This window comes from Paenibacillus sp. CFBP13512 (genome assembly GCF_005233705.1).
GTDB classification, from domain to species: Bacteria; Bacillota; Bacilli; order Paenibacillales; family Paenibacillaceae; genus Saccharibacillus; species Saccharibacillus nuruki.
In genome coordinates, this window is record NZ_QGAD01000008.1 from 173,015 (window position 1) to 230,685 (window position 57,671).

Consider the following 57,671-nt stretch of genomic DNA (forward strand, 5'->3'; position numbering starts at 1 on the left):
ATTCGTATGTAAGTATTGTAGAACTTAGCAGCTATATGGCTAGTCATGTGGAAGGCGATCCGATGGAGAATCCACATATTCTGGCTCGCTTGAAGCCAGCTCTACCTGATTCTCGTTATATCTGTTTCTATCCGATGAACAAAACGCGTAATCTAGGAGACAACTGGTATATGCTTCCGATGGATGAGCGTCGTGAAATGATCCGTAGTCATGGATTGATCGGACGTAGTTATGCAGGTAAAGTGAAGCAAATCATTACGGGTTCCGTTGGATTGGATGATTGGGAATGGGGCGTAACGTTATTCGCTGACGATGCACTTCAATTCAAAAAACTAGTATACGAAATGCGCTTTGATGAAGCAAGTGCTCGTTTTGGAGAATTTGGTTCTTTCTATGTCGGTAGTATGCTAGACACCGCTAAATTCGAAGAAATGCTCAAACTTTAAAATAATTCAGTCTACATCACAAAATAAATACGTGTAGAATTAAAAAACCTTTTTGCTATCTTTATGGATAGTAAAGAGGTTTTTTATTTGAGCATTTTTAGAATATATACCTATTTTTTAGTGCTCAAGGCTTAAAAAACAAATGAAAAATCCTTAATCACAGATTTTCGTGTCGAAAAATATACATAAATGCAGATCAACTGACGATATAAGGAACAATTACAAATCAAATTTATCCAAGAAAGTCATTTTATATACGTATAGAAAAGAGGGATACTTATGACGTTAAAAGTAAAATTGATCTTGTTAGTAATGGCTACTGCGATTCTAATCGCTGTTCCGATTGGATGGTCAGCGCTGTATATTATCAAAAATGAATCCACCAAATCGATCAATGCTACGCTTCAAAATACAGTATCCCAAGCAGTTACTCAGGTGAATGGTTGGATCAATACCAATAGCAAAGTGATCGAAACTTTGGGTTCTGTAATCAACAAAACGGTTCCTATCAATCAGATCACTTTAAAGCATCTGCAAGTATATCAAGACCCTTCTAATGCAGGGAGTATATCTGATGTTTATTTTGGACTGGAAGATGGCACTTTCCTAGATGGAAGTGAATGGATTCCTGACGCTGGTTATGATGCAAGACAACGTCCATGGTATCAAAAAGCCAAAGAAACCAATACTTTGTCTATCAGTGACCCTTACCTTGATGCCACTACCGATGATTATGCCATTTCGATTGCTGTTCCTTTAACCAACAATCAAGGTACATTTGCTGGCGTATTATCTGAAGATATTTTACTTTCAACAATTACCGATTATATTAACAATATTAAAGTCAGTGGTGGATTTGCGTTTTTACTCGATCAACATGGGAATGTAATGTCTCATCCTGATGCTACTTTTATCAATAAACCTCTTAAAGAACAAGCCGACTATAGTGCTATTGCCGATACATTAATCAGTCAACCGTCAGGCAGTACCGAATACAATTATAAAGGCGAGCCTCAATTATTGTATTACAGTAAAATTCCGGGTACCAACTGGATCGTTGCTTCTTCTACCTCCAAACAATTAGCTTTTGCTGAATATACACAATTACGAAATCAATATACGATTGCTATTATTGCATTGACCTTATTATTTGTAGCCTTTGCATTCTGGGTAGCAGTTCGAATCGTCAAACCGATTATTGGACTGAAAAAAAGTGCTCAACAATTAGCAGAAGGCGATCTTACTGTACATGTTCCAGTCAAAGGAAAAGATGAAGTTGCAGAACTCGCTATTGCGTTTAATACAATGTCTACAGCGCTTCGTCATTTGATTCAAACGGTGTCGCAATCGGCTCATGGAGTTAATACTGCTTCTCATGAAATGTATAATAATGCTTCAAATTCAGGCGATATTGCCGGACAAATTTCTACCGTTATTGAAGAAATTGCTCGAGGTGCTGTTGAGCAAGCTGAATCGATTCAATCCGGTGCTGAAATGGTGATGACGATGACCGATTCACTGGAAACGGTAGCGGCAAGTGCTAATCAAGCGGCTCATATGATTAAAGAAGTCAACGAAGCGATGGATCGAGGCACCCAAGCGATAGCGCAACAGACGATGCTTTCACAAGCAGGACAAGCTTCAACCGAGCGTGTCGAACATTCCAATAGTATCTTAATTCAGAAATTAGATGAAATTGCTCAGATCACAAATGTCATTCGAGCGATCAGTAGCCAAACGAATCTACTTTCTCTGAATGCAGCGATTGAAGCAGCTCGTGCAGGGGAACATGGCAAAGGGTTTGCTGTTGTGGCAAGCGAAGTACGCAAGCTAGCAGAACAAGCTTCTCACTCGGCTTCGGATATCGATAACCTATTGATTCAGTTAAATGAAGCAGGCAAACAAAGTTCATTAGAATTGTCTTCATTCCGTACTACAACGACTCAACAGCAACAGTCTGTCGATGAAACTAAATATTCATTTGAACATATTCGCCAATCGGTCGATGGGATTATTGCTCGTATAGGTCATGTGTCTGAAGGGGTTACGACGCTTAAATATAGTGCTAATCAAGTATCTGATGTCATTACAGGGCTTGCAGCTGTATCGGAGCAAAGTGCAGCTTCTACAGAACAAGCAGCTTCTTCTACTTTGGATCAGACTCAGTCGATTGCAAGTATCTCTACTTCATCCAAACACTTATCTGAAAGTGCTAATCATCTATTACAAGAAATTGGACAATTCAAAATCGAAACCGATGACTCATCCTCTACTTCTTCTCCAATCCATAACAAGTAAATATAGTGTTCAATCAAGAGCCAAGTTCTATTAATGAACTTGGCTCTTTTATTATATGTAAATTCATGCACTCTTTACTTTACCACCATTTTTATCCATTTTAAAATTGAATCATTAATTATTAGGTATAAAGAATCATTTATGTGACAAAAATAGCAAATATGGGCAGAAATTTGTCGGAAAAGATAACTAAATGCAGTTGGAATGACGATATAAATAACAAGCAACTAGACGGTATTCATATTCGTTCATTATTTTTATATACGTAGAGAAAAGAGGAGTATGTATGACTTTAAAGGTAAAATTGATTTTGCTTGTTATAGCCACTGCGATTCTTATTGCTGTTCCTGTGGGCTGGTCTGCACTGTATATCATCAAAAAACAAGCAACTCAATCTGTAGATGCAGATGTAAAGAAAACAGTAACTCAAGGGGTAACCCAGATCAATGGTTGGATTAATACCAATAGTAAAGTAGTCGAAACATTAGCTTCTGTGATTAATACTACTGTTCCTTTAGATCAAATTACATTAAAACATCTACAAGTCTTTAAAGATGAAAGCAATGCCAAAACAATCTCTGATATTTATTTCTCGTTAGAAGATGGTACTTTTCTAGATGGTAGCGATTGGGTAGCTCCTGAAGGTTACGATGCTAGAACAAGACCATGGTATCAAGAAACCAAAAAAGCTAACAAACTATTTATCAGTGCTCCTTATGAAGATGCCGGTACCAAAACGTACAAAGCTATATTTATTGGCGCTCCTCTAAAAGATCCTCAAGGTAACTTTGCTGGTGTTATTGCGGAAGATATCTTGTTATCTACAATCACCAGTTATATCAATACACTCAAAACAAATAACGGCTTCACATTTTTGATCGATCCTAATGGTAATGTAATGTCTCATCCCGATGAATCATTTGTAAACAAGCAATTGAAAGATCAACCGGATTATAGCGGTATCGCCAATACATTGCTTAGTCAAAATTCAGGTAGTGTTGAATATACTTATCAAGGTGATCCTCAATTACTATATTATGAAAAAATTCCAGGAATCAATTGGGTTGTTGCTTCATCCACTTCCAAAAAATTAGCTTTTGCTGAATATACTCAATTACGCAATCAATACACAATCGTGATTATCGCCCTTACTTTATTATTTGCTTTACTTGCTTTCTGGGTAGCGGTTCGGATGGTTAAACCTATTATCTTGCTTAAGAAAAGTGCACAGCAGTTGGCTGAAGGTGATTTGACAGTTGTTGTAGCAATTAAAGGCAAAGACGAAATTGCACAGTTAGGAACTGCTTTTAATACCATGTCTGCCGCTCTTCGTAACTTAATTCAGACCGTTGCGCAATCTGCGGTAAGCGTGAATAAAGCTTCTGATGAAATGTACAATAATGCTTCTAACTCGGGCGATATCGCCGGACAAATTTCTACTGTTATTGAAGAAATTGCTCGTGGAGCAGGAGATCAAGCAGAATCGATCCAATCAGGTGCTGAGATGGTTATGGATATGACCGGATCACTTGAAAAAGTAGCTGCAAGTGCTGATCAAGCGGCTCATATGATCACACAAGTGAACGAAGCGATGCAACGGGGAACACAAGCGATTTCACAACAGACTGCACTTGCTCAAGCAGGACAAGAATCGACACAACGGGTAGAAGCATCGAACACCATTCTATTGAAAAAATTAGACGAAATCGCACAAATCACGAATGTTATCCGTGAAATCAGTAACCAGACTAATCTATTATCCCTCAATGCAGCGATTGAAGCGGCACGTGCAGGTGAACATGGAGCAGGATTTGCAGTTGTTGCAAGTGAAGTGCGTAAGCTAGCAGAACAAGCTTCTCACTCGGCTTCGGATATTGATGCGCTATTGATTCAGTTAAATGAAGCAGGTAAACAAAGCTCGTTGGAACTTTCTTCATTCCGTGATACTACCGTTCAACAACAACAATCGGTAAATGAAACGAAAGATTCATTTGAACACATTCGTTATTCTGTAGACGATATTATTTCTCAAATCGGTCATGTATCTGATGGCGTGACTTCTCTCAAATCAAGCGCAAATCAAGTATCCGATGTTATTACAGGGCTTGCTGCGGTATCCGAAGAAAGTGCAGCTGCTACCGAAGAAGCTGCTTCATCCACTATCGAACAGACTCAATCGATTGCAAGTATCTCTACTGCATCCAAAAATCTGTCTGAAAGTGCGAATCACTTATTAAAAGAAGTGGGACAATTCAAAATTGAAAGCGATTCTACTCCATCTTCTTCAGCACCAACTTCAAATCAATAAGTTAGATAAAAAAACAAAAAAAGCGAGGTTCCTCAACAGGAACCTCGCTTTTTAGTTAGCATTTCAAATCAGACTTCTTCAGACAAATCCTGATCACGTTCTAATGATGCCATATATTCCTGATCATCACGATCTCGTGCACGGCTTTTGTCTTTCAAACGTTCGATCGCTGGTAAGATTAGAATATCGATTTCTTTTTGAACAGGATAAGCAAGATCATAACGACCCTGCTCTTCCAAAAATCCACCTACTTCTATTAATCCGTTATAACGATCCAGCTCTTCACGCGTAAGAAGCCCACGTACCTGAACGCTACAATGACGCATCTTATAAGAATTTCCCTTTTTTCATAACAAGCGATACGCCGCCAATGATAAACAAGTAACGGATATCGATTACTTTTTTCAATTGAGCTGCTACAAAACCTTTAAGTTTGCGATCTCCAACAACACCTACTGCTTCGCCTTTACCAAGCGATGCTACAGTACCTTTGTTGCTGAATACAAATTTCTTAGGTTGTTGTCCACGAATAGCTGCTACGATGTTTTGTGCACAAAGTACACCTTGTTGCATCGAAATTTGAGCTGTTGGTGGGTAAGGACGACCTTCTTCATTGAACATCAATGAGCTATCGCCAATGATGTATACATTTTCGTGTCCTGGTGCACGCAAGTATTCGTCAATTTTAACGCGTCCGCGCATTGCTTCGAATCCAGCTTGTTCTACTAGACGGTTACCACGGATACCACCTGTCCATACGACAGTGTTTGCATGGATTTTTTCAGAATTTTCACCAACGATAACACCGTCAGTTAGACATTCTTTGATCGCAACACCAATTTTGAATGTTACGCCTTTATTTTGTAGAACTTTCATAGCATATTCAACCAATTCAGGATCGAAACCTGGCAATGCTGTTGGAGCTGCTTCTACATTGTACAATTTAACTTCAGAACGGCTAATGCCATGAGTTCTGCACAATTCTTGTAGACGATCAGCCAATTCACCGATAAATTCGATACCTGTGAAACCTGCGCCACCGACTACGAAAGTCAAACGCTCTGGTTTTTTATCTACTTTGTAAGCTGTAAATTGAGCTTCAATGTGATCACGGATTTTACGTACAGAGTTGATACTGCGAATAGTCATCGCATTTTCAAGCATACCTGGGATACCGAAAGTTTCTGGTTCGCCACCTAGGCAAATGATCAAGTGATCATAAGACAAAGTTCCGTCTTCCAAAATAACTTTTTTCTCTTGTGGGATGATTTCTTGTACGTTTGATTTTACAACATCAATTTTGAACTCATCCACCAATTTGGAAATTTGCTCACGCGCGTTATCCAATTTGTCTGTACCTGCTGCTGGCATGTGCAAGTGTGTTGTAAAGTAATGATAGTCATGGCGGTTAACCAAAGTTACGTCAGCCTCATTATAATTTAGATCTTTTTGCAAACGTTGTGCAGCAAGAATACCTGCATAACCTGCACCCAAAATAACAATTTTAGGAATGCTACTCATATTCATTTTCCCCTTCCAATGATTCACTTAGAATGTATTTCATTGAAGTACATCGCCTACATTAATACTTGGTAAAGATCATTAATAATAGACTTTGCACTGAAACGATAAAATCAGTTAAAATAGTTAATACCCATATATAACCATGATTGCTCCGTATACTTTCATAAAATTGTGAAAATATACACAACAGTAGACAAATGATTATATTCACCTATAAAAGTGCAATAGGATATGTCACATTATATTGTACTCTTTCTAGCGGATATGTTCAAAAAAATTTATGTTTTCTGAAAAAAATGTTTTATTTTCGTCACAAAACATCATTAGCCCAACTGAAATGATATCTATTTTTCTTTGAAATATCAAGAGTAAATTTAATTTTTTATCTATCTTTTTATATATTTTTGTGCATACGAAAGATATTTTTTGTTTACTTTGCGCGTTCCAATAAAAAGGATATGAGCTGTTTTGAGAATTGTCGTTTTAAAAATATTCTCTTTATGATATATAATTGGGTGAGATCGAACTAATTTACGGAGGTGCTTGTGAAGTGTCATCTACAACAAACAACGAACTAAGCGATATTATTATTATTGGTGGAGGGCCTGCCGGGATGTTTGCTGCTTTTTATGGCGGTATGCGTCAAGCGTCAGTGAAACTAATCGAAAGTATGCCTCAACTAGGCGGACAATTAGCTGCCCTTTATCCTGAAAAATATATTTATGATGTAGCTGGATTCCCGAAAATTACAGCGCAAGAGCTGGTAAACAACTTACAACAACAAATGAATCATTTTGATTCTGATATTCGTTTGGAAGAAAAAGTACTTAATGTAGAAAAGAAAGCAGATCGTCATTTTGTAGTGACTACTGATAAAGGTACACACGAAAGTAAAGCAGTGATTATTACAGCAGGCGTAGGCGCATTTGAACCTCGCCGTCTTGATTTACTGAACGCAAGTCATTTTGAGAAAACAAATCTACACTACTTTGTCAGCGACTTGAGCCGTTTTGCAGGTAAAAAAGTATTGATCAGTGGTGGAGGCGACTCCGCAGTCGACTGGGCATTGATGATCGAACCGATCGCTGCTGAAGTATACTTGATCCATCGCCGTGACAAATTCCGTGCCCACGAACACAGTGTAGAGAACTTGAATGCTTCTGGCGTCAAAATCATTACACCTACAGAAATTACTGAACTACACGGTGAAGATACGATTGAACGTGTTACTCTTTCTCATGTAAAAACCAAAGAAACGCAAGAAATCGAAGTCGATGATGTTATCGTCAACTTTGGCTTTATCTCTTCATTGGGTCCGATCGCTGAATGGGGCATTGAGATCAATAGTAACTCTATCGTGGTCGATTCTCGTATGGAGACCAATGTAGAAGGCATCTTCGCTGCTGGCGATATCACGACTTACCCTGGTAAGCTCAAATTGATCGCTGTCGGTTTTGGTGAAGCGCCTACCGCTATTAACAATGCTAAAGTCTATGTAGATCCTGATGCAAAATTGTCTCCAGGACACAGTAGTAATATGAAAATGTAGTTCCGTTTTATCCCTGCTCTTTTCTTCACTGGATCAAGAATCCATGGGGAAAAGAGCATTTTTTTGTGGTTTTGCGAAATGTTCACCTTTTACTTGGATTACACCCCTCAATATGTCGTATAGTAAACATAAGATTATTTAAAATTTGCAGGAGGTGCCCTTCGTGAGTGTTGGTGTGTTTATTTTTCTTCGTATTATTATCGTGCTCGTATTATTAGCCATTGCTGGACTTGTATTTGCATTGAGTCGCAAATTTTTCAAAGAAAGTCGTAAAGGAGCAGGAATCGGCTTTTCTATTTTTGGACTACTGATTATTTCATTGATTGTACAAACGATATTTAACTTTAGTCTGATGAAGTAAATTAAAGGAGGTATGCCTGTGCAGTGGTTAGCGATGATCACGATGCTAACCGATCATTTGGGGTATGCTTTCTTTCCCGATGAACGGTATTTGCGTGTTATTGGTAGAATAGCTTTTCCGATCTATTGTTATTTTCTAGTACTCGGTTATCAACGTACACGAAATGTACGCAAATATACGATTCGGTTACTTCTAATTGCAGCTTTATCACAACTTCCTTTTATGTACGCTTTTGATATTACTAATTTAAATGTGGTCTGTACATTATTTATTTCCTTGCTTTTAATGATTGTAATTGATAAACTATCCCTGAAATATTTTCCGGTTTCGCTTCTTCTAATTCTTATTGTAGGTTGGTTGGCAGATCAGCTACATATGGATTATGGGATGTACGGCGTTCTGCTTGTATTGGTATTTCGTTACACGACCGGGTATTGGGTGATTGTCGCTCATTTGGCACTCACTGTTGTTTTTGTCCTGTTTGGAGGGTTTTCAGATATTCAGGTATTTAGTGTGCTGGCTACGGCTTTAATTGCTATTCATCTAAATTTGTATCCAAAAACAAAGCTTTATTCACCTCCACGCTGGATATGGCGTTCGTTTTATCCCGCACATTTAGCTATTATTGCGATCATACGTTTGGTATTTTAACAAATACAAATCGGGAATATATCACTTCCCGATTTTTTTCTGTCTTTTCGTAAAAAACCATCGCCTTATGAGTGCATCTTAGAGTATAATCGTTAGCGGAAGTCATCTGTCGGCTATAGGCAGTTTTAAATATAGGAAGGGGAACCCCCATGAAATCGAACAAGAAACACACACTTACTGAAGATATGGACTTTTTCACCGCTGGACTGTCTGGCAGTCTTATTACAGTATGGCAGGAAGATCCTGCTGGCGTATATTGTGAAATTGGACGTGGTTATGTAGAAGCTTATACGAACGAAGCTGTTCGCGTGCGTAACTTACAATCTGGAACCAAAAGCTTGTATTCTCGTGAATCAACAATGTTTCAAACCGATTGATTCATACTTAATATGATATCCAAAAGCCAGTTGTCTGCTTTTTCTTTATGAAGAGGAAGCGAGAAACTGGCTTTTTTGTGTTCTTAAAGTGAATGTTCATTTGCAGTTCATATTCTCCTTTTATACTACGTGAAGAGGCATAAGATATCGTCTGAATCGTTTATCTAATGCTCATTCACTTTAGGAGGAATCTATTGTATGAAAACATTAAAAGTACTTTCGAGCGTCGCTTTGTCCGCAGCTTTATTGGTGGGATCGATATCTATAGGAGCAACAACTCATGCCGCTACAACAACCCCATCGAACACGACTGCTCCCAAAGATGCCAAAGCCATGAACAATGTATTGATCGGTAAAATAAAATCAATCAGCGGTAGCAAAATTACATTGTACAAATCCTCCACTCAACCGGATATTCCCACAGGAACAGCAGGATCAAAAGCTCCAGTAGCAGGAGAAGCTCCTCCAAGTGGAACAGTGCCAGCCGCGCCGCCTACAGGTTCCGCTCCAACAGTAGGAACAGGCACTACTCCACCTGCTCAGACGTTTAGCACAACAACGACAAGTGTGACTGTAAATAGTGCTACAAGTATCGTAAGTGTGACACGTTCTGCGGGTAGCACCAAAGCCACTCCAACGAAAAAAGCATTATCGAGTCTTAAAGCAGGTGATATTATTTTCGTTACACTCGCTTCTGGTACTACCAAAGCCACCAAAATTGAAGTTATGCCTGCTACCACTAGCAAATAATCGATATATTGATTCATTTAAAATATTTTTCATCTCTATTTTCCCACAAAATGTAAAGAGTCTCTTGTTGAAACAAGCAGGCAGTGAACCGTTGAAGTCAGCGGTTTTCTGCCTTTTTTCTTTGATTTACTCTTGTTTAGACAATAATGTGGAATATCTTACTTTTTAAGGTTTCATTCATTTTTAGTTCACATTGAGTTCACAATCGCTCTCTATACTTCCGTTTATAGGACGTGCCTTTTGAAATGTCCTTCCAATCCAAAGGAGGTTTCTTTATGAAGACACTTAAAGTATTATCTAACGTCGCTTTTTCAGCAGCTCTCATTGCAGGTGCTGTAGCAGCCCCATCGGCATTTGCAGCATCTTCTTCTGAACAATCTACATCAACACAATCTCAACAACGTCAGGTACTTGCAGATGCGCCTACACTACCAGATGGAACCACTCCAGTCCTTCCCGCTCCACCTGCACCAGGTAAACTAGATGGCCCAGGACTTAAAGGAGAAAGAGCCGATGTTATCGGTGAAATTAAATCAATCAATGGCAATCAAATTACGATCACTGCACCTGAAAAACCACCACTACCTGCAACTGATCGCAAAGCGAACTATAAATCGGGTTCTAAAAATACGAAATCTTCTAGTCGCTCATCCGTTAGTAAAGATACGTATAGCAAACCACAAGGACCTTTGCCAGAAGGAACAAGCGTTACAATCAATGTATACAGTGGTACCGATATTGTGAAAACTTCGCACAGTCCAGAAAAAGGACATGTGGAAACAACCATCTCCTTATCGGCTCTTAATGTTGGAGATCATATCGCTGTGACACTTGCATCCGACACAAGTAAACAAGCGACTAAAATTGAAATTCATGAAGCTCCGCAACCACCAGCAAATGGCGGAACTCCACCGACACCTCCTGCACCTAAAGACGGAAGCACTCCGCCAGCTCCACCTGTACCAGCAGATGGAAGTACGCCTCCTACACCACCAGCTCCACCTGTAGATGGAAGTACACCACCGACTCCACCGGCAAATGCTTCTGCTCCATTAGCTACCCAAGAATCGTCTTCATAACATAAAAATAATGATCTAGATTTAGTTGTATAGCAAAAAGAGTGAACCATCGTGTTCACTCTTTTTTGCTGTATTATGAATGATCTGTAGATGTTGTATCTGAGGAAGTATCTTGACTCGAAATATCACCTTTCATCTGACCACCACGCATACCGCCGCCCATACCATTAAATAGTTGAATCTGATCGGCTACTGAAGAATCTTCTGTATTTAACCAAACGTTGATGACATCATCTGCTTTGAGATCGGAAAGGGCATTGGTTGTTGTGGTCATTTCATTATTCTCCATCGTCATTGTAGAGAACGTTGTACTGTCGGATACTGTAATCGTAACGGTCTCGTCCGAGAACATATCTTTTCCACCCGTGCTCGCTTGTTCAGAAGAGGCTGGAGCTTGTGAACCTTCATTGACGGGTGCTTGAGCAGACTCTCCATCAGGCGTAGCTGGAGGGGATTGTCCGCCATCTGCTGGGGAAGCACCCCCATCACCGGGTTGTCCTTTTGGTGGAGCACTCATACCTTTGCCTCCACCTTGCCCCATCTGAGAAGGATCTATTGTAGACTTGTAAATGGTAATCGTATTACCGTCGATAGATTTGATTTTGCCCATTAGATCAGCATTCGCTTGTGCCGTGCTATCTCCCGAAGAAGATGACGTGTTGGTAGATGTCGCTGTTGCAGAAGCATCTGCTGTATTGGTTGTTGGCTCTGCTGTTGATACCGCCTCACTATTTGTACTGCATCCCGCTAACAGAGTGATCGCCATCGTGGTTCCTAAAAGGAATGTCCATTTCTTCATCTGAATTGCCTCCTCGTGTGTAGCCTGCCATCTGATCATGATGTGTGGGCTGTAAAACTATTGTAAAAGAGGCATGTGAACTTCTTATGAATAGTTGCTAAACAGATATTAACGTTTCTTTTCATGTATAATTTATATACGATCTATCAATTCTATACATAACGATGCAGAATGGAGTGTTAACGATGTTAAACGTATTGAGCCCTACCAATATTGCAGAAGAGTTAGACAAAATTACAGAGCACTGGTCGCCACGAGTAATCGGGCAAGTAAACGATCAATATGTCAAAGTGGCAAAAGTTAAAGGAGAACTGGTCTGGCATCAACATGATCATGAAGATGAATTATTTCTAGTTGTTTATGGAAAGGTTATTATTCGTCTACAAGATGCTGAAGATATCACTTTAGAAAAAGGGGAATTTTATATTGTTCCCAAAGGAACGATGCATAACCCGTTCGCTGAAGAAGAATGTGGATTAGTCTTGATCGAGTCGGTAAGTACCAAGCATACCGGCGATGTAGAATCTCCGTTAACCAAGTCGATCGAAGATCAATTATAAGATCAATGAAGATATCTATACACACATCAAGGAGCTGTTGCATATGTGGAGTAAAGACGGAAGTATTGCACTGATTGGAACGTTTTTATCGATCATTGGCAATATCATGATCATTGCTGAACATCCTTATGGCAGAACCGTATTGCTTGTAAGTATTTATGTAATGATAGCAGGATTAAGCTTCTTAATGATTCAGAAATACCGTAAACGAAAAGTGAAGATGTAAATACAAAAAGCGAAGCCTATGAAGATTAGGTTTCGCTTTTTTTGTATCTATTGCTAGCTATACATCTTGTATACAAAAAAAGACCCTGAAATACGTAAATGTACGCTTTCAAGGTCTTCTCATTTAATGATTATTTACGAAATGATCTTAATCTTCGCAAGGTTGAGCCAATACTTCGTCTTCTTCGCGTGTACGGAAACTTGATCCGCAACCACAAGTTGCTACAGCATTTGGATTATGAATGGTAAATCCACCACTCATACCGGATTCTTCAAAATCCACTTCCAAACCGTTCAAGTATTTCAGGTCTTCTTTATCCACAACGACTTTCATCTCTTGAATAGTCATATATATATCTTTATCCGTTTCTTCGCTATCAAAGCCCATGGCATAAGAGAATCCACTGCAACCACCAGGGTTTACGCCAATACGTACGAATAGACCGGGTATGTCTTGATCTTCCATAATGCCTTTCATACGTGAAGCTGCTGAATCACTAATTGTAATCAATGATATCCCCTCCTTTTCTTTTTCATTATACTCTTCTGTTCCACTGCACTCAAGGCTTATTCATTATGCACAATCTCTCATTTTTTAAGTAATTGTATTGCCCGCGTTACATGAGAGGTTTATAATGGGTAAGTGAAGGATGACAGGAAATGTCGAAATTCTGTCAAAAACCAAACATCGTTACACCTTATGTGCCGTTGTAACTTTTTTCACATTAATTCTTCAAATCAGGTGACTATGTTATGTAATTTGTTGTATATTATATAGTATGCGTTCAAAGATGAAGTTATTTTGGCATTTTTATTGTTAGGATTGACAGCATATATGGTGTGCTTTTTTTAATTGCTATTATTCATTGACTCCTTATTGGTGTAAGACAATGACAAGCACGTCTTACAAGATTCGGACATCACAGAAGATAGACAGAAGTTTTAAGGAGAACAGGAGGAACCTAGCATGTCTACTATTATTACACCACAAACCGATACCCGTATGGCAGAAATTTTCCATAAAGTACGTACAGGTGAGCGTTTATCTATTGAAGATGGGGTATATCTATATGAGAGTGATGATATCCTCACCATCGGACAAATGGCAAATGAAGTGAACTTACGCAAAAATGGTAAAAAGGTTTATTTTATAGAAAATATGAGTCTGTATTTTACCAATGTATGTGAAGCTCATTGCGCATTTTGTAACTTCCGTAAAGACGAAGGCGAAGAAGGTTCATACACATTAAGTGGTCAGGAAATGGTTGATTATGTACAACAACATTACCATCCTGGCGTTCGTGAATTCCATATTGTAGGTGGACATAACAACAATGTACCTTTCCAATATTATGTTGATTCTCTTCAAGCGCTCAAAGAAGCTTTTCCAGAAGTGGTACTCAAAGCATATACAGCAGCTGAGATTGACTTCTTTACTCGGATCAGCGGATTGAATATTGAACAAGTACTCACAAAGCTACGTGAAGCAGGTTTGCAATCGTTGACCGGTGGTGGCGCAGAGATCTTATCTGATGAGTATCGTAAAAAAATGCGTGTCGACAAAGCAAACGTTGACCGTTATCTAGAAGTGCATCGTACTGCTCATAATATGGGTATGCGTACACACACCACCATGTTATACGGTTCGATTGAAAGTTACGAAGACCGTGTACGTCATATGGTACAAATTCGTGAGTTGCAAGACGAAACAAATGGATTCCTTGTATTTATTCCATTGTCTATGCAACCGAAAAGTAAAAATGCAAGTATTATGCGTCGTAACTCGGCTTATGAAGATTTGAAAACAATCGCAATCAGTCGTCTGATGCTTGACAATATCGATCATATTAAAGCGTACTTTATCAATATTGGTACTCAGTTGACTCAAATGGCTCTAACTTTTGGTGCTTCTGATGCTCACGGTACAATTATCAAAGAACGTATCAGTCATGCAGCAGGTGCTTTGACTCCAGAAGGTTTGACTCGTAAAGAGTTGATCTGGTTGATTAAAGGCGCAGGTCGTATTCCTGTAGAACGCGATACATTCTACAACGAAATTAAAGTATACGAATAGTCTTTAGATCTATTCAACATCTCATCATACCCCGGGCTTTACTTAATCATACAGTGGATTCGTTTTAGATATCCTATCGCTGTATCTTAGAAGTAAAGCCCGTTTATACGCCTGTAAGCTGGCAATATGTGGCTTTTTGGGCAAAAAAGGCATCACCCGGCTCACCGCTTTGCCTTCTCTGCGCCGGATGACTTGCCTCTATGTTTATGATTTTTGAAATCATTATGACTACGGGGATCATGTACGATTCTCATCTATTTATTATCTACCAGAAGGAGAAGATATCATGAAAAATTTAGTTATACTCGGTGCAGGTTACGGTGGCGTTACATTAGCCCACGAATTATTGGATCATAAGATTCCAGCAGACACACAGATTATTTTAGTAGATCGTATGCCTTTCCAGGGACTTAAAACAGAATATTATGCTTTAGCAGCAGGAACAGCTTCTGATCTTGAGTTGCGCGTTAAATTTCCTACACATGCCAAAATGACCACTAGATATGGTGATGTAACAGGCATTAATTTAGAAGATAAAGTGATTTCATTTGAAGATGGCGAACCGTTGAATTACGATCAAATGGTAATCGCTTTAGGTTGTACCGATAATTTCCATGGTGTACCCGGTGCTGCTGAATACACAAGTACTATTCAATCATTCACAGCTACTCGTGATACGTACTTAAAAATAAATAATTTACCTCCTCAAGCTACAGTGAATATTGTGGGCGGAGGATTAAGCGGAATAGAGATCGCGGCTGAAATTCGTGAAAGTCGTGAAGATTTGAATGTGCGCATTCTGGATCGTGGTGAGCGTCTATTGTCTTCATCTCCTCCACGCCTATCTAAATATGTAGAAGAATGGTTCCGTGAGCATAATGTAGAAGTACGTAACCATATCAATATTAGCCGTGTAGAAGGACATTGTGTCTATAACGGTGAGTCTGAGCGCATTTCAGCAGATGTAACGGTCTGGACAGCAGGTATTCGCCCTGTACCATTAATCGATGAGTTAAATGTCAATCAGGATAACTCTGGACGTGTCATTTTGGACGAGCTGTATCGTATTCCAGGTCGCCCGGAAGTATTTGTATGTGGAGATTGTGCTTCCCTCCCTTTCGCAGCTAGTGCACAAGCAGCAGAAGCTCAAGCAGAACAGATTGCTAATGTGATTGTAGCCGGTTGGAAAGGGGAACAACCGAAAGTACAACCACTGAAACTTAAAGGAACTTTAGGAGCATTAGGTAAAAAATCCGGTTTTGGTACAGGATTTGGATTCGGTGGTAAAAGCTCTGTTACCGGTAAAGTACCTCGTCTACTGAAAAGTGGCGTGCTCTGGATGTCCAAACATCATTTCGGTTAGAATCCTATCTTCATGATTTCCTTTGTGATGATGAACTATTCATTGGTGCTTGAGCATAAAAAAAAGCTGATCTCAGTCTAAATCGAGATCAGCCCAAGCATCAGCTTCATTAACCTTTTCTAAAATTAACGTATATAGTGTATCCGCATCTTCCGATGCAACGATTTCTCCGTTGACTAAAGCATAAGGCATTGCATAACATTGACCACAATTGCCCAGACAACCGTATTCTATAATATCATAATCAGGATCTGCTTCTAACTTCTTCATCACCTGATCTGTACCGGTATGCATATTACTCTGGCAAAACTCTATAATCGGTCTCATATGTGTATTCCTCCAATCGTTGTACCTTGAACATCATACACTAAAATGTGTCTGAATATGCACCTATATTGTCATTTTTAGAAAGAAATTTGAAATGAGTATAAAAATCATTGCGTAAATGCTGAAATTTTGGTGTATTTATACTATAATATAGTTACGAAAGGAGTTGAACAATATGAGTGAAAGTGTACAGGTTGAAATGTACGATGAAGTATTGGAAGTTCTGGACAAATTGCGTCCATTCTTGCAACGCGATGGCGGCGACGTTGAGTTGGTAGACGTTGAGGATGGTATCGTTAAGCTTAAGTTGATGGGAGCTTGCGGTAGTTGCCCAAGTTCGACAATCACGCTAAAAGCGGGTATCGAGCGCGCCCTTTTCGAAGAAGTTGAAGGTGTGCAAGAGGTTGTCCAAGTATTCTAATTCAGACTTTTTTATACAGAGGCAACGATTGATTGCCTTCGCTTCATAACAAAAAGCGTCTTGTCTTCCTTCGGGAAGCAGGACGCTTTTTTTGTGCTTATACATGTATTCACTTTTTACTGTAAGCCCTATCTATTCGGTTCATCCTTTGATATATGGACGAATCGGATCAAGTCCACCCGAGATATCCATGATATTACCTGTAATAAAGTCAGAATCGGAATGACATAGATAAGAAATAACACGCGAAATGTCTTCTCCACTACCCGGTCTACCTCGCGGCGTTTCTTCATCAACAAGATGAAGGACATCGGCAATCCGTTTTTCTTTGTTATCCCCGCGAATATCACCCGGACAGATCATATTAACGGTAATCGCATTTTCCGCTTCTTCTACAGCCAATGTTTTGGTAAACGAAACCAATCCTACTTTGGCTGCGGCATACACAGCACGATGAGGCCATGATCTCGATTCAGCCGCATGTCCAAAACCAAAATGAATAATGCGTCCCCATTTCTGCTGACGCATATGAGGTAATACACGGTGATCTAGCAACATCGCACCGATCAGATTTCCTTGCATTAACGACATGATCTCTGCACGCTCATAATCAGCAAATAGACGGCGTTCCCGGATAAAAGGGCCTGCGTTATTGACTAAAATATCAATACCGCCCAGCTGTTGTTCCACCTCATCTACAAGGCGATCTATATCGGCTTCAAGCGAAATATCAGCTTGTACAACAATACAGCGTACTCCCATTTTTTCAATACGAGACTGTAAATGTATAGCTTCTTCATGACTATTCATATAATTTAGAGCGATATCACAGCCTTGACCCGCTAGCGTAAGCGCCGTCATTTTACCTAATCCTTTGGCACTGCCTGTAATCAGGGCAATTTTACGATCCAAAAAAGTTCCTCCTCTAGAACATCTATTACATCTTTTCGATTGTTATGATCTTTTATAATGGTATACGTTGGAATCATAGCTTTTGGATGATACCCATTCTTATATAGTGTACAGACCCTAACCTATAGATGTCAAAAGGTTCAGTACATCAAGCTTTGCCCCACTCTACGAAATCTCAAAAGATCGTTTATAATAGTAGTATTCAGCTTATGAAGTAGGAGGTATTTGAATGAATACAAGTAAGACCAATGCGATGCGCATTTTAGACAAAGCCCATATTCCATACACCATTATTGAATATGATAATAAAGACGGCAAAATTCACGGTAATGCGGTTGCCGTCAAAATCAATAAGCCACCTGAAATGGTGTTTAAAACCTTAGTGACTCAAAGTAAAGATAACTTATTTATTTTTGTTATTCCGGTTGGCGCTGAATTAGATCTTAAAAAGGCAGCCAAAGCAGCTGGAGAAAAGAAATTAGAGTTATTGCCTGTGAATGAGTTGCAGAAATGGACAGGTTATATTCGAGGAGGCTGTTCTCCAGTAGGTATGAAGAAATTGTATCCTACCTTTATCGATCAAGATGCGATGTCACTTGAAACAATGATCGTTAGCGCAGGCAAAATAGGCATGCAAGTAGAGCTTTCTCCATCACAACTTGTGGAAGTGACTCGTGCGATATCTACATCTTTAGTTCATGATACGGAGAGCGTAGACGATCATGGAGATACGATATAAGTTATTTTCTTACAATAAATATACATTTCTAAAAATACAAAAAAGAGCCTAACTTCTGGAGTGAAGTTAAGCTCTTTCTGTATACTTTCAGTGAGGATATGGACTTAAAATGCTGGAATAACAGCACCGTTGTACGTATCTTCAATGAATTTTTTTGTATCATCAGATGTTAAAGCTTTTTTCAATTTTTCGATAGCTGCATCGTTTTGGTTATCTTCACGAGTTACCAAGTAGTTAGCATAAGGTGCGCTACTTGTTTCTGTCAACAATGCTGTTTTAGGATCGATTTTAGCTTCTAATACATAGTTCATGTTGATCATACCCAAGTCCACTTGACCCAATTGTCGAGTGATGAAAGCTGCATCCATCGGTGTGAATTTAAAGTTTTTTGGATTCGATGTGATATCTTTGACAGAAGAAGTGATGTTTGTTTTGTCTTTCAATTCAATCAATCCGTTGTTCGCAAGCAAAATCAAAGCACGTGCTCCATTGGATACTTCGTTAGGAATAGCGATATTAGCACCATCTGGCAATTCATCGATAGATTTATACTTTGTAGAATAGGCACCAAAAGGTTCGATGTGTACAGGTTGTACTGCTTTAAGTGTCATACCACGTGATTTATTTTGTTCTTCAAGGTAAGGCAATGTTTGAAAATAGTTAGCATCTAGTTGTTTACCATTCAATTGAACGTTAGGTTGGATATAATCTGTAAATTCAACAACTTGTAAATTAACGCCTTCTTTAGCAAGTGCAGGTTGAATATGCTTCAAGATTTCAGCATGTGGTACTGCTGTAGCACCGACTTTCAATGTCACTGCCTCTGCTCCACCTTCAGTGGTTCCTGTAGCTGCTGTGTTATCAGCGGCTTTATTACCACAAGCCGATATAATAGCTACCAACATAATACTTAGTACAATTAGAGTCCATTTTTTCATCTTCTCTACCCCTTTATTGGTTTGGTATTTTAATTCATGCTATTGATATGCTGAACATCTTATTGTTGTCGATCTGACTACCTGAATATTCAGCAGAATTACCACATATAGACGATTCTTTATCTATATTTATCTTCTAGAGAAATGAACCACTAGACGATCGCCAAGCATTTGTAGAATCTGAACAATAATGACCATGATGACTACAGCCACTAACATTATCGCTGTATCATAGCGATAATAACCATAGTTGATCGCAAGTGTTCCGAGTCCTCCAGCACCAATCATTCCTGCCATCGCTGTATTTGATACTAGAGCAACGACAGTCACTGTCAATCCGGCAAGTAGTCCTGGCATAGCTTCGCGTACAAGTACACGTGTGACGATCTGCCAGAGAGAAGCTCCCATGGCATTGGCTGCTTCAATCACGCCACGATCTACTTCACGCAGTGCTGTCTCCACCAATCTGGCAAAAAACGGTGCAGCTGCAATGACTAACGGTGGAATCGTTCCCAGTACTCCGATTGTTGTACCTACTAGAATTTGCGTTAATGGCAATATGGCTACGATCAAAATGATAAACGGAACCGAGCGCAAAATATTAACGATAAATGCAATCACCGCATAGAAATAACGTACCCAAGCTACCGTAGAACGTCCTGTAATAAATAGTAATATACCTAGAGGCAATCCTAAAATTAAAGTAAATAACCCGGAAGCACCTACCATTTTGAGTGTATCTAGCGTTGCTGTACCGAATTCATTCCAATCGATTTGTGAAAAATCCAATTCACCCATCAGTTGATCACCTCCACATCCAGACCTTCAGCAGTTAATCCATCGAGTGTACGCTTAATGTCTCCTTCTGTTCCTTCAAAGCGAACAATCAGTTGTCCATAAGGTACATTTTTTAATGTTGAAATCGTTCCTTGCAAAATAGCAAAATCGACACCTGTATGACGTACCGTTTGCGAAAGAATCGATTGATACGTTTTGTCACCTAAAAATGAAACTTTAACAGTTAAAGAATTGGGAACATTTGGTGCTGTCCAAGACGTGTTCAATAGTTCAGCATTGTTGGATTCATTTAAAATAAAATCACGTGTCACTTCATGCTGTGGCTTCAAAAAAACGTCAGTGACAGGACCCTGTTCTACAATCCCACCACGATGAATAACAGCTACTTTATCGCAGATGCTCTGAATCACATGCATTTCATGTGTAATCAAAATGATTGTTAAATTAAACCGCTCATTGATATCAACTAACAATTTGAGAATCGAATTGGTGGTCTGAGGATCAAGTGCCGAAGTAGCTTCATCACAAAGTAATACATCAGGGTCACTTGCTAGTGAACGGGCAATTCCTACACGTTGTTTCTGTCCGCCAGATAATTGCGCAGGATATTTACTTGCATGATTCTCAAGTCCAACCAGAGCTAATAATTCTTTCACTTTTTCTTTAATTTTACGTTCTGGTGTTTTGACCAAGCGTAAAGGAAAAGCGATATTCTCATATACCGTTGCTGAAGATAATAGATTGAAATGCTGAAAAATCATTCCTATTTTACGTCGTCTCACTTGCAACCGTGCTTTGTTAAGCTTGGTCATATCAACGCCATCGATCCATACTTCACCGGAAGTTGGACGTTCAAGTAAGTTGATACATCGGATTAACGTACTTTTACCTGCACCCGAATGCCCAATTACACCGAAAATCTCACCTTTTTCGATCTTCAAATCGATACCGCTTAACGCAGGACTTAGATTTTTACCTTTGCCATACGTTTTAGTTATATTTTTTAACTCAATCACAGATGGGTGCTCCTTCCTTCTATCTCTTCATTCCTCAAGCGATATTACATTAATCATATATAAACCATCGAATAAGTCGGATATATTTTCATTATAATATATGTCGGTATTCGCTTCTCTCTTCTTTATACAAAAAAAGAACCCTTTCGCAGAAAAGGGTTCTCTATTATTAGAGATACTTCCTTCTCATCTGCCAAAATCACATTGCATTGACTGCACATGCCATTTTGAAGGAATTAGCACCATGACATTTTGGAAAATAGATTGCTACATTCACTGCAATCTATTTTCTAAAATCGGTTGCCGGGTTTCATCGGGCCAGTCCCTCCACCACTCTCGATAAGAAAATATGAAAAATTCGAATGAAAATGAAAATCTTTTCTCAGTATATTGAACTTCACACGCTTTGTCAAAGCAAAAATAAACATTTCCTAAGGAAATTAGAAATATTTTATTATTTAATAAAGTCGTTATACACAATCAGTATTGATTTTAAAGTATCCAGAAGCATATTAATAGTGTTGCTTTTATAGATTCTGTCCTATTTTGCCACGTGTACCACGGCTTAATTGCCATACTCGTACACTCATATAACATAACACACCGAACAAAATCTGAATCAATAGCGTATGCAACATACTGGAGAAGAAATACCATTCAGGTACTTTCATCGTTACAATATTCAACATTCCGCTTAGAATCTGCATAATGATAAAGACGATAGCTGTTACACCTAACTTACGAATACCCGGATTATACGGATGACGACGGTAAGCATAGTGTGCTAGAACCGCAATTACGATTAACAGACTATATGCTGCTACACGATGGAAAAAGGCTACAGCTACCCCACCGGATAATTCCGGTAAGATTGAACCGTTACACAGTAGTACTCCTGAACAACCACCTCTAGAATCGGTATGAGTTACAAAAGCACCTGTATACACTACCATATACGTATAGATCGTAGCAAACCACGTCAGATTACGCATCCCTTTACTCACCGGTGGTTCATCAGGAATCGGTAAATCTCCTTTTTGCTGATCCATCCGTCTTGCTCCAAGTGCCATCATCGACGAACTTGCAAAAGCAATCATCGCAAATCCAAAGTGAAGCGCCATAATAGGAGCAGATTGTGAGAATACAACAGCCAATGCGCCCATTACTGCTTGAACTAACACAAATAGTAATGTTAATGATGCATATACTTTAAGCTCACGATGCTTATTAAAAAAGATAAATCCGATAAAAGAAAATAATGCTGTTAAGCCCGCTAAAGCACTAATTGCCCGATGCGAATACTCGATAAGTGAAGAAATCGTATACGCTGGTACAAATTTGCCATGACATAGCGGCCATTCTGTTCCGCAACCGAGCCCTGAACCTGATTTCGTTACTACAAGTCCCCCCATTGTTGCTAAAAACATAACAACACAGGTGATAAAGCTCAACCATTTTAGATGTGTAGTTGTTATTCTGAACTTTCTTGCCATTTAGAGAATCACCCGCTATTTTATATGATAGTTACACAATGTTTATGTCCTACTTTAGTATACCTGATTGCAAAATAGACGGAACCACTGGATTGTGACAAAAAATGATCAATCCTTGTATTATGGCAGATCGGTGTCTATAAACAAATGATATTTCACATAGTAAAAAACCACCTTTCATCAACAAAGGTGGTTAGTACGTAATCATTTATACATACAGACTTTTATTCTGCTGTTGTAGCCAATGTCTCATACACAGCGACAGCACGATCTAGAAATTGTTCAATTTCCTCACGAGATTTGCGTGCTTTGTTAACGAAACGGACTAATTCTTTGCCATTCGCATACGCGACAAAGCTAGGGATACCAAGGATATTCTGTTCTTGGCTCACATCACCTGTTGCTTCTACATCCACTTCAACAAGCGTTAGACGATCCGCATATTTACTTTCTACTTCAGGCATAAATGGATCAATATATCGGCAATCTCCACACCAGTCTGCTTTAAATACAGCGACAGTTAATTGAGAAGAATGAGTGACAGTTATAAAATCTTCTTTGCTATTAATCATTTGCATAATTGATATTCCTCCTAATTCTTTTGTAGACGCATTAATGGACGGAAAACTTTTCGTAATACTTTAGGGTATGAATCCAATTCATTGGCTTTAACCACTCTTAGTAAAACAAGCATGACTGGATATACCAATAGTATCGCTATTCCTACCATACAACAACCGATAAAAAATGCAACTCGATCATTCATATAACCTGTTAATAAAATACCTACTTGGTTAAGTAATAGACCGATTCCGCCAAGCACTACTACGGTAATCAAGAAGCCGATCCAACGATTGCCCAAAATAGAGAATGTAACGATCTTTTGAAGCGAACGCATATTCATCCATGTGATCGTAATAAAACATAACGAAGTACCTAAAATAATGCCGTAAATACCAATAAATGGTGCTAATGCAAAACTAACAATCAATTTCACGACAATTCCGATTAACACATGTACCATCGATTGATTCGCTTTATTAATACCTATTAACATTGAATTGGTTGTCATCATCGTAATCTGGAAAATTGTTCCCAGCGTCAAAGCAGCAATAATGCCTGCTCCATCTTTACTACTAAATAACAATCCATTTAACGAATATGCAGAAGTACTAAAAATCAATACAATCGGTATACCCGTTAATATTGAAATCCTTAATGCTAAAGTGATCTGATTTTTCAAATGTTCCATTTTGTTACTGGCAAAAGCAGCCGAGATAATCGGAATCAGTGATTGACTCAGTGCAATCGCTAGAATCGGTGGGATTCCGGCAACACTTTGTGCTCTTGAACCGAGAATAGCCAGTACTCTTGTCGCCATCTTATCTCCAATTTCGCCCATCAATAACGGCTTAACAAGCGTACTATCAATATAATACACAGCTGGAATCGTCAGAGACGATATAACAATCGGAATTGATAATTTGAAAATATCACTATAAATTTGTCGCAAAGGAATCACAGCATGCGTTGTGTCTGACTTCGCATCCAATCCCTCTAACTTATCTTGCTTACGCATTTTGAACGCATAGTATAACATCACGGCAAATGCACCGATACTACCGAGTACACTACCAAATGAAGCTCCTGCTGAAGCTTCGACACCGCTATAACCCAGATGCAAAATAACATAAGCTAACAAAATGGCTGTAAATACGCGTGCAATTTGCTCAATAATCTGAGAAATACCGCCTGCAATCATCAAGTTACGTCCTTGAAAATAACCGCGCATCATCGCAATCATCGGGAATAATAATAATGATGGTGCAATCGCTCGAATAGAGATAACCGCTTCAGGTACTTTCGAGTTATAAATTGCAAAAAATGGTGCTAACGCATACAACCCAATCGTCATAATAACACCGATCACACCTGCAAATAACAAAGCGGCAAAGTAAATACGTTGCGCTTCTGCCGGTCTACCTAACGCATAACGCTCAGATACCATTTTACTCAGTGTACTAGGAATCCCTGCTGTGGCTACAGCAAGTAACATCAAATATAGATTGTTAGCAACTGTAAATGAAGCATTTCCTGTAAAGCCTAACATATGCTCTAATGGTACACGTTGTACCAGACCGATCACCCTTGCAATCAAAGCAGCAACGGCCAAAATCACGGTTCCTCTGACAAATGACTCTGTTTTAGACAAAACGGCTCCCCTTTTCTCACGCCCGATCTCAACCATACCAAAAAACCGGAAGGCTGAAAGGCCTTCCGGTCTTGGGCTTTTTCAACAACCTCTATTATAGACAACCTATAGTCATCTAAGCAATGCGGGTTATTTTTTTAAAATACAAAAATCCAGAGAAAGAAGATAACGATCATCGCTACTTGTAAAATAATCTTCACAACCATGCTGGTGAATAATCCAAGCATCGTGCCCCATGCAGCTTTGAGCGATTGCTGAAAATCTTTACCTGAAATCAACTCACCGAGAATTGCACCGATCAATGGACCCAAAATCAGACCAAAAGCAGGAATAACAAACGGTCCAACAATCAATCCAATCGTTGATAAAATGACGGTGAGCTTGGTTCCTCCAAACTTTTTGGTTCCATAAGCACCTACGACGTAATCGGCTACAAACAGCACAATCACAATTAACGTCTGAATAATCCAGAACCAGACATTATATTCAGCGAATGAGAAAAACCATCCGTACACGAAAAATCCGAAATAAATAGCTAATGCGCCAGGTAATACAGGATAAACCGCTCCTGCGATCCCGACTAAAAATAAAATAATGACTAAACTCCAACCGAGAATTTCCATCGGTGTGGTTCACTCCTTCCAGTAATCTTTCTATACCTATATACTCGAAGAGAGCCTGATCCGTTGCAACTTTTTTTAGATCAGAATATAATCGCGAATGACTTCAACAATTCCATCATCATTATTAGAGCCTACAACCAAATCTGCCGATTCTTTCACAGGTTCTTGAGCATTACCCATCGCTACACCTAATCCAACAGCTTGAATGACAGCGAGATCGTTTAAGCTATCGCCTACAGCAACCACTTCAGACATGTCGATATTAAGCAACTGGCATACTTCGTTGATCCCTGCTGCTTTGTTAATTCCAAGTGGATTGATCTCTAGATTATGTGGAGACGAATTGGAAATCTCAAGTCCACCCATATCTTGTAATGCCATAAGAATCTGGTAACGCAATTCATCGTTTTCGGTATTATAGCCAAATTTGAGCCATTCAATACTTGTAAGGTCTGTACCTTCTTCTAGCCAGTTATCACGATTGTGTAAACCGTTCACTGTATATGCCCAGAACCAGACATCTTTTTCGATTGCCAATTCGTACATTTGACGAATGAGATCAGGATCAACCAGTGTACGTCGATGTAGCTCATGAGGGGCTTTCCAGACCTCACTACCATTTACAGTGACCATAGGAGTATCTAAGCCTAATTGCTCGGCATAAGGCATTGCACTATGAGCTGCACGTCCTGTAGACAGACATACATGAATACCCTCATCCATCGCTTTATTAATCCATTTAATTGTTTCGAGTGTAATCTCATGATTATCGTTTAATAATGTTCCATCCATATCTAAAGCTAATAACTTATATTTACGTGTTGTCATCTTGTCGTATCGTTCCTTTCCTGTTCCTATTTCTATAGTGGTGTTTATTGAATCTACTGTAGCCAGTCAGTGAGCTTATTGCGATAACAGGCTCATTTTATCATAGATGTTACATCGGTCACAAAAGCTTTTGTAAATTACATGTGAAAAATAATCAAAACACCCTGCAAGATTACAGGATGTTTTGCAAATGGTTTACATTCATGTGTAGACCTATCATGTTGTTTCACTTTCAACAAAGACAAGATGTTTAGAAAGTATATATTTATACTTTTCTGGTAGGATTCTTATTCAGCGATTGCTGTTCCTTGAGAACGGCGTTGACGCAGACGACGAATCAATACACCATGCTTTGGAGAAAATACAAAAGCAATTCCAAACAATATACCTGCTACTGTAACAATACTGCCTGCAATCGAAGCATTAAGCACATATGCTGTATAATAACCAATAATAGAACTAACGACTCCTGTTAGTACACTATACATTAGCATTCTGCCTAGACGATCTGTTAACAAGTAAGCAGTAGATGCTGGAATAATCAACATACCGACCACTAGAATAGCTCCTACACTTTCAAAAGAAGCCACCGAAGTCATCGACACCATTCCCATTAATAAATAATGGAATAACATCACTGGAATCCCACAAGCTACTGCCATCGCTGGATCAAATGCTGAAATTTTGAATTGTTTATAAAATAATGCAAGTAACAGTAAAATAATCAATAATGCCGATCCTAACATCCAGACCGAACGTGGTCCCATATCTATTCCGTTCGCTGTCCATGTATCCCACTGTACATAAGCAATCTCACCGAACAATACACAGTCGAGATCCAGATCAATATTACGAGCATTGAGACTGATAATAATAACGCCAATCGCAAATAATGCTGTAAAAATAATGCCGATTGATGCATCCGATTGGATACCTGAATTTTGTAACCATTGAATTAGAAATACAGCAAGCAATCCAAGAGCAGTTGCTCCAATCATCATCGCTAACGAATCTCGTGTGCCACTCAGTAGAAAAGCAATCGCAATGCCGGGTAATACGGCATGACTAATCGCGTCCCCAATCAGTGCCATTTTGCGCAAAATAAGAAAACAACCCAGTAATCCACAAGCGGCTGACATCAGACAAGCTGTTAAAATAATCCAAAAATCACTACTCATGGCTTATTCCTCCTTGACGCTGCCACTGCTCTTTGGTCTGCTTACGCGACCATAATTTGGCTAACCATCCACGACGCGGAGCACATAGTGCCGAGATTGCAAAGAATACAGTAGCCGCAAGTACTGTCACCGGACCTGTTGGCAATTGAGACACCATTCCACTCCACAATGTTCCGATCAGACCACTTAACGCTCCAAATATACCGGATACCATCACCATAATATGCAGACGATCTGTCCAGAAACGTGCTGCAATAGCAGGTGTAATCAGTAATGCAGACATCAATACTACGCCTACTGCTTGAATTCCTGCAACCACAATAATAACCGTCAATAGTAGAAGAAGTTGCTCCAAAAAGGCGACAGGCAAGCCCATACCTTTGGCAAATCCAGGATCAAAACTGATTAGTTTAAATAATCGGAATAAAGCCACACAGATAACGATCATCAATAGGCTAATACCGGCAAGAACATAGACATCACTTTGCATCATAGAAGCCGCTTGTCCAAATAGGTACTTGTCTAACCCACTTTGTCCACCGTCTCCGCTATGTTGAATATGAGTCAGTAACAATACGCCTACTCCGAAAAAGAAAGATAAAATAATGCCCATTGCTGCATCTTGTTTGATTCGTGAATATTGTGTAATCCATCGAATTCCAAAGGTCGCGAGTACCCCTGCAACTAAAGCTCCAATAAAAAATCCACCTGTTGATTTGACACCACTCAACATAAAAGCAATACAAATCCCCGGTAATGCCGCATGAGCCAGTGCATCTCCTATCAAACTTTGCTTCCGCAAAACCATAAATGAACCAATCACTCCACTACTTAATCCGAGTAACATACAACCGATAATAATCCAGCGTACATTCGGATCAAGTATCAAAGCCCCTATCGTATTCCACATATACTCTCCTCACCCCCAGCACTTGGCACTATAAGTGCGATTTCTTCTATTTCAATCCAGCATGATTTTTGCTTAGCAAAATATCTTACGTTCAGCACTTGGCACTATAAGTGCGATTTCTTCTATCAGCACTTGGTACTATAAGTGCTTATTTCCCTGCAAGTACAATACCTTCTTTACCTTGTAACACCGCCATTTTGCCACCATATGTCTGCTGTAACATGTCAGCATTAAATATATCTTTGACTGCCCCTGCACCGATCAGTGTACGATTTAGCAGTAATACATCATCAAAATACGCTTCTACGGTAGACAGATCATGGTGAACGACCAGAACTGTTTTACCTTCTGCTTTGAGTTGTTCAAGCAATGAAATAATGGCTTTCTCTGTCGTCGCATCGACCCCTGCAAAAGGTTCATCCATCAAATACAATTGAGCTTGTTGCGCTAACGCTCTAGCTAAAAAAATACGTTGTTGTTGTCCACCAGACAATTGGCTAATCTGCCGTTGTGCATAATCTGCCATCCCTACTTTGCGTAGACATTCCATCGCTGTTTCATGTTCATGTTTGCCAGGGCGGCGGAACCAACCTAATCGTCCATAGGTGCCCATTAATACCACGTCTAAAGCATTCGTAGGGAAATCCCAATCTACTGATTCTCGCTGTGGCACATACCCTATTTTTTTACGGTGTTGTTGATAGGTTTTTCCATAGACTTTGACATCCCCTGCGATCGAAGGGACTAATCCAAGTGAAGCTTTAAGTAAAGTGGATTTCCCTGCACCATTCGGGCCGATTAATCCAATCAGTCTTCCAGGAGCTAAAGTGAATGATACGTCCTGTACAACTGGTTTTTTATGATAGGCTACAGTCAGCCCTGTTACTTGGAGAGGCATAGCCATAGCGTTGTTGTCTGTAACAGCTATAGGATCAGATAAAGATAAATGGGTCATAAATAAACCTCCTTGTATAATGTATGATGAACAAGTGTATGCAATCATTTATTATTTCAGCGCTTCTACAATCGTATCTGTATTGTGACGTACCATTCCGATATACGTTCCTTCGGTTGTTCCTGCTTCACCCATAGCATCCGAGAACAATTCTCCACCAATACGAACCGTGTGTCCCATTGACCGAGCACCTGCGATAATAGCTTCCATCGATCTGGAAGGCACACTAGACTCTACAAATACCGCTTTGATTCCCCGCTCGACTAATTCATTCCGTAGATCACTTACGTCTTTAGAACCGTATTCTGCGGCTGTGCTGATCCCTTGTAACCCTTTAACTTCAATATTATAAGCATCACCATAGTATCCAAAAGCATCATGAGCTGTAATCAACACTCGACCCGACTCTGGAATGCTCGCTATTTTACTCTGTACTTCTTGATGTAACGTATTCAGCTCTGCTATATAAACAGAAGCATTTTGGCGATAATCTGCTGCGTGTGCAGGATCAGCTTCTATCAGTGCCGCTTCAATCGTCTGAGTCACATTCACCCAAAGACTCACATCGAACCAGATATGAGGATCATATTCGGTTGCTCCATCTTCACTGTAACGAAGCTTGTTAGGATCAATATTTTCAGCTACAGCCACCACATGGCGAGATTTGCTCATTTTCTCCATAATCTTGGTCATACTACCTTCCAAATGCAGTCCGTTATACAACACTAGATCTGCATCGTCTAACTTACGAATATCTCCTTGTGAAGCTTTATACATATGCGGATCAACACCAGGACCCATTAATCCTACAACGGATACATGCTCCCCACCGACTTCCTGAGCGGCATCAGCAATCATACCGGTAGTTGCCGTTATTCGTAATGCTCCCCCTTCTGCAAACGAAGGCGATTCGTCGGTTGCCCCTTGAATAGTTGTACATCCACTAAGAATAAGAACAATCACAGCGATACTAATGCTATACAGCATGCGTTGATATAACGGAGACGATGTTGCAGATTTACGGTTATGTTTATTAATAAGATATGCTTTTGCCCATGTTGATTTGGAACGATAAATCGACATATATGATCCTCCTATACTTTCAAAATAGTCTGTTTCTATATACCAATAATCTACACTTTAAATATTACATTGAAGCAATTATTTTTCTCATATGACTATATTTTTATATAAGGAAATAATGTTTCCCTAGTGCAAATTTTAAAGTAGAAGGCAAAAAAAAGCAAGGGGCTATTTCACCCCTTGCTTGATGTTATATTTAGACTCATTTATTTAATCATTTACTGTATATTACTCTGCACTATTTTCAGTAGCGGGTTTCTTTTTGGGTACACCATCTAATCCATATTGCTGATCATAAGCTTCAAAAATCTGACGTGCAATTGGAGCGGCACCTTGAGCACCATATCCACCTTCAGGTACAACAACAGCCACAGCTAGTTTAGGATTTTGTGCTGGAGCATACGCGATAAAGACAGCATTCTCAATCGTTTTACCTGTAGCCATCCGCTGTTGTGAAGTTCCTGTTTTGCGACGATAATCATAAGGAAATCCTTTGAACGCATCCACTTCACTTTGCATTCCCGATTGAACTGCATCCCAATACTCTGAAGGAAAATCTACTTTATTCAGCACTTCTTTTTTAAATTTCTTGGTTACTTGTCCATCTGCATTACGAATCTCATTCACAAATTGTGGCTTCAAACGTTCTCCACGATTCGCTAACATCGTTGTATATTGTGCTAGTTGTAGAGTTGTATATTTCCCTTGTTGTCCAAAAGAAGCATATGCTAAAGCAGATTGAGCACTTCCTGATTCCATTTCATGTATATACTCTTTATATCCTATATATTCTGCGGCAAGTCCACTTTCTGTAGATACTCCTAATCCAAATTGCTCCATATATTTATCCCATACGTCTACACCTGGTTTACCTTCATACTTCTGATATAACCGTTTACCAACCATATCGACCATAAAGGTATTGGATGAATGAGATATAGCACCAATCGGACTTAATGTTCCATAAGCTCGGCTACTTGCATTACGTACTTTAGTGCCATATCCTTCTTTTCCTAATGTGGTAATACCATGATCATTATAACGATCTCCAAGTGTGAATAAATGTTCATTTAAGCCAATTAACACAGATAAAGGCTTCATCGTCGACCCTAGTAAAACAACCGAAGAAGGATGATCGCCACCACCTGGACGATTGACAGATCGAATAGCGCCATTCATATAGTAAGGCTCTATATTTTTCCATTCACTTTCAGTACGTGTATCTTTACTCCAAATATTACTATCATAATCAGGCATACTTGCCATAGTAACCACTTTACCTGTATCTATTTCCATTGCTACTGCATACCCTGTTACAGCATTAGGAGCACTAACTCCGCGTGTGCCTGAATAACGTATTTTAGCCGTATGCTCTGTGATTGCTTTCTCCGTCGCTACTTGTATCTCTTTGTTGATCGTTAGTACAAGATCCGATCCTTTGACAGGTGGAATAAGTTCTGTCGGTCCAGAAGCCATATTTTTAGGATTGATTGGCACTCTACGATAACCACTTTTTCCTCTCAATTCATCTTGATATAACAGTTCTAATCCATCAAATCCTACATTTTCGATAGCCGAATATTTCATAGCGGGATCTTCACTTGAATTTCGTTGGATATTTTTATATTTATTTCGACTCATAGAAGATACGAAAGGACGCAAATATCCTACTGTCTGAACAGCAACCGTATCTGTATCATAATGTCGTATATTTTCTTCTACGATTTCTATACCTTCAAATTCATCTCTACGCTCTAAAAAATAAGCAATTTCTTTATCAGATAATCCTGTTTTGATACGTCGAGGTGTGTAGCCATTTCCTTTAGCATATGTAGTATCCATTGCTTTAAAAATATCGACTGTTGTTAACTTCTTAGTATTTGGATCGCCATATTGATCAAATATCTTCTGTAACTTTCTTGCTAACTGCTTCGCTTCTTGAATACGATCTGCTCGATTATAATCTTTATCTAGTGTCAAATATAAAGACTGCGTAGGTTCTGAATAAGCAATCGGATGCATACTTGAATCATAAATCGTTCCTCGTGTCGGTAAAAGAGGGACTTCTTTGACAATATCGCCTTCTGCTACTTTACGTAATTCTGGCCCTTCAACAAATTGAATAATAGCTAATCTAACAACAATCACTGAAAATACAGCAAACGTTATAAAGAAGAAAATATTGAGTCGAATAGCGAACTGTTTACGGTGTTTTTCCTGCTCATTTTCATGAGCAGGACTTTTGTTCAAATTCATAGATATCCACCTTTTATCAATTGTGTTTATTCTGTTGTTGTTTCTTCAGTTACAGCTTTACCTTTAGGGACTCCATCCAAACCATAGTATTGATCATACGCATCAAATATTTTTTTGGCGACTGGAGCTGCACTTCGAGAACCAAAGCCACCTTCAGGAATCATTACAGCAATAGCTAACTTCGGATTATTACGAGGAGCAAAAGAAATAAATACACCGTTATCGACTAATTTACCATAGATAGATTGCTGGGATGTACCTGTTTTACGTGCTACATCATAACGATAATTTTCAAATACAGGTACTTTACTTCTCATCCCTTGAATAACAGTATTCCAATATTCGTCTGGAAAGTTTACAGTATTTAATACTTCAGGCTCGATCTTTTTCACTAGATTTCCTTGAGCATCTGTAATTTTACTCACAAATTGAGGTTTGAGACGTTTACCACGATTGGCGAGTGTTGTTGCATACTGTGCTAATTGAAGTGTAGTATAACGACCTTGCTGTCCAAAAGAAGCATAAGCCATCGCTGCCTGCGCACTACCTGCGGCTTCCAGATTTAGATACTCTCCCCGACCTTCATTCTCGTAAGGAAGTCCGCTTCCTGTAGTTACACCTAGACCAAATTCTTTCATGTATTTGTCCCAGACGTTGACGGATTCGGCACCATATTTGTTATACAAACGCTTGCCGACCATATCGACCATAAAAGCATTGGAGGATTTTCGAATCCCTTCAGTCGGTGTTAAATAGCCTAGAACTTCACCTAATGCATTACGTACACGAGTCTCATGACCTGCTTTACCAAATTCAGCATATCCGCGATCGGAGTATCCTGCATACGGCGTAAATAGTCCTTCTTCCATTCCGATCAATACACTTAAAGGCTTAATAACAGAACCCATCAAGACCATAGATGAAGCTCCTTTACCTCGGTATACTTCTCGAATCGTACCATTAGCAGAGCGAGATAGAATCTCATTGATTTGGTCTTGACTAGGTGCATTTCCCCAGATATTGGAATCGTAATCTGGCATACTTGCGATAGCTACTACATTGCCTGTTTCGACTTCCATCGCTACTGCATAACCCGTTTGAGCATTAGGTGCATAAGCATTACCACTACTATAAGAATGCAAGTATGAAAGCTGATCAGTGATTGCTTGTTGAGCAACCAACTGTAGATTTTTATCAATCGTCATCCAGAGATTATTCCCTTTAACTGGTGGTGTTAAAGTAGCACGTCCATTCACACGATTTAACGCATTGATTGGTGTTTTCTTCACACCGTTTTTCCCACGAAGTTCGTCTTGATACGTATATTCAAGACCATCGACACCGACTAGTTCGGTATCAATATAACGAGATTCCTCATCTGATAGTCGAGCACGATTTATATATTTATTCATTGAAGTTTTCACACCATAAAAGGCTTTCAAATAACCTACCGTCTGTACAGCTAACTGATCTTTACTGTACTCACGCACACTTTCTTCTCTAACTTCAATCCCTTGGAATTGATCTTTATGTTCAAGAAAATAAGCAATCTCGCTGTTACTCAAATCTTTTTTGATTCGACGCGGTGTAAAGCCATAGTTTTTAATATATTTAATATCCATTTCTTTTTCAATTTCTGCGGCTGTCATTTTACGATCAGGATCACCGTATTTATTAAATACACGCTTGAGGTCACCAATAATTTGGTATAATTCTGGTTTATTTTTCTCCAAGCGATAATCTTTACTCAATGTAAAATATAACGATTGCATCGAAAGGGAATAAGCAACTTTGGTTCCTGTAGCATCATAAATATTCCCACGGGTCGGTACAATCGGAGTGATATCGTTGGCAACATAGGCTTCTTTTTCTTTCAACGTTGGACCTTCTACAAATTGTAAAATAGCCAAACGTACAATAAGCACGCTAAAAATAACAAATACAGAAAAAAAGAATATATTCAAACGCACCGAAAATTGCTTACGATGACTGACTTCGAGGTCCTCTGATGATTGTTCATTCCACTTTTTCATTCGGGTTGTTGAACCTCCTATGTATTTTGTTCCATATAATGTTGTTCTTTCTTCATTTTAACATATGTAAGCGCTATGTAGACTACAAAAAGATAACAAAAAAGCAGGTTCCTTATCGAAAGGAACCTGCTTACACATATTTGGAACATACACATCTACGTTTACAATTAATTATTACTTGTAGCTGCGGTTTGATCTGTTGTTTTTGCTTCAGATACTTTTTTCGGAATACCATCTAAGCCATATTCTTGATCATAAGCATCAAAGATTTTACGAGCTACTGGAGCCGCACTTTGCGCACCGAATCCACCTTCTGGAATCACTACGGCAACAGCCAATTTCGGATTATCTCGTGGAGCATAAGCGATAAATACACCATTATCCACAAGATGACCATATACTGATTGCTGAGATGTACCTGTTTTACGAGCATAGTCGTACGGGAATCCATCAAATCCAGATACTTTACTCTTCATTCCTGACTTGATCGCAGACCAGTAAGAATCAGGGAAATCAATTTGATTAACGACTTGTGCTTTGGTTTTCTGTACAATATTACCTTCTGAATCTGTAATTTTGCTTACCAATTGAGGTTTGAGACGTGTACCTTTATTAGCTAGGGTCGCTACATACTGTGCTAATTGCAATGTGGTATATTTCCCCTGTTGTCCAAAAGAAGCATACGCCATCGCTGCTTGCGCACTACCAGCGGCTTTAAGATTCATATACTCCCCTGAACCATCACTCTCGTAAGGAAGCCCACTTTTCGTAGAAACACCCAGACCGAATTCTTTCATATATTTATCCCAGACATTGATCGATTCGCCACCGTATTTGGTGTATAACTTTTTGCCGACCATATCAACCATAAAAGCATTTGATGAATGTTCGATCGCTGTAGAAGGAGTTAAATAGCCATATACATGATTACTGGAATTACGTACTTTGGTCTCGTATCCTGCTTTACCAAACTGTGCAAATCCAATATCTTGATAACCACTATAAGGTGTAAACAATCCTTCTTTAAGCCCTACTAGAACACTCAAAGGCTTAATAACAGAACCCATCAACACCATTGAAGAAGCATGCCCTTCACGATACACTTCACGAATCGCTCCGTTTGCATAATAATGCTGAATGTCTTTATATTTATCGTCTGTCATACTTTCCCATACATTAGAATCATAATCAGGCATACTTGCCATAGCGACAATATTTCCTGTATCGACTTCCATCGCTACTGCATATCCTGTTTGTGCATTAGGCGCATAGGATGAACCGCTACGGTAGGAATGAAGAAATGACAATTGATCGGTAATCGCTTGTTGCGTTGTTTTTTGTACATTTTTATCAATCGTCATCCAGACGTTGTTCCCTTTTTCAGGAGCAGTCAATTCAGTACGCCCGCTTGCAATATTCATTGCATTAACAGGGGTTGTTTTAAGACCATTTTTACCGCGTAGATCATCTTGATACGCATACTCAATACCATCGACACCGACAAACTCTGTATCTAGATATTTTTCTTGAGCATCTTCTAATCTCGCTTTATTTTTATAATGGTCCATCGTATTACGTACACCGGCAAAAGAAGACAAGTAGCCAACGGTCTGCACAGCGACACGATCCGTATCATAATGTCGAACACTTTCCTCTACAATCTCAATCCCTGGAAATTGATCTTTATGTTCGAGGAAATAAGCAATCTCTTCATTGGTTAAATCTTTTTTGACACGGCGCGGAGTGTAACCAAAATTTTTGCGATACGTAATATCCATCGCTTCAATAATCTGATCCGCTGTCATTGTTTCATCTTTACTTCCATATTGATTGAATACTTTTTTGAGTTTGCTTACGATGCCGTACAATTCATCTTTATTTTTAGCTAAAGAATAATTTTTTTCCAATGTAAAATAAAGTGACTGAGACGACGTAGAATAAGCAATTTTTTCACCGGAAGCATCCATAATATTGCCACGGATCGGTGGAATCGGGGTACTTTTACTAGAAATACTTGCTTCTTTTTCTTTCAACGTTGGACCTTCAACAAACTGCAAGACCGCCAGACGAACAATTAACACACTAAAAATGACAAAGGTCGCGAAAAAAAATACATTCAGTCGAATCGAAAACTGACGCTGATTTTTAATCTCGCGCTTTGACGGATCGTCCATACCCGATTTATTCATGTTGTAACATTTCCCTTTCTCTTACGGCACTACATGAGGCCTGTCATTCTGTACATCAACTATAAAACGAGACGACTTTTGAACTTTTTTTATCATACCATAGACAACCTGCTGTTGAATATTTTCGCTCTTTTACAACACGCTTTGCTCGATATGTGTTTCTGCAAATTTGGGAGGATTAAACCAATCACCCGCTGAAGCCCATGTTGGATCAAGTGGAACCCATTGCTCTGAATCTGGCAAATACACTTGATTCCAAGCATGCGGACCATAACCACCTTGTCCATTATAACCAAGCCCTGTGACGACTCTTACATCTATCCCTTGAGAACGAGCCATCACCGCATATAAACGGGCATAATCAATACATACCCCTTTACGAGTCGCAAAAGTTTCTTCAGGATTCTGCTCATGCCAGATTCCACGCTGTTCATAATTTTCGACTTTACTATAGTCATAAGTTACTCGAGATCCTACCCATTCGTAGAGCAGACGAGCTTTACTTTCTGTACTTGTTCCTTTGGCTACAATCGCTGCCGCCGCATCTTCGATATCAGATGGGATACTGCGATCAACGACATCATATTTACGTTGAAAAATACCAGTCAACTCTTTTTCCACTGCACTGGTGAATACAGGTAAAGTATCCGCTACAAATGAACCGGTTAAGGGCTTAATCACAGTAGATACACTTTTTTGATACAGAGAGGAACCTTCTACATAAGCAGTGACCGTTGTACTTGGATACAGGCTGACTACTATAAATAAAATTAAAATCACTATTACGGATCGAATCGCTCCATTCAGAAGCCCAATTCCTCCACCTGCTAGACGATTGATCCATGAAGAACGCTTCTCATTCACCACGATTGTTCCTCTGCGCCATTTTTCAGGTAAAAGCAATACGGTTAGCAATGAAAAAGCAATACTAGCTACTACATAACTCAGTACAAATAGCACAATAAAACGCAATAATGAAAATTCAGAAATTAAATAAATGGCTGAATAATACATTTCAGTCCACCATTTCAATTCACCTTCTGGTGTAACCGAAGATACACTTTGCGCCCATGCTTGAACATGAGGCGATGCCCACAAAGCAAACGGAGCGGCTAGTACAAGTGCAAGTACTGTTAATAAGGTACGACCCGCCCACGAAAATAATCTTCCTGCTGAACGTACAGCTCCATGACGTATTCCCTGAATAATCGAAAATAAAACAATCACATAAATCAAAACCGATACTGGACTGCTATCGAAAAACGTGGACAGCTCATTGAATGTCATACAGGTCCCCCTACATTTTGATCACACGGTTTAAGAAGGGTTACCTGATGTGCCAGCGTTCGATTTAGCTTCATCAATAAAAGATTTCATCGTTCCCTTCACATCCCATTCCCCTAAAGACACACCACGGAAAGTAACACCCACTGTATTTTTGCCAGGCGTTCCTAGCACTTGAAGATTAGTGGTACGAATCGTATAGCTACCATCTTGATTTTTTTCAAACTTCGCATCAGCGGCTTCTTTTTTCATCACTTCTGTTGCTTCTTGTTGTAATGCTGAAATCGTCTGTTCCGTTACTCCAGATACCGTATCTTTAATTTGATCCATTGAAATCCCGCTGTATATAAATAAAGCTACAGCAATAATAATAACAATCAACCATTTGATCACCGTTTTGACCAGATTGATAACGAGAAAGAGTATAATTAAGGCAACCAAAATGATTAGCCAATTTTGTTTAAAAAACTCGCCCCATACTTGCCAATCCATACATATAACCTCCAACTTTCATTTTTCATGATGAATCCATTTGTGTAATAATACATACCCTACCTGATAACCTTTGTTCATTATACAAGATGTATAGACGATATGTCAGCAAACGCCCGATATCATCACTTTTATAACATCCACTTCGAATATATTACAATAAATGGAAGGAGAATGAAGCGATGTATATTATTGTTGAAGGTAAAAATGATCGTAGTCGATTACGTCGATTGTTAAAAGAAGATATAAAGATCGAATGCACATTTGGAACACTTAACGCCTTAAAGTTAGAAAAACTTCGCAAACAAATCGGGCATGATGAAGTTTACTTATTTATGGACAATGATCCCGCAGGCAAAAAAATTCGTGGTGTGTTACGTGATACTTTCCCGGATGCTGTTCATATGTATACCCGGCGAGGTTATGCAGGGGTTGAAGGCACACCGGATGAATATCTAGTGGCTCAATTAGAAAAAGCAGGCTTGGAAGAATACATTATTTATCCCATCCTATATTAAAAGAACACCGCATAGAGATACTCCTCTTGTGGTGTTCTTTTTTATGATTTTAATACACGCTTAAGAGTGATGAACCGTATCTATAATCATCGTAATAAAGCTAATCGTCAAATAATTAATGGAAAAAACAAAAGCCGTTTTCGCCCATTTATCATTATCTTGTTTTTTAAATCCTGCGACTGCCATCCCGAACCATAGTACCGATAAAACAAGCGAGACGATCATAAAAATAATACCTGTATAATTGTAGACATACATCAAGATAGGAATAGGAATCAACAGTGCAATATAAGGAAGCATTTGATACTTTGTGCGTTTAATACCTTTGACAACAGGTAAAAGTGGAAATCCTGCGGCACGATATTCCTCTACACGGCGAATCCCGAGTGCCCAGAAATGAGGAGGTTGCCATAAGAATAACATTGCAAATAATAGCCATGCTCCTAGATCCACTTGATGTGTAACGGCTACATAACCAATAACCGGTGGCATTGCTCCTGATATACCACCAAGTGAGGTGCTCCATGTCGATGAACGTTTTAACCACAACGTATAGATCACCACATAGACAAACATTCCAAGTATACCGAATGCTACTGCAAGTAATCCTGAGAATAATGTTAGTACAGCCATTCCAAGTACGCCTAATATGATCGCATACCAGAGCACGATATGAGGCGAGACGCGGCGTGTTGCTAGTACACGGTCTTGGGTACGTGTCATTTTGGTATCGAGATCACGATCAAAGTAATTGTTAAATACACAGGAAGATGCCATGACTAACATGGTTCCCAGCAATGTCCATATTAAATGAATATAATTGACATTCCAGCCGGATGCTAACCAAAACCCACCAAATGTAGCGATCAGATTAGATCTTAAAATCCCGGGCTTCGCTAACGTCACAAAGTCTTTCCAAGTCGCTGGTTGATCTGGAAGAGCAGGTTCTGTAGAGACCGTTGTAGCCTCTGAAGGAGTAGGTTGACTGAATCGATTGTCCACGTTGATAAGTTCCTCCCTAGCGCTTACTTTGGCAAGCGCATTTTGTTATCAAATGAGCTAACTAAGATTCATCTTTTTGCAATTGGTTTATCATAATCTGAACAGGCAATTATTACGTATATCATGTAAAATAGCTATAATCCATTCGATAATGTTGCCGATATCAATAAAAGATGGATCTTTTTTACCGCACTAGAAGATGTCGCGCTTTAATTGCCAAGCGCTTATCGTAAGATATTTTGCTTTGCAAAAATCACGTTTGACTGCACTAGAAGATGTCGCACTTTAATTGCCAAGCGCTTATCGTAAGATATTTTGCTTTGCAAAAATCACTTTTGACTGCACTAGAAGATGTCGCGCTTTAATTGCCAAGCGCTTATCGTAAGATATTTTGCTTTGCAAAAATCACTTTTGATTGCACTAGAAGATGTCGCGCTTTAATTGCCAAGCGCTAAAAGGAGAGAATTTGTAATGGATACTGCTACCCATTTTGCTATGGGATTCGGGCTTGCCGGGCTTGCTTATGTTGATCCCGTTGTCGCTTCTGATCCAAGATTAGCTATCGCGGTTATGGTGGCGACGATTGTAGGTTCACAAGCACCCGATTTTGATACGGTTTTGAGATTTAAAGACAATGCTACTTATATTCGTAATCATCGGGGAATGTCACACTCCCTTCCTTTTATGGCGTTATGGATATTATTGATTGGTGTAGGTACATCCTTGCTGATTCATCCCGCAGGTATGGGGCACATTCTGCTCTGGACGGCTATTGCTGTGATGGTTCATGTGTTTACCGATCTATTTAATACGTATGGTACACAAGCGGTCAGACCGTTTAGTGATAAGTGGATATCGTGGAATATTATTAATATTTTTGATCCGTTTATCTTCAGTACGCATATCCTGGCTCTGTTATTGTGGATCACAGGTTTAGTTGCACCTGCTCCATTATTTATTACCCTTTATGTAGTGATTGCACTCTATTATGTATGGCGTACTGCCACTCATTTTATTTTAACGAAAAAAGTAGAAGAATTAGATATCGAAAATGGACGTTCTCCTGAACCGGATGGACATTATATATTGATTCCGACGATTTCTTTACGTCGCTGGCATGTGGTTCATGCCAAAAAAGATGGCAGTTATCGAATGGGATGGTACAGTCCAGACCGTTTGATCTGGGCAGACTATATTGAGTCAATGGATCACCCGGCTATTGAAGCTTCTCGCAAACATCGTGATATTAAGGCATTGCTTTATTTTTCATCGTATACCGTTTCTGAAGTAGAAGAGACAGCAACGGGTTATATTGTACGTTGGGCAGATGTTCGTTATCGTCACCGTCGTCAATATCCGTTTGTCGGTGTGGTTGTGATGGATCATCATTACAATGCCATCGATTCTTATGTAGGCTGGTTAAGCCCTGACAAAATGAATGATCGTCTAGGTCTGCATATCAGTTAATGAAATCCAAACCTATATTACTTTAACAAAAAGAACCCTTGATCAGGTGTATAGCGACATCAGCCGAACATGCTGTGTACTCTATACCGATCAGGGGTTTCTTTTATATTTTTTTATAAACTAATCTGCTCATTATTTACTAAATAGTTGAGTCGCATCTTCAAGCGCCATTTGCTGACCGAGAGAAGAATAATCGAGCCACTTCTGTCCATCCAATACATAGACATGTTTATTTTTCACAGCTTTAAGATTAAGCCACAATGGATTTTTTTCCAATTCATCAAAGTTCGTCTGAGCATCATTACCTTTACTAATAATAACGAAGATCGCATCAGCATTGAAATCAGGTAATACTTCTTTGGAAATGACTTGATACGGCTCATCTTTGGAGATTTTATCGATTCCATCTGCCATCTGAAGCTTTAGATCTTCGAACATAATCGGTCCGAGTGGACGTACTGTACTCATCACACGCAATTCTTTAGGAGTCATTCGAATCGCCATCACTTTTGCATCTGCTCCTAATCGGCTATGAATCAATGTGCTGACTTGTTCTGCTTTTGTATCGTAGTCTGCAATAAACATATCTGCTTTTTTCTCAAGCCCTACATGAGTAGCTATTTCTTTCAATTGATCTTGCCATGTTCCTTGATCCATATCGATCACAATAGTGGGTGCAATTTGCTCAAATTTGGTAAGATCTTTACTTGAATATTCTTTATCGATATAGATCACATCCGGTTGAAGCGCAAGCAGTGCTTCCATATCTGGATCAGTCACCACACCTAACTTTTGAGTTCCTTTTAATTGATCAGCAACATGCGGTAAAAAGTCTTTCACATCTCCACCGATTACTGAACCTACAGGTTGAATCCCCAAAGCGAGCAAGTTATTGGTAATATGAATCGACATCGAAGCGACTTTGGCTTTGGAATCATGTACAATCACACCATTTTCTTCTTTGACCATACCTGAGGAAGATGATGTAGATAATGTAGACGTTGTTGAAGCCGCAGGTTGTCCACATGCTACTAAGAAAATGATCATAAATGCTAAGCTCATCATAACTAAACTATTTTTTATTTTCATACTGTATTGCCTCCGTTATATCATTCAGACTGTTTTTTTGAATAAAATATAAATAAAATAAGGTCCACCAATCAATGCTACCACCACACCTGCGGGTACAAAGTTCGGTTGGAAAATCGAGCGCCCTATCGTATCGGCACTAAGCAACATGATCATCCCGATCATTGCCGCTACCGGAACAAAGTGTTGATGACGAGCACCTACTAACTGTCTTGCAATATGCGGAGCAATTAATCCGATAAATCCAATCGAACCTACCATAGCAACACTGGAACTAGCCAACCCAACAGCCAATAATAGAAGGACTATTCGGCTTCTGGTGGTAGAGTTCCCTAGACTGGCTGCAATCTCATCACCCAGAACGAACATATCTAATGTTCTGGATCGTAGATACACCCATGGGACAAATAATGCGATCCATGGAAGTAACGCCCACACATTCACCCATTCTCTGCCCCATACACTTCCAGCTAACCATGTCGCTGCAAAAGCATAGGTATCTGGATCTAATTTCAAAGACAATAATAATGTAATCGCACTTACGCCAGCGGCAACAGCTATTCCTACTAAAATTAAGCGAATTGGAAGTAATCCTCGCTGTCTGTCATACGATAACATAAAGATCACTAGCGCAATCAATACACCTCCTCCAAATGTGAACAGAGGAATCAATAAAGCTATTGGCCCTTCCATCGTACGAAAAAAAGAGACAAAAATGATCAATCCAAATCCTGCTCCTGCATTAATACCTAATATCCCGGGATCAGCCAGAGAATTACGAGAGACTCCTTGAAGAACAGCTCCAGCAACACCAAGACCAATACCTGCTAAAATCGTAATCAGAATACGTGGCAGACGATACTGAAACATAATCAAATTTTCGACGGTTGATCCTTGTCCTAGCCATGTCCACATTACACGTAACGGGGATAATCTAATAGAGCCTGTATTGAGACTAATTAAGACGATTACGATCGCTATGACCACCATCAAACCTGTGATCCAGATCGCACGACGTTGTTTGCGAACATTTAACTGCTGAATATCCATCCTTATAACCCCCTTCCTTCTTTACGTGCTAAATAAAGAAAGAACGGCACACCAACCAAAGCCACCATAGCACCAATCGCAAATTCTTGCGGAGGACTTACCATTCGTGAAGCAAAATCTGCCCATACCAGCAAAATCGCTCCTAACAAAGCAGATAACGGAATCACCAATCGGTAATCTACCCCTATCCAGCGCCGTGCTATATGAGGAATCACTAATCCTACAAAACTAATCGACCCTGCAACAGCTACAGAAGAACCCGCTAATATAACAGCTGCGATCATCGCCATGACTTTTACAGATGTCGTACGTATCCCTAGATTCGTAGCGGTCTCATCCCCAAGTGCTAGAAAGCTAATCGAACGTCCCATTGTGATACTCCAGATCATCATAACCAATACAATCGGAATCAATAGATGAAGATGTTCCCATGTTACACCGGACACACCCCCTGCATACCAGAAAGCCAGATCTTGACTCAATCCAAAATAAAGCGCAATCCCTGTACTTAATGAATGCAGCATCGCCGCTATCACTGCACCTGCAACCGTAAGTTTTAATGAGTTCAGTCCCCCTGGTGTAAATGAAGCCAACACTACAATCAGTAGGGTAGTTATTGCTGCTCCTACAAACGAAAATAACATCAGATACGAATACGATAATTGAGGTAAAAAAGCAAAACATAATGCCACTACAAACGCTGCACCAGCATTTACTCCCAGTATCCCCGTATCTGCCATCGGATTACGTGTGACCCCTTGCATCAAAGCACCGGCAACAGCAAAAGCTATCCCTGCAAACACAGCGCCCAATACACGTGGCAATCGGATATCATACACAATTTGGTGAGCAGTAACGGTTGTATCATAATGAAATACAGCATCCCAGACTGTTCCCATCGTTAATTCTTTAGCTCCATAAGAGACAGCGATAAATATCGATAGCACCAACACAATCAGTGCGAGTAGAAACGAGAAACTGACACGTACGCTTTTCATGTTATTCATAATCGTATCTGCACAAACCTCCTATACGGCATAAATCATGAGTTTATCCTCCATAACACTTTCTTATTTCAACACAATTGAGAATAATAATCAATTAGAAATTAAAAAAGCCTGTTGTTCGACATTTCTATCGAAACACAGGCTTTTACAAGTATGACTTTATCTGACTATTGGTAATATATTGTATTTCATTTCAGAATGAGACTTGACCCTTATAGTATGCTCAGGCACAATAGAAAGTAGTAATTATTTAAGCATATGTCCGCTTGATCGGACCATATCATTCAGGAGGCTATCCATCATGAGTAAAGGTCTTTCGCTGTGGTTTGCCGTCTCTTCTATTGTTTTGTTAATGTTTTGTGCAATCGCTATCTCTTATTCAGCATGGTTAGCGATATTGCTTGGTGTTGTCGCTATCGGTAATATCGGCTGGGGATTTGTTACCAAAGCCAAACGTCAACGTCAATCAGGAACACCTACTATTTAGCTGATCTATAAAGCATCCTCAGATGTGCCTGTATATTAACGCTGAGCTGGTAAAAAGCCCATGCGTTCTTTTACAGCTATCAATGTTTTCTCCGCTGCGGCTTGTGCATTTTCTGCACCCTGGCGGAGAACTTGATGAACTTCTCCTGACTCACGAATATCATGATAACGTTGTTGCAACGGTTCTAGACCTGCAACCACGACCTCTGCTAATTCTTTTTTGAATCCGCCATACATTTGTCCTTCATATTTAGCTGTTATTTCATCCAGACTAAGTCCCGAGAATTGAGAATAAATACTCATTAGATTGCTGATCTCCGGTTTATTCTGCGGATCATACATCACTTCACGACCCGAATCGGTTGTGGCCCGACTGAGCTTTTTGCGAATCACATCCGGTGGATCAAGCAAAGCAATAAAGCTACCTGCATTGGGATTACTTTTACTCATTTTTTTCGTACCATCATCCAGTGACATGATCCGTGCACCCACTTTAGGAATAAACGGTTCTGGCACTGTAAAATATTCACCAAATCGGTGATTAAATCGTCCTGCTAAATCACGTGTTAATTCCAAATGTTGCTTCTGATCGTCACCCACAGGAACTAAATCTGCGTTATATAGCAAAATATCAGCCGCCATCAGTGCTGGATATACAAATAATCCTGCGCCCACTGAATCTTTACCTTCGGATTTATCTTTGAATTGAGTCATTCGCTCTAATTCGCCCATCGCTACAAGCGTAGTCATAATCCATCCCAATTCAGCATGTTGAGGAACATGAGATTGTAAGAAAATATTAGCTTTTGCCGGATCAAGTCCTGCGGCTAAATATAATGCGGCTACAGATTCTGAAGCTTCACGTAGTGCAGCTGGTTCTTGCGCTACTGTAATCGCATGTAGATCCACCACCATAAAGTAACTGTTGTAATCTTCTTGTAGGGCAACAAAGTTTTTCATCGCACCAATATAGTTACCAATTGTTAATGAACCACTGGGTTGAATACCCGATAATACTGTTTTCATCTATTGTTCCTCCTTTTTTTAGAAAACAAAAAAAGCCCACATCCTGCAAGGGACGTGTGACCGTGGTGCCACCCTTATTCATCGAAATAATATAGAGCATCTTCGTACACTCTATTTTCCTTATTCCAATCTTGAATGTGTTCGGATAACGGCGAACCACCGACCTACCTACTACAGACGCATCCTACATATCACAGATGTCTGGTTGGGCACAGCACTCCAGAGTCCATTCGGCAAAAGTTCTACGCTGATTCTCATCATCCATCAGCTTTCTGAAGAAGCTCTTTTTGCTTACTACTCTCTGTCATCGTATTCTTGAATCTCATCATAATTGGCAAATGTAACATTGTCAAATCCCAATTGGACTCAAAATCTGTTATCATGGATGTATATTTCGATGCAGAAAGAGGGAGCAGCGCCATGAAAGTAACCAAAGGAACATGGAACGGTTATGACACATATATTTTGAAAAGTCAGCAGTTAGAAGTTACGTTGCTGCCAAGACTCGGTAACAATGTGATCGGCATTCGCGACTTACAAGAAGATCGTGAGATTTTGCGTCGTCCAGAAGAAAGCGATCTTGATTTTTATTTGCAAAAACCTTATCACTTTGGGATGCCTATGTTGATGCCACCTGGACGAATTCGTCGTGGACATTTCGAATACAGTGGAACGACCTATCAATTCGATCAAAATACAGCCAACGATAATCATATTCATGGATTACATCGTACGCAAGCATGGCGTGTATCTGATATTGATGAAAATGATGAAGGTTGCACGATTACGACCGAGTTATTAACAGCAGATGATCCGAACTGGATGCGTCAATATCCGATTCCACTTCAATTAGAAATGACATTACAATTACAAGGTACTTCACTGATGCAACGTATGAAAATTACCAATCTAGGAGATACATCTGCTCCCTTTGGATTCGGGTTACATACGTGGTTCTTACTAGATGGTGAACCACAACGATGGACCTTAAATATTCCAGTGAGCGATCAACTGCTTCAAGATGCAGAACAGATTCCTACTGGCGAAGTGGTTCCTTTAGAAGAATGGGAAGAACTCAATACAGGTATGAATATGGCAAATCGTAACTGGGATAATCTGCTTCGGATCGGAGATAAGCGTCCGGTAAGTGCAGAATTAACACGTGATGATGGTTATGGTATTCGTTATTCAGCTGATCCAGATTATTTCAAATATTGGGTACTGTATACCAAAGGTGAAAGTGATCAGTATCTATGTATTGAACCATATACGACGCTACCGGATGCAGCTAATTCTACGCATTCACAAGATTTCACAGGTCTGATTGATGTTGCTCCAGAACAACCTGTTGAATTCAGTCTACAAATCGATGTGATCGAAAAATATACCCAACTGAAATAAAGGCAAATATTTGGATGACATTAACCACTTTGCCACAACTTTGTAATAACGAAAAAACGTGCAGATGTCATATCCTGAGATACACATCTACACGCCTAGGTGACTCTTATCGGAGTCATCTTTTTTCGTTTTGCTATTAGATTGCTATTCCTTCTTACTTAAGATTCATCGTATATATAGTGACGTGCAGATTCACGTCGTGGTGCTTAAGAGTTCGATATAAAAATATAAGGTATGAGTGCAGTAAACAGATGATCTACATAAAAATGGGAATATGTTGCTGTAATCTTGCTTTGTCTATACTTAGGATAACTCTGATTGTACTTCGCTGTATGTAGCTCTTGGATAGCGAATCATATGGTTAGCCATATTATAGTTCGATTCAATCGTGGTATCGACCGCAATCATTCCTTTACGAATAGCAAATTCGTAACTGATTTCCCCATGCGTCCAATGGTTTTTGAATTTTAGCGATTCAATTGCCATTTGTCGAAACGATTTGATCTGAATCATGTTCAATCCTTCTTCTGGACCGTTCCACTCCCCATTTCTTCCTGCGATTGGATTGTGTTTAATACCAAATTTCCCCACTGTGTTGTTACGAATCTGAATAAATACTGTTCCAGAATCCAAATGGGTTAACTCGTTTTCAAGCTCCTTGAACACAATGTCGAGTTGTCTCGTAAGAGAAACTAGATCGTTCTTAGGCATTTTTTCCCCTTCCTCTCTCTAAAAAACATATTAAATTAGGACTTCTGACTCATTATAGAACCTATTTAGTGTCTGATCAATACTATTTTTAACAATTAGGTACTTTTTACTACTATTCGACAAATTTCGATGATTATTCCTATATTTACCTACGCTTTCATTCGCTATTTAATAGAATAATTGGATTTTACTAGGTTTATTTAAAAATTAAAAAAAACGATATCCACTTGCATTCTGAGAGTAAGAATACAAAATGAATATCGTTTTTAATAGATCAATTAGGATCGATTACGTATATATTGTTAACCGATTATTTTTTCACTTGTTCTACAGTCATATTCATAAATAATTCGACATCCGCAATACTTACATCCATAGCATTTTGCCAGAAATCAGGCTGAGTCAAATCGACACCTAGATGTTTTTGAGCCAATTCTTCTACAGACATCCGTCCGGTATCTTGCAACAACGCATCATATTTTGCAGCAAAGCTTGCACCTTCTTGTTGTGCTAACGCATAGATACCTGTACTGAACATATAACCGAATGTGTACGGATAGTTATAGAAAGGAACACCTGTAATATAAAAATGTAGCTTAGACGCCCAGAAATGCGGGTGGTATGAAGATAGTGTATCGCAATAGGCTTCACGTTGCGCTTCTTCCATAAGGCGGTTAAGCTCGTCTGTGCCTACCGTTCCTGTCCGACGTTGCTCATAAAAACGAGTTTCAAATAAGAAGCGAGCATGAATATTCATAAAGAATGCAATACTACGTTGAATCTTATCTTCTAACAAAGAAACTTTTTCTTCGTCATTTTGGGCTTGTTTGACTAAAGAATCCGCTACGATCATTTCAGCAAATGTAGATGCTGTCTCTGCCACATTCATCGCATATCCTTGACTAAAAGCAGGCAAATCATTCATCACATGTTGATGATATCCATGTCCTAGCTCATGTGCTAACGTGGATACGTTGGATGCTGTGCCACTGTAAGTCATAAAGATACGTGTTTCTTTACTCATAGGTAACGACGTACAGAATCCACCTGGACGCTTACCAGCACGATCCTCAGCTTCGATCCAGCGCTGTTCAAAAGCATGTTCTGCAAAGTCAGCCATCTCAGGATTAAATTTGCGGAATTGATCTACGATAATTTTGGCAGCAGCATCATAATCAACATGACTATCTACTGTACTGATCGGTGCATCGACATCATTCCAGCTTAATTGATCAACACCTAGAATTTGTGCTTTGCGTTTCAAATAATCGACGAATACCGGTTTATTTTTAACAATAACATCCCACATTGCATTCAACGTCTGATCAGACATGCGGTTAATGGCAAGAGGTTCTTTTAAGACTTGATCCCAGCCACGACGCTCATATAATTTGAGACGGAATCCTGCAAGGTGGTTAAGCGTGTCTGCGCAATAATCTTCAGCATTGCCCCACGCTTCTTCCCATTTGCGGAACATCTCTTCACGTACTTCACGATTCGTATCATTCATTTTATTAGCTGCTTGTCCTGCGGATAAAAGGATCGTTTCACCATCTTGTTCAAAAGGAATCTGGATATGGCTTACAATCGTATCATACATTTTACTCCAACCGTGATAACCATCGACACCAAGATCCAAAGCTAATCCTTCCAGTTCAGGAGTCATTTTCTCACGGGCCAATGAACGATTTTCAGTCAGATAGAATGCGATCGGAACAATCTCAGGACGGCTTATCCATTGCTCAAATATATCATCTGCTGTAGTCGCCAATAGGCTATGGAAACGTACAAATAATCCTTGTAAATTAGCAGACATTGTTGAAATCAATGACCCTAGACGATTCGCTTCTTTATCACTTTGATCTTGCGCACTCAGACAACCGACAAAAGAAGACGCTTCGCGCAAACGAATACGTGTATCTTGCAATTGATCCAGTAATGCATCATATCGTTCCGTTTCAGTAACATGTTGAGGTGCTTCCATCGTATTCAATTGTTGAGATAGTGTTTGAATATCTTGGGATAACGTTTGTAAAAAAGATTGCAGTTCTTCAGAACTGGAACCTCCAGCAAAAATCGTTTCTAAATTCCATGTAGGTTGAATAGGATGGTTCATCATAGCACACCTTTCTGTATCTGCCTGTAAATAGACATATGTTGGAATGATTAATTATTTTGCTTGTAGCTACAAGTATGCCGATTATTGATTATAATTTCAAATGGATGCATCAACAATCATGAATTTTCGTTCCATTGTCCCATTCATGATTAGCTCCCCCATCGTCAAGTGGGTATAAGTATAGTATACTCTAAATCATCATATTCCAAGATAGGAGGGAAGCTTTATGCAACCACTACAGATCTCGGCAGATACCGCAGTTAAGCTAGCGGAAAAGCTAAATGTACCATTAGAACAACTGATGCATATGCCTAAGCATATCCTGCTTCAAAAAATTGCTGAACTGGCAAAAGAAGACGACAAAGGCGGCAACGAATAATTATGATTCCTTTTAATCAGACCTGGCCATACGACATTATTATGAATGATATTTATGTTCATGAATGTCCGTTTTGTCAGGCAGAAAATATAATTTTACCGCTCAAACCGAAAGAATTAATTTCGATTCGAGAAGGCAAAAAAAAATTACTGGTGTTCCCTTGTTGCAGTAATCGAGTCACTTTATTAGATACCGATTCAGATTATTTGCTAGCAGACACGATTCTTCGTCATTAATTACTGCTTATCGGCAGTATGCTCAATAATATAATAATAGCGGATCACTCTATATCTACTTAGAGTGCCCGCTATTTTTTATATTAAGATTCTTTCATTTCGTCTGGTAGCGCCATATTTTTAGATAACATTTGTTCCCGAAGCAGTGCCCACTGTTCACGAGAAGCTCGGATCATAGCTGAATCTGTAATGCGTTTATCATGAATAACACGCGAGAACCATTTCACCGCTTCATTAAATTCCCCAAGTCGGCGATGAAGTTCACCAATCAGATATAGCAATTTGGCATCCCCACCACTCACACTTTCAATCTGATACACTTTGATGTAAGAATCCAGACAATAGCGAAGAAAGCGAAGTTCTTGCTCGGTTTCACCACCATACCGGTGAATCCAGGCAATATGCTGAAGAAAGCTAGCAATAATACGTTCCCGATCTCCAATCGCTTGTGCACACATCAAAGCAAATTTGTAAGCTTCCAGTGCTTGTTCTCTCGTACGATGTCCACCCATATCACGTTTGATTAACCGATTGCCAATCTGCTCCATATAGAGATCACGTTGACGATCTGTCAGTGTAGCCTGCGAATTCTCAGTTGAAGCAAACCCGCAATGTGGACACATGCGTACAACGTAAAAGTCAGGATTCTCCTGCTGATAATAAGCACAAAAGTCAGAGTCACGCCGTGAAGCTCTTTTCATACTCGGACGTACACGACTGGTTTTAAATTCTGCATCACACTGCGGACAGGTGATTTTTATCGTATATAACGGCTCTAACTCTGTTGTCCCCTCCATCTAACCCACTTCCCCCAAATCAAATTAATGCGTATTTACAAAATGATGAGCCGGTCCTGATAAACGATCTACTACAAACACACGCAATTCGTCTTCAATCTCAAGCTCTTTTAAAGCTTCATTCATACAGGCTAACCAGGCATCTGCTTTTTCGTCGGTAATCTCAAAGCCCATATGACGTGCTCGCATCATCGGATGACCATAAGCTTCAGAGAAAAGCGCGGGGCCTCCAAAAAATTGCGAAAGAAACATATATTGTTTCTCCATCACAGGATTGATATCTTCAGGAAAAAGCGGACCAATTAACGGATCACGCTGTACTTTTGGATAAAAGGCTTCAACTAAGCGTCTAACTCCATCTGCTTCGCCTAGCAATACATACAAAGATTGATCAAATTTCACTATCGCTCGCCAACTTTCTTTCGATACGTCATGCCTCAAATTATATCATAAAAAAGACGCTAAAGATTTCTTTAGCGTCTCTAATCAATGTATATAGTATAAAAAAAGTAATGTAAAAATACATGCGGTCTAAGTCAATACATGCTTCGATCCTCTTCACCAGATTGAACAAAGGAAGCACGAATGACGTACACGAATAGACATACGAGAATACCGGCAAGAATGCTTGTAGTCATGTTCATCACTCCATTCTAATTGTGTACTAACAATCATTGACAATTCCGACGACCATTTATATCCTTATTTTAGCACACCTTTTCCGAGAATATAACCCTTTTTGCAAGCGCTTACTTTAACAATTAGATTACAAACTCTTTACAGAACCCTACATTATGTCGGTTATGTATCAGTAAGATGACCAAACGCTATTTATTTTAAAATAGATTTACCTTTAAACATTGTGTTCCGCTCAAGAATTGATTATCATCGAAGGTGAGTATATTTACAAAGGATTTAACGATAAAGGACAAAGGAGCTTTCCAAACTTGAGATACTATGTGCTTGATCGTGGAGATCAATTATCTATCGAACTTAGTGAGCAATTTCATAAGCTTGCTGCCGAACGCGGATTTCAGCTAGATGCTGAATCACCAGAGATCGTTGTATCTATTGGTGGAGACGGAACCATGCTTCATGCTTTTCACACATTTATTGATCATATTCCAGATGTAGCGTTTGTCGGTATTCATACCGGACATTTAGGATTTTATGCAGACTGGAAAGCAGATGAACTTGCAGATTTGGTTAAATTTATGGCAGGCGAGTCTTCTACATCAGATCGTCATCCCAAAATTGTAAAATATCCATTAATTGAATTGGATATTCAGACCAAAAGCGGCACCACTCACCATACCGTGCTTAACGAATTCACTTTAAAAGGAACCGATGGTACAACTGTCGTGGTTCAAGTGGATATCAATGATGAGATTTTTGAAATGTTCCGTGGAGATGGAATTTGTGTATCGACCCCTTCAGGAAGTACTGCGTATAACAAAGCGCTTGGTGGGGCTATGGTACATCCGACGATTGAAGCTCTTCAGATCGCTGAGATTGCTTCGATCAATAACCGGATTTATCGTACACTTGGATCTTCTTTAATGTTACCAAAACATCATCATTGTGATATTCATTCACGCAAACCGCAAAAACTACAATTGACAATGGATCATTTGAATATGTCATTTGATGATCTGATTTCGATTCGTTGTCAGGTGTCCAAACATCAAGTTAGTTTTGCCCGTTATCGCCCTTATCCATTTTGGAATCGAGTACGTCAATCGTTTTTGGGATAACGGATGCAATCAGAAGTCTAACCACTTAGCCATATCAAAAAAAGCTTCCAAATGCCACTGTGATAGTGGACTTGGAAGCTTTTTGATATACATAAAAGAGTTAAGACTTGGAACTTTCTTCACTTGGTTTCACTTCAACCTCTGTCGGATGTGGTTCTACAGGTGAAGGTTGAATAGGCTCTATAGAAGGCTCTACCGGACTTATTGTCGTTGGTGCTTCTGTAGGTTGTACAACAGGGATTACTGGAGCTACAGGCGTTGGAGCAGACGCAGGAACTGCTTTGGAAGCTGCTGTTTTATCCTGCTTGTCTTTTTTGGAATGATTTCCTTGTCCTCTTGACGATTTCTCGGATTTCTCAGGCTTTTCTGCTTTTTCTCCATTCGCTGGCTTTGGTGGTTCTGCGACTTCTTTTGTTTTTTGTAACACAAAGTAAGCACAGCCAAAGTTACAGTATTCATTAATATATTCAGTCAAGCTGGATAAAGAAGTATCTTTACCTGCTTTGGGATGTCCATCACGATAAAATCCTTTGAGACGCAATTGATTATAACCCCAGTCACCTAGAATATAATCATACCGATCCAACACTTCACTATATCGTTCACGGAATATTTCTGCATTCCAACCATCACGATGCTGTTTAATAATCTCGTATGTTTTACCGCCGATTTGAATCAAGGTTCTCCCGCCTTTCAGCATTTAGACCGTCGAGGTTTCCTTCGACTTCGATGCGGATTGAACCTGTTCATGCGCATGATAGGAACTACGGACAAGCGGACCAGACTCAACATGACTGAATCCACGCTTTAATCCTTCTTCTTTTAAAATAGCGAATTCATCAGGAGTATAATATTTAGCCACATCCAAATGTTTTGGAGAAGGTTGTAAATATTGTCCAATTGTCATAATATCGCAATCCATGGCACGAAGGTCATCCATTGTTTTCAAAATTTCATCCCATTCTTCCCCTACACCTAGCATAATACTAGACTTGGTTGGAATCGAAGGTTGTAGTATTTTAGAGTTACGTAACAATTCCATAGAACGAGGATATTTGGCTCTGGCTCGAACACGGTCAGACATCCGTTCCACTGTTTCAATATTATGATTCAGAATATCTGGTTTAGCATCCATTACAATTTTTAGTGAATCGATATCTCCCATAAAGTCAGGGATCAATACTTCGACACTACAAAGTGGCAAACGCTTGCGAACCGCACGAATCGTCTCCGCAAAAATATTTGCTCCACCATCTTTCAAATCATCACGAGCTACACTGGTAATTACACAATGTTGAAGCCCCATATTTTCAGCCGCTTCCGCAACCCGATCTGGTTCTTGTAAATCAAGCTCCGTAGGCATCCCCGTATTGACTGCGCAAAAACGGCAAGCACGTGTACAAATATCTCCCAAAATCATAAAAGTCGCTGTACGATTTGCCCAGCACTCATAAATATTGGGACAACGCGCTTCCTCACAGACGGTATGAAGAGTTTTGGAACGCATCATACTTTTAATTTCCTGATAGTTACTGTCATTGGTCATCTTGATTTTGATCCATTCAGGTTTCGGTTGTTTGGCTTTAGTGGACAAGATAGTTGACCTTCCTTCCTCGGGTGTAATTGGATTCCAGGATTGTTACAATCTTTTGGGATTTATTATAACACGAATTGGTGCAGACCGAAATATTAGGCTTTCCAGCTGTACTTTATTCGGTTACACTAAATACGGTTGTGCTGATTGAAGAGACATAGTTGTCTGAACATCAATCAAGTAAGATCCAAATAAAGTCACGTATACAGCTTAACGATCTACCAGAAAGGAATGAACGTATTCATGAATAAATCTTCATCTCATGCACCTTTAACTGCGGATTCCTTAACCCGCTCTAAACGGTTATGGATCGCTTTAATTTTAGGTTCATTATCTGCATTTGCTCCATTATCGATCGATATGTATTTACCTGCACTGCCTACGCTAGCAGAGCATCTACATACCAATGCTTCTCTTGCACAGCTCAGTCTAACCGCTTGTCTGCTAGGTCTAGCATTCGGACAGTTAGTGATTGGACCTCTTAGTGATGTCAAAGGTAGACGTGCACCGCTTATCATTTCATTGATTTTATATACGGTGGCATCGCTGTGTTGTGCTTTAACTCAAAGTATCGGGCTACTTATTGTTCTACGCTTAATACAAGGGGTTACAGGAGCCGCTGGTATCGTAATTTCGCGTGCTGTCGTACGTGACCTCTACTCGGGGCATGAATTAACCAAATTTTTCTCGCTGCTGATGTTGATTAATGGAGTGGCTCCGATCGCTGCTCCGATTATCGGTGGTGCTTTACTCAAATTTGTACCGTGGCAAGGCATCTTTGTCGTACTTGCGGTAATCGGCGCTATCATGTTATTTATGGTGTTGTTTGGTTTACCGGAGACATTATCCAATGAACGCAAAGCTTCTGGTGGACTGAGTTCAACATTACGTACATTTGGACGATTGATAAAAGATCGTCATTTTATCGGTTTCGCTTTATCCCAAGCATTTATCACTGCGGCGATGTTTGCTTATATTGCAGGTTCTCCTTTTGTCGTGCAGACGATATTCGGTGTATCTGCCCAAGGCTTTAGTTTATTTTTTGCTTTGAATGGTCTGGGCATTATTATTTTCGCTCAATTGGCAGGTCGTTTATCTGGTAAATACGGCGAATTGGCTATATTGAAAATCAGTCTAGGAATTGCTTTTACCGCGGCTCTATTGTTATTAATTATTGCTCTAGCAGGCGGTGGATTGTTACCGATTGCGATGATGTTGTTCTTTGTTGTATCTTGTGTAGGCTCTGTAGGCGCTACGTCGACTTCTCTGGCGATGCAAAGTCAAGGTAATGCCGCAGGAAGTGCTTCGGCTCTACTCGGCTTACTTCCGCTTCTGTTAGGTGGTGCCGCTTCTCCATTAGTGGGACTCGGTAGTGGACTCACTGCTGTACCGATGAGTGTTGTTATTTTGGTCGCAGAAGTGTTCGCAGTACTCTGCTTTATCGGCTTGGTGAGAAAACCTGTGAAAGTATAGTTGTTAGGCTTACACAGTCTTTACTAGAATTAGCTCCATCATATCTAATACGAAAACATAGTTATAACAAAAAGGAACTTCATCGTATAAGAGAAGTTCCTTTTTGTTATAGCCTATATATCTGATTACTAAGATATCCGCTGACGCATCGCTTCAAATAAAAGGATCGTCGATGCCATTGCCGCATTAAGCGACTCTGCTTGCCCTTGCATCGGAATCAAAATATGCTGATCCACTAATTCTGCTACTTCTGCCGATATCCCTTTACCTTCGTTACCAATCACGATCCAAGCTCCTGTTGTAAAATCAAACTCATAACAAGATTGACTCGCTTGTAACGATGTACTTAGCACTAGATGCCCTTTTTGCTTGGCAACAGGTAATAGTTCACTGAGATCACTTTCAATCACAGGCAAATGAAATAACGAACCCATCGTCGAACGAATCGTTTTGGGATTATATAGATCCGCACAACCTTTACCGAGTACAATACCGGTTGCTCCTGCCGCAT

General features: G+C 39.5%; 58 protein-coding genes, 1 riboswitch and 1 other annotated feature (2 of these 60 running past the window's edge). Of the genes, 23 read left to right on the forward strand and 35 right to left on the reverse strand.

Annotated elements, in window-relative coordinates; translation table 11 throughout:
* The 3 genes from hemQ to PaeCFBP13512_RS13625 form a co-directional block, all read left to right on the forward strand.
* Nucleotides 1–446 carry the 3' portion of a hydrogen peroxide-dependent heme synthase gene (gene hemQ / locus PaeCFBP13512_RS13615; protein WP_137223745.1) on the forward strand. The gene continues 304 nt to the left of window position 1, outside the view, so 446 of the gene's 750 nt are visible here — the last part of the coding sequence; the start codon falls outside the window, past its left edge; it ends in the stop codon at nt 444–446.
* Nucleotides 447–725: 279 nt separating this feature from the next.
* Nucleotides 726–2,744 (forward strand): methyl-accepting chemotaxis protein, encoded by a 2,019-nt coding sequence (locus PaeCFBP13512_RS13620; RefSeq protein WP_137223747.1) that lies wholly within the window; start codon nt 726–728, stop codon nt 2,742–2,744.
* Between the two features lie 286 nt (nt 2,745–3,030).
* Nucleotides 3,031–5,052 (forward strand): methyl-accepting chemotaxis protein, encoded by a 2,022-nt coding sequence (locus tag PaeCFBP13512_RS13625; protein ID WP_069326232.1) that lies wholly within the window; start codon nt 3,031–3,033, stop codon nt 5,050–5,052.
* Between the two features lie 68 nt (nt 5,053–5,120).
* On the opposite strand, the gene PaeCFBP13512_RS13630 is transcribed toward PaeCFBP13512_RS13625, so the two are convergent.
* Together PaeCFBP13512_RS13630 and PaeCFBP13512_RS13635 are read right to left on the reverse strand one after the other, a co-directional pair.
* Nucleotides 5,121–5,378 carry a hypothetical protein gene (locus tag PaeCFBP13512_RS13630; protein WP_069326231.1) on the reverse strand — a complete coding sequence of 86 codons (258 nt, stop codon included), beginning with the start codon at nt 5,376–5,378 and terminating at the stop codon, nt 5,121–5,123.
* Between the two features lies 1 nt (nt 5,379).
* A complete protein-coding gene (locus PaeCFBP13512_RS13635; protein WP_069326230.1) occupies nt 5,380–6,573 on the reverse strand; it encodes an NAD(P)/FAD-dependent oxidoreductase in 1,194 nt (397 codons plus the stop codon).
* 553 nt (nt 6,574–7,126) lie between these two features.
* On the opposite strand from PaeCFBP13512_RS13635, the gene PaeCFBP13512_RS13640 reads away from it, so the two are divergent.
* From PaeCFBP13512_RS13640 to PaeCFBP13512_RS13665, 6 genes are all read left to right on the forward strand, one after another.
* Nucleotides 7,127–8,125, forward strand: a complete 999-nt coding sequence (locus PaeCFBP13512_RS13640; RefSeq protein WP_137223749.1) for an NAD(P)/FAD-dependent oxidoreductase — start codon at nt 7,127–7,129, stop codon at nt 8,123–8,125.
* A 163-nt stretch (nt 8,126–8,288) separates the two neighbouring features.
* Nucleotides 8,289–8,486 (forward strand): hypothetical protein, encoded by a 198-nt coding sequence (locus PaeCFBP13512_RS13645; RefSeq protein ID WP_069326228.1) that lies wholly within the window; start codon nt 8,289–8,291, stop codon nt 8,484–8,486.
* Nucleotides 8,487–8,498: 12 nt separating this feature from the next.
* The gene (locus tag PaeCFBP13512_RS13650) at nt 8,499–9,137 is read left to right on the forward strand and encodes a TraX family protein (RefSeq protein WP_241669374.1); all 639 of its coding nucleotides are present in this window, start codon (nt 8,499–8,501) and stop codon (nt 9,135–9,137) included.
* 149 nt (nt 9,138–9,286) lie between these two features.
* Complete coding sequence (locus PaeCFBP13512_RS13655; RefSeq protein ID WP_069326226.1) at nt 9,287–9,514, forward strand: hypothetical protein; 228 nt, start codon at nt 9,287–9,289, stop codon at nt 9,512–9,514.
* Between the two features lie 198 nt (nt 9,515–9,712).
* The gene (locus PaeCFBP13512_RS13660) at nt 9,713–10,264 is read left to right on the forward strand and encodes a hypothetical protein (RefSeq protein WP_137223751.1); all 552 of its coding nucleotides are present in this window, start codon (nt 9,713–9,715) and stop codon (nt 10,262–10,264) included.
* Nucleotides 10,265–10,539: 275 nt separating this feature from the next.
* The gene (locus PaeCFBP13512_RS13665; RefSeq protein ID WP_137223753.1) at nt 10,540–11,343 is read left to right on the forward strand and encodes a hypothetical protein; all 804 of its coding nucleotides are present in this window, start codon (nt 10,540–10,542) and stop codon (nt 11,341–11,343) included.
* Nucleotides 11,344–11,416: 73 nt separating this feature from the next.
* Here the strand turns inward: PaeCFBP13512_RS13665 and PaeCFBP13512_RS13670 are convergent, their stop codons facing one another.
* Nucleotides 11,417–12,142, reverse strand: a complete 726-nt coding sequence (locus PaeCFBP13512_RS13670) for a hypothetical protein (protein WP_137223755.1) — start codon at nt 12,140–12,142, stop codon at nt 11,417–11,419.
* Nucleotides 12,143–12,327: 185 nt separating this feature from the next.
* On the opposite strand from PaeCFBP13512_RS13670, the gene PaeCFBP13512_RS13675 reads away from it, so the two are divergent.
* Nucleotides 12,328–12,702, forward strand: coding sequence for a cupin domain-containing protein (locus PaeCFBP13512_RS13675; RefSeq protein WP_137223757.1), 375 nt, complete (start codon nt 12,328–12,330; stop codon nt 12,700–12,702).
* A gap of 43 nt (nt 12,703–12,745) precedes the next feature.
* Complete coding sequence (locus PaeCFBP13512_RS13680) at nt 12,746–12,928, forward strand: hypothetical protein (RefSeq protein ID WP_137223759.1); 183 nt, start codon at nt 12,746–12,748, stop codon at nt 12,926–12,928.
* Between the two features lie 147 nt (nt 12,929–13,075).
* Here the strand turns inward: PaeCFBP13512_RS13680 and PaeCFBP13512_RS13685 are convergent, their stop codons facing one another.
* Nucleotides 13,076–13,438, reverse strand: a complete 363-nt coding sequence (locus tag PaeCFBP13512_RS13685; RefSeq protein WP_137223761.1) for a HesB/IscA family protein — start codon at nt 13,436–13,438, stop codon at nt 13,076–13,078.
* Nucleotides 13,439–13,894: 456 nt separating this feature from the next.
* Here PaeCFBP13512_RS13685 and mqnE point away from each other — a divergent pair, with 456 nt between their 5' ends.
* Together mqnE and PaeCFBP13512_RS13695 are read left to right on the forward strand one after the other, a co-directional pair.
* Entirely contained in the window at nt 13,895–15,001 is a 1,107-nt protein-coding gene (gene mqnE / locus PaeCFBP13512_RS13690) for an aminofutalosine synthase MqnE (RefSeq protein WP_069326219.1), read from the forward strand.
* A gap of 286 nt (nt 15,002–15,287) precedes the next feature.
* On the forward strand, nt 15,288–16,364 hold the full coding sequence (locus PaeCFBP13512_RS13695) for an NAD(P)/FAD-dependent oxidoreductase (RefSeq protein ID WP_069326218.1): 1,077 nt from the start codon (nt 15,288–15,290) through the stop codon (nt 16,362–16,364).
* A 72-nt stretch (nt 16,365–16,436) separates the two neighbouring features.
* Here the strand turns inward: PaeCFBP13512_RS13695 and PaeCFBP13512_RS13700 are convergent, their stop codons facing one another.
* Nucleotides 16,437–16,691 carry a YuzB family protein gene (locus tag PaeCFBP13512_RS13700; protein ID WP_069326217.1) on the reverse strand — a complete coding sequence of 85 codons (255 nt, stop codon included), beginning with the start codon at nt 16,689–16,691 and terminating at the stop codon, nt 16,437–16,439.
* 175 nt (nt 16,692–16,866) lie between these two features.
* Here PaeCFBP13512_RS13700 and PaeCFBP13512_RS13705 point away from each other — a divergent pair, with 175 nt between their 5' ends.
* On the forward strand, nt 16,867–17,112 hold the full coding sequence (locus PaeCFBP13512_RS13705; protein WP_069326216.1) for a NifU family protein: 246 nt from the start codon (nt 16,867–16,869) through the stop codon (nt 17,110–17,112).
* Nucleotides 17,113–17,253: 141 nt separating this feature from the next.
* Here PaeCFBP13512_RS13705 and PaeCFBP13512_RS13710 read toward each other — a convergent pair whose 3' ends face one another.
* Nucleotides 17,254–18,024, reverse strand: a complete 771-nt coding sequence (locus PaeCFBP13512_RS13710; protein WP_137223763.1) for an SDR family oxidoreductase — start codon at nt 18,022–18,024, stop codon at nt 17,254–17,256.
* Nucleotides 18,025–18,253: 229 nt separating this feature from the next.
* On the opposite strand from PaeCFBP13512_RS13710, the gene ybaK reads away from it, so the two are divergent.
* Nucleotides 18,254–18,763 carry a Cys-tRNA(Pro) deacylase gene (ybaK, locus tag PaeCFBP13512_RS13715; protein WP_137223775.1) on the forward strand — a complete coding sequence of 170 codons (510 nt, stop codon included), beginning with the start codon at nt 18,254–18,256 and terminating at the stop codon, nt 18,761–18,763.
* 104 nt (nt 18,764–18,867) lie between these two features.
* Here the strand turns inward: ybaK and PaeCFBP13512_RS13720 are convergent, their stop codons facing one another.
* The 17 genes from PaeCFBP13512_RS13720 to PaeCFBP13512_RS13800 all read right to left on the reverse strand — a co-directional run bounded on the left by PaeCFBP13512_RS13720 (nt 18,868) and on the right by PaeCFBP13512_RS13800 (nt 39,051).
* Complete coding sequence (locus PaeCFBP13512_RS13720) at nt 18,868–19,701, reverse strand: MetQ/NlpA family ABC transporter substrate-binding protein (RefSeq protein ID WP_069326214.1); 834 nt, start codon at nt 19,699–19,701, stop codon at nt 18,868–18,870.
* Between the two features lie 129 nt (nt 19,702–19,830).
* The gene (locus PaeCFBP13512_RS13725; RefSeq protein WP_069326213.1) at nt 19,831–20,499 is read right to left on the reverse strand and encodes a methionine ABC transporter permease; all 669 of its coding nucleotides are present in this window, start codon (nt 20,497–20,499) and stop codon (nt 19,831–19,833) included.
* Nucleotides 20,499–21,515, reverse strand: a complete 1,017-nt coding sequence (locus PaeCFBP13512_RS13730; RefSeq protein WP_137223779.1) for a methionine ABC transporter ATP-binding protein — start codon at nt 21,513–21,515, stop codon at nt 20,499–20,501. The genes PaeCFBP13512_RS13725 and PaeCFBP13512_RS13730 overlap by 1 nt, the downstream gene beginning before the upstream one ends.
* Nucleotides 21,516–21,698: 183 nt before the next feature.
* Nucleotides 21,699–21,861, reverse strand: a riboswitch (SAM riboswitch).
* A gap of 181 nt (nt 21,862–22,042) precedes the next feature.
* Nucleotides 22,043–22,942, reverse strand: a complete 900-nt coding sequence (locus PaeCFBP13512_RS13735) for a COX15/CtaA family protein (RefSeq protein ID WP_241669375.1) — start codon at nt 22,940–22,942, stop codon at nt 22,043–22,045.
* Between the two features lie 290 nt (nt 22,943–23,232).
* Nucleotides 23,233–23,586 carry a thioredoxin family protein gene (locus PaeCFBP13512_RS13740; protein ID WP_137223783.1) on the reverse strand — a complete coding sequence of 118 codons (354 nt, stop codon included), beginning with the start codon at nt 23,584–23,586 and terminating at the stop codon, nt 23,233–23,235.
* Nucleotides 23,587–23,600: 14 nt separating this feature from the next.
* A complete protein-coding gene (locus PaeCFBP13512_RS13745) occupies nt 23,601–25,220 on the reverse strand; it encodes a putative polysaccharide biosynthesis protein (protein WP_137223785.1) in 1,620 nt (539 codons plus the stop codon).
* A gap of 137 nt (nt 25,221–25,357) precedes the next feature.
* On the reverse strand, nt 25,358–25,843 hold the full coding sequence (locus PaeCFBP13512_RS13750; protein WP_069326207.1) for a DUF456 domain-containing protein: 486 nt from the start codon (nt 25,841–25,843) through the stop codon (nt 25,358–25,360).
* Between the two features lie 75 nt (nt 25,844–25,918).
* A complete protein-coding gene (locus PaeCFBP13512_RS13755; protein ID WP_069326206.1) occupies nt 25,919–26,671 on the reverse strand; it encodes a Cof-type HAD-IIB family hydrolase in 753 nt (250 codons plus the stop codon).
* Between the two features lie 287 nt (nt 26,672–26,958).
* Nucleotides 26,959–27,849 (reverse strand): metal ABC transporter permease, encoded by an 891-nt coding sequence (locus PaeCFBP13512_RS13760; protein WP_137223787.1) that lies wholly within the window; start codon nt 27,847–27,849, stop codon nt 26,959–26,961.
* Entirely contained in the window at nt 27,842–28,759 is a 918-nt protein-coding gene (locus PaeCFBP13512_RS13765; protein WP_137223789.1) for a metal ABC transporter permease, read from the reverse strand. The genes PaeCFBP13512_RS13760 and PaeCFBP13512_RS13765 overlap by 8 nt, the downstream gene beginning before the upstream one ends.
* A gap of 148 nt (nt 28,760–28,907) precedes the next feature.
* Nucleotides 28,908–29,714, reverse strand: a complete 807-nt coding sequence (locus tag PaeCFBP13512_RS13770) for a metal ABC transporter ATP-binding protein (protein ID WP_275094489.1) — start codon at nt 29,712–29,714, stop codon at nt 28,908–28,910.
* 51 nt (nt 29,715–29,765) lie between these two features.
* Complete coding sequence (locus PaeCFBP13512_RS13775) at nt 29,766–30,797, reverse strand: metal ABC transporter solute-binding protein, Zn/Mn family (RefSeq protein ID WP_241669376.1); 1,032 nt, start codon at nt 30,795–30,797, stop codon at nt 29,766–29,768.
* 228 nt (nt 30,798–31,025) lie between these two features.
* Nucleotides 31,026–33,053, reverse strand: coding sequence for a peptidoglycan D,D-transpeptidase FtsI family protein (locus PaeCFBP13512_RS13780; RefSeq protein ID WP_137223791.1), 2,028 nt, complete (start codon nt 33,051–33,053; stop codon nt 31,026–31,028).
* A gap of 26 nt (nt 33,054–33,079) precedes the next feature.
* Nucleotides 33,080–35,086, reverse strand: a complete 2,007-nt coding sequence (locus PaeCFBP13512_RS13785) for a peptidoglycan D,D-transpeptidase FtsI family protein (protein ID WP_137223793.1) — start codon at nt 35,084–35,086, stop codon at nt 33,080–33,082.
* Nucleotides 35,087–35,253: 167 nt separating this feature from the next.
* Nucleotides 35,254–37,275 (reverse strand): peptidoglycan D,D-transpeptidase FtsI family protein, encoded by a 2,022-nt coding sequence (locus PaeCFBP13512_RS13790; RefSeq protein ID WP_069326201.1) that lies wholly within the window; start codon nt 37,273–37,275, stop codon nt 35,254–35,256.
* 132 nt (nt 37,276–37,407) lie between these two features.
* The gene (locus PaeCFBP13512_RS13795) at nt 37,408–38,562 is read right to left on the reverse strand and encodes a transglutaminase domain-containing protein (RefSeq protein ID WP_137223795.1); all 1,155 of its coding nucleotides are present in this window, start codon (nt 38,560–38,562) and stop codon (nt 37,408–37,410) included.
* A gap of 30 nt (nt 38,563–38,592) precedes the next feature.
* Entirely contained in the window at nt 38,593–39,051 is a 459-nt protein-coding gene (locus PaeCFBP13512_RS13800) for an ATPase (protein ID WP_069326199.1), read from the reverse strand.
* Nucleotides 39,052–39,233: 182 nt separating this feature from the next.
* On the opposite strand from PaeCFBP13512_RS13800, the gene PaeCFBP13512_RS13805 reads away from it, so the two are divergent.
* Nucleotides 39,234–39,569 carry a toprim domain-containing protein gene (locus PaeCFBP13512_RS13805; protein WP_137223797.1) on the forward strand — a complete coding sequence of 112 codons (336 nt, stop codon included), beginning with the start codon at nt 39,234–39,236 and terminating at the stop codon, nt 39,567–39,569.
* Between the two features lie 60 nt (nt 39,570–39,629).
* Here PaeCFBP13512_RS13805 and cyoE read toward each other — a convergent pair whose 3' ends face one another.
* Complete coding sequence (cyoE, locus tag PaeCFBP13512_RS13810) at nt 39,630–40,571, reverse strand: heme o synthase (protein ID WP_137223799.1); 942 nt, start codon at nt 40,569–40,571, stop codon at nt 39,630–39,632.
* A gap of 471 nt (nt 40,572–41,042) precedes the next feature.
* Here cyoE and PaeCFBP13512_RS13815 point away from each other — a divergent pair, with 471 nt between their 5' ends.
* On the forward strand, nt 41,043–42,038 hold the full coding sequence (locus PaeCFBP13512_RS13815; protein WP_069328905.1) for a metal-dependent hydrolase: 996 nt from the start codon (nt 41,043–41,045) through the stop codon (nt 42,036–42,038).
* Between the two features lie 132 nt (nt 42,039–42,170).
* Here PaeCFBP13512_RS13815 and PaeCFBP13512_RS13820 read toward each other — a convergent pair whose 3' ends face one another.
* From PaeCFBP13512_RS13820 to PaeCFBP13512_RS13830, 3 genes are read right to left on the reverse strand one after another with little or no spacing between them, the layout of a single operon-like run.
* Nucleotides 42,171–43,121 carry an ABC transporter substrate-binding protein gene (locus PaeCFBP13512_RS13820; protein ID WP_371748220.1) on the reverse strand — a complete coding sequence of 317 codons (951 nt, stop codon included), beginning with the start codon at nt 43,119–43,121 and terminating at the stop codon, nt 42,171–42,173.
* A gap of 30 nt (nt 43,122–43,151) precedes the next feature.
* Nucleotides 43,152–44,177, reverse strand: coding sequence for a FecCD family ABC transporter permease (locus tag PaeCFBP13512_RS13825; RefSeq protein WP_137223803.1), 1,026 nt, complete (start codon nt 44,175–44,177; stop codon nt 43,152–43,154).
* 2 nt (nt 44,178–44,179) lie between these two features.
* The gene (locus tag PaeCFBP13512_RS13830; RefSeq protein ID WP_137223805.1) at nt 44,180–45,184 is read right to left on the reverse strand and encodes a FecCD family ABC transporter permease; all 1,005 of its coding nucleotides are present in this window, start codon (nt 45,182–45,184) and stop codon (nt 44,180–44,182) included.
* Nucleotides 45,185–45,485: 301 nt separating this feature from the next.
* On the opposite strand from PaeCFBP13512_RS13830, the gene PaeCFBP13512_RS13835 reads away from it, so the two are divergent.
* Nucleotides 45,486–45,671: a hypothetical protein gene (locus tag PaeCFBP13512_RS13835; RefSeq protein WP_069328901.1), complete on the forward strand. Its 186-nt coding sequence runs from the start codon at nt 45,486–45,488 to the stop codon at nt 45,669–45,671.
* A gap of 35 nt (nt 45,672–45,706) precedes the next feature.
* On the opposite strand, the gene trpS is transcribed toward PaeCFBP13512_RS13835, so the two are convergent.
* Nucleotides 45,707–46,696, reverse strand: a complete 990-nt coding sequence (gene trpS, locus PaeCFBP13512_RS13840; protein WP_069328900.1) for a tryptophan--tRNA ligase — start codon at nt 46,694–46,696, stop codon at nt 45,707–45,709.
* A 45-nt stretch (nt 46,697–46,741) separates the two neighbouring features.
* Nucleotides 46,742–47,013 (reverse strand) — a binding site (T-box leader).
* 103 nt (nt 47,014–47,116) lie between these two features.
* On the opposite strand from trpS, the gene PaeCFBP13512_RS13845 reads away from it, so the two are divergent.
* On the forward strand, nt 47,117–48,097 hold the full coding sequence (locus PaeCFBP13512_RS13845; RefSeq protein WP_137223807.1) for an aldose 1-epimerase: 981 nt from the start codon (nt 47,117–47,119) through the stop codon (nt 48,095–48,097).
* Nucleotides 48,098–48,400: 303 nt separating this feature from the next.
* Here PaeCFBP13512_RS13845 and PaeCFBP13512_RS13850 read toward each other — a convergent pair whose 3' ends face one another.
* Together PaeCFBP13512_RS13850 and PaeCFBP13512_RS13855 are read right to left on the reverse strand one after the other, a co-directional pair.
* Nucleotides 48,401–48,808 carry an O-methyltransferase gene (locus PaeCFBP13512_RS13850; RefSeq protein WP_069328898.1) on the reverse strand — a complete coding sequence of 136 codons (408 nt, stop codon included), beginning with the start codon at nt 48,806–48,808 and terminating at the stop codon, nt 48,401–48,403.
* A 310-nt stretch (nt 48,809–49,118) separates the two neighbouring features.
* Entirely contained in the window at nt 49,119–50,924 is a 1,806-nt protein-coding gene (locus PaeCFBP13512_RS13855) for a M3 family oligoendopeptidase (RefSeq protein WP_137223809.1), read from the reverse strand.
* A gap of 229 nt (nt 50,925–51,153) precedes the next feature.
* Between PaeCFBP13512_RS13855 and PaeCFBP13512_RS13860 the strand changes: the two genes are divergently transcribed.
* Both PaeCFBP13512_RS13860 and PaeCFBP13512_RS13865 read left to right on the forward strand, forming a co-directional pair.
* A complete protein-coding gene (locus tag PaeCFBP13512_RS13860; RefSeq protein ID WP_069328896.1) occupies nt 51,154–51,306 on the forward strand; it encodes a YycC family protein in 153 nt (50 codons plus the stop codon).
* A 2-nt stretch (nt 51,307–51,308) separates the two neighbouring features.
* Entirely contained in the window at nt 51,309–51,542 is a 234-nt protein-coding gene (locus PaeCFBP13512_RS13865; protein WP_069328895.1) for a hypothetical protein, read from the forward strand.
* 83 nt (nt 51,543–51,625) lie between these two features.
* Here the strand turns inward: PaeCFBP13512_RS13865 and PaeCFBP13512_RS13870 are convergent, their stop codons facing one another.
* Together PaeCFBP13512_RS13870 and PaeCFBP13512_RS13875 are read right to left on the reverse strand one after the other, a co-directional pair.
* Entirely contained in the window at nt 51,626–52,339 is a 714-nt protein-coding gene (locus PaeCFBP13512_RS13870) for a DUF2225 domain-containing protein (protein ID WP_069328894.1), read from the reverse strand.
* Between the two features lie 24 nt (nt 52,340–52,363).
* Nucleotides 52,364–52,741, reverse strand: a complete 378-nt coding sequence (locus PaeCFBP13512_RS13875; RefSeq protein WP_069328893.1) for a globin domain-containing protein — start codon at nt 52,739–52,741, stop codon at nt 52,364–52,366.
* Between the two features lie 545 nt (nt 52,742–53,286).
* Between PaeCFBP13512_RS13875 and PaeCFBP13512_RS13880 the strand changes: the two genes are divergently transcribed.
* Nucleotides 53,287–54,093 carry an NAD kinase gene (locus PaeCFBP13512_RS13880; protein ID WP_137223811.1) on the forward strand — a complete coding sequence of 269 codons (807 nt, stop codon included), beginning with the start codon at nt 53,287–53,289 and terminating at the stop codon, nt 54,091–54,093.
* Nucleotides 54,094–54,193: 100 nt separating this feature from the next.
* Here the strand turns inward: PaeCFBP13512_RS13880 and PaeCFBP13512_RS23490 are convergent, their stop codons facing one another.
* Both PaeCFBP13512_RS23490 and lipA read right to left on the reverse strand, forming a co-directional pair.
* Nucleotides 54,194–54,772, reverse strand: coding sequence for a YutD family protein (locus PaeCFBP13512_RS23490; RefSeq protein ID WP_241669377.1), 579 nt, complete (start codon nt 54,770–54,772; stop codon nt 54,194–54,196).
* Between the two features lie 21 nt (nt 54,773–54,793).
* On the reverse strand, nt 54,794–55,687 hold the full coding sequence (lipA, locus tag PaeCFBP13512_RS13890) for a lipoyl synthase (RefSeq protein WP_083243598.1): 894 nt from the start codon (nt 55,685–55,687) through the stop codon (nt 54,794–54,796).
* Nucleotides 55,688–55,930: 243 nt separating this feature from the next.
* Here lipA and PaeCFBP13512_RS13895 point away from each other — a divergent pair, with 243 nt between their 5' ends.
* On the forward strand, nt 55,931–57,160 hold the full coding sequence (locus PaeCFBP13512_RS13895) for a multidrug effflux MFS transporter (protein ID WP_137223813.1): 1,230 nt from the start codon (nt 55,931–55,933) through the stop codon (nt 57,158–57,160).
* Between the two features lie 128 nt (nt 57,161–57,288).
* Here PaeCFBP13512_RS13895 and PaeCFBP13512_RS13900 read toward each other — a convergent pair whose 3' ends face one another.
* A protein-coding gene (locus tag PaeCFBP13512_RS13900; protein ID WP_137223815.1) for a TrmH family RNA methyltransferase crosses the window boundary here: on the reverse strand, nt 57,289–57,671 show its 3' end. It continues 412 nt past the right edge of the window; 383 of the gene's 795 nt are visible here — the last part of the coding sequence; its start codon lies off the right edge, out of view; it ends in the stop codon at nt 57,289–57,291.

Coding starts and splice junctions, on each gene's coding strand:
- PaeCFBP13512_RS13620 (WP_137223747.1), top strand. CDS start 726: ATGACGTTAAAAGTAAAATTGATCTTGTTAGTAATGGCTACTGCGATT.
- PaeCFBP13512_RS13625 (WP_069326232.1), top strand. CDS start 3,031: ATGACTTTAAAGGTAAAATTGATTTTGCTTGTTATAGCCACTGCGATT.
- PaeCFBP13512_RS13630 (WP_069326231.1), bottom strand. CDS start 5,378: ATGCGTCATTGTAGCGTTCAGGTACGTGGGCTTCTTACGCGTGAAGAG.
- PaeCFBP13512_RS13635 (WP_069326230.1), bottom strand. CDS start 6,573: ATGAGTAGCATTCCTAAAATTGTTATTTTGGGTGCAGGTTATGCAGGT.
- PaeCFBP13512_RS13650 (WP_241669374.1), top strand. CDS start 8,499: ATGCCTGTGCAGTGGTTAGCGATGATCACGATGCTAACCGATCATTTG.
- PaeCFBP13512_RS13655 (WP_069326226.1), top strand. CDS start 9,287: ATGAAATCGAACAAGAAACACACACTTACTGAAGATATGGACTTTTTC.
- PaeCFBP13512_RS13660 (WP_137223751.1), top strand. CDS start 9,713: ATGAAAACATTAAAAGTACTTTCGAGCGTCGCTTTGTCCGCAGCTTTA.
- PaeCFBP13512_RS13665 (WP_137223753.1), top strand. CDS start 10,540: ATGAAGACACTTAAAGTATTATCTAACGTCGCTTTTTCAGCAGCTCTC.
- PaeCFBP13512_RS13670 (WP_137223755.1), bottom strand. CDS start 12,142: ATGAAGAAATGGACATTCCTTTTAGGAACCACGATGGCGATCACTCTG.
- PaeCFBP13512_RS13675 (WP_137223757.1), top strand. CDS start 12,328: ATGTTAAACGTATTGAGCCCTACCAATATTGCAGAAGAGTTAGACAAA.
- PaeCFBP13512_RS13680 (WP_137223759.1), top strand. CDS start 12,746: ATGTGGAGTAAAGACGGAAGTATTGCACTGATTGGAACGTTTTTATCG.
- mqnE (WP_069326219.1), top strand. CDS start 13,895: ATGTCTACTATTATTACACCACAAACCGATACCCGTATGGCAGAAATT.
- PaeCFBP13512_RS13695 (WP_069326218.1), top strand. CDS start 15,288: ATGAAAAATTTAGTTATACTCGGTGCAGGTTACGGTGGCGTTACATTA.
- PaeCFBP13512_RS13700 (WP_069326217.1), bottom strand. CDS start 16,691: ATGAGACCGATTATAGAGTTTTGCCAGAGTAATATGCATACCGGTACA.
- PaeCFBP13512_RS13705 (WP_069326216.1), top strand. CDS start 16,867: ATGAGTGAAAGTGTACAGGTTGAAATGTACGATGAAGTATTGGAAGTT.
- ybaK (WP_137223775.1), top strand. CDS start 18,254: ATGAATACAAGTAAGACCAATGCGATGCGCATTTTAGACAAAGCCCAT.
- PaeCFBP13512_RS13720 (WP_069326214.1), bottom strand. CDS start 19,701: ATGAAAAAATGGACTCTAATTGTACTAAGTATTATGTTGGTAGCTATT.
- PaeCFBP13512_RS13725 (WP_069326213.1), bottom strand. CDS start 20,499: ATGGGTGAATTGGATTTTTCACAAATCGATTGGAATGAATTCGGTACA.
- PaeCFBP13512_RS13735 (WP_241669375.1), bottom strand. CDS start 22,942: ATGTTTTTAGCAACAATGGGGGGACTTGTAGTAACGAAATCAGGTTCA.
- PaeCFBP13512_RS13740 (WP_137223783.1), bottom strand. CDS start 23,586: ATGCAAATGATTAATAGCAAAGAAGATTTTATAACTGTCACTCATTCT.
- PaeCFBP13512_RS13750 (WP_069326207.1), bottom strand. CDS start 25,843: ATGGAAATTCTCGGTTGGAGTTTAGTCATTATTTTATTTTTAGTCGGG.
- PaeCFBP13512_RS13755 (WP_069326206.1), bottom strand. CDS start 26,671: ATGACAACACGTAAATATAAGTTATTAGCTTTAGATATGGATGGAACA.
- PaeCFBP13512_RS13760 (WP_137223787.1), bottom strand. CDS start 27,849: ATGAGTAGTGATTTTTGGATTATTTTAACAGCTTGTCTGATGTCAGCC.
- PaeCFBP13512_RS13765 (WP_137223789.1), bottom strand. CDS start 28,759: ATGTGGAATACGATAGGGGCTTTGATACTTGATCCGAATGTACGCTGG.
- PaeCFBP13512_RS13770 (WP_275094489.1), bottom strand. CDS start 29,714: ATGACCCATTTATCTTTATCTGATCCTATAGCTGTTACAGACAACAAC.
- PaeCFBP13512_RS13775 (WP_241669376.1), bottom strand. CDS start 30,797: ATGTCGATTTATCGTTCCAAATCAACATGGGCAAAAGCATATCTTATT.
- PaeCFBP13512_RS13780 (WP_137223791.1), bottom strand. CDS start 33,053: ATGAATTTGAACAAAAGTCCTGCTCATGAAAATGAGCAGGAAAAACAC.
- PaeCFBP13512_RS13785 (WP_137223793.1), bottom strand. CDS start 35,086: ATGAAAAAGTGGAATGAACAATCATCAGAGGACCTCGAAGTCAGTCAT.
- PaeCFBP13512_RS13790 (WP_069326201.1), bottom strand. CDS start 37,275: ATGAATAAATCGGGTATGGACGATCCGTCAAAGCGCGAGATTAAAAAT.
- PaeCFBP13512_RS13795 (WP_137223795.1), bottom strand. CDS start 38,562: ATGACATTCAATGAGCTGTCCACGTTTTTCGATAGCAGTCCAGTATCG.
- PaeCFBP13512_RS13800 (WP_069326199.1), bottom strand. CDS start 39,051: ATGGATTGGCAAGTATGGGGCGAGTTTTTTAAACAAAATTGGCTAATC.
- PaeCFBP13512_RS13805 (WP_137223797.1), top strand. CDS start 39,234: ATGTATATTATTGTTGAAGGTAAAAATGATCGTAGTCGATTACGTCGA.
- PaeCFBP13512_RS13815 (WP_069328905.1), top strand. CDS start 41,043: ATGGATACTGCTACCCATTTTGCTATGGGATTCGGGCTTGCCGGGCTT.
- PaeCFBP13512_RS13825 (WP_137223803.1), bottom strand. CDS start 44,177: ATGGATATTCAGCAGTTAAATGTTCGCAAACAACGTCGTGCGATCTGG.
- PaeCFBP13512_RS13830 (WP_137223805.1), bottom strand. CDS start 45,184: ATGAATAACATGAAAAGCGTACGTGTCAGTTTCTCGTTTCTACTCGCA.
- PaeCFBP13512_RS13835 (WP_069328901.1), top strand. CDS start 45,486: ATGAGTAAAGGTCTTTCGCTGTGGTTTGCCGTCTCTTCTATTGTTTTG.
- trpS (WP_069328900.1), bottom strand. CDS start 46,696: ATGAAAACAGTATTATCGGGTATTCAACCCAGTGGTTCATTAACAATT.
- PaeCFBP13512_RS13845 (WP_137223807.1), top strand. CDS start 47,117: ATGAAAGTAACCAAAGGAACATGGAACGGTTATGACACATATATTTTG.
- PaeCFBP13512_RS13850 (WP_069328898.1), bottom strand. CDS start 48,808: ATGCCTAAGAACGATCTAGTTTCTCTTACGAGACAACTCGACATTGTG.
- PaeCFBP13512_RS13855 (WP_137223809.1), bottom strand. CDS start 50,924: ATGAACCATCCTATTCAACCTACATGGAATTTAGAAACGATTTTTGCT.
- PaeCFBP13512_RS13860 (WP_069328896.1), top strand. CDS start 51,154: ATGCAACCACTACAGATCTCGGCAGATACCGCAGTTAAGCTAGCGGAA.
- PaeCFBP13512_RS13865 (WP_069328895.1), top strand. CDS start 51,309: ATGATTCCTTTTAATCAGACCTGGCCATACGACATTATTATGAATGAT.
- PaeCFBP13512_RS13870 (WP_069328894.1), bottom strand. CDS start 52,339: ATGGAGGGGACAACAGAGTTAGAGCCGTTATATACGATAAAAATCACC.
- PaeCFBP13512_RS13895 (WP_137223813.1), top strand. CDS start 55,931: ATGAATAAATCTTCATCTCATGCACCTTTAACTGCGGATTCCTTAACC.